This is a genomic window from Mammaliicoccus sp. N-M50 (assembly GCF_022386995.1).
Classification (GTDB): Bacteria; Bacillota; Bacilli; order Staphylococcales; family Staphylococcaceae; genus Mammaliicoccus; species Mammaliicoccus sciuri_A.
The window spans coordinates 115,343-173,013 of the sequence record NZ_JAJNJA010000006.1; the positions used below are offsets into that span (position 1 = coordinate 115,343).

Consider the following 57,671-nt stretch of genomic DNA (forward strand, 5'->3'; position numbering starts at 1 on the left):
CGTATAGAACAATTTAACAATCTATAACACTATTCAACTATCGTATAGAAATCAATTCTCGTTACAGTACCTGTTTCATCAGAAGTGAAGGCAATTTTATAACCATTTAAACTCCAAGAATATTGACCTTCAACACTTCTTGGACTGCCTGATTTACTGAAATCTGTACCGTATGAATCAACTACATCATCTATTGATAAATTAAATTGATTTGCATTTGTCGGTTGTGCATTAGCATCTAAACCGTAGTTACTATATACATTTAAATTTTGATCATATAAATTTATATTTTTAGCTTCATCTTGATGTTCTTTAGCATAATCTTCATGTGCAGGTGTTTCATATCCATTTAACGTGAAATTACCTGACTCAAATCCTTTTTTGAATGTATCCGTTATGAAAAATCCAGGGTCATAACTCACATATCCATTGTAATAAGAAGTATAAGGTTGAGAAGCTTGGCTATCCATATTACTGTTGCTCGCCGCATCAACGGAATGACCGTTATCCGCCGCGCCTACCGTAAATACTGTCGCTACTGCTAAACCGGTTGAAACAAAAACTTTTGAAAATTTGTTCATTCGATTACTCTCCCTTTATATAGATTATGTATCATAAGACGATACACCTTCATCCTACACTTTTAAATTTCAATTACAAGGAATATTAAATAAAACATTTATTTGTTTTTATTACTTTTGTTTAATAGTAATCATTTTAATAAATTTAAAAACCCCAACCCGATATTTTCGAGTTGGGGTTTAATATATATTTTATTCTAATCCTTCTTTTGCTTTATCAATAATGTCTCAAATTACACCGTCATGTTTTTTAATAAATGTGTAAAGATAAGCCAAGATAAAGCATAATATTGCTGTAATGCTGAACGAAATAATATAGAATACTGAATTAATGTCAAAAAGTATACCTGCAACTAAAATTCCAAAAGGCATCATTACTTGTGACATTGTTTGTGACAATGCTAAATATTTACCTTTTATTTGTTCTGGCACATTTTTTTGTACATAAATGTTTATCGGTACATTACTCAGTACAACGCCGCTTCCGATAATAAATATACTTATAAAATATATTACAAGTATCGATAATTTATATAAATCTGTTATAAACGGAATACATAAGATGAGTATTCCCACAGCTAAAGTAATCATGGCAACTTGCATATTTGCTACAAGTGTTCCTTTATTCTTCAACTTAGGATAAATCAAACCAAACAATATACCTGCTAACGGAAATCCTGTTTCAATGATTCCTAACTGTTTAGAATTCATATTAAATATAGTGACAAAACTTCCTGGAATACCTACCGTAACGAAACCAAACATAAAGTTAATGATAGATCCTGATAATAGTATTAAAAATATATCTTTATTTGATTTCAAAAATTTAAATACAACTTTATAACTGTTAAAGAATGTATCCTTAACTTCTTCATAGACTTTATTTGCTAGAACTTTATTAAACGCAATATTAAGCACTATTATTAATGAAATGAGTTCAGTTACAAACATAATAATCATAAAAGTCTTAATATCGAAATAAGCGTATACTATTCCACCTAAAATTGGAGCCCCAATTTGTAATACATTCTGAATGACATTTCTATATGAAACTGTTTGATCTATAAAACGTTCACTAACTAAACTTAATAAACCACTGTTAAAAGTGAGTGATACAGCCATATCTGTAACTGTCAAAATGATTACAATTATGTATATGTATAGAAGTTGGTTTAAACTATTTGGTATTAAGTAAATACTTATAATTGATAAAATCGAAATGCACTGCATAGATATGATAAATGCTTTTTTATTAATCTTATCTATAAAATATCCGATAGCAGTACTGCCCAATATAAATATGAGCGAATATATAATCATAATATTAGAAAAGGCTTGTACACTTCCTGTTATCTTTAAAACATGAAATGAAAGCGCAAAGGTAAATAATTTACTGCCAATAATGCTAAAAAAGGTAAATAAAATAATAAATATATAGTTTTTCTTCATATTGCATACCACCATATCATGACTTACTTTAATTATATACAAATTATCCTATGTGTGGAATAAGTAAATATGCAACCTCTAAAACATTTCCAATTTTTAAGATTAGCACTTGTTATTCTCAAATAATTTTGTATAATTGAGAAATGTTATCAATTAGAAAATGGGAGGCAATTATGAAAAAGTATATTACCGTCATCGTTTGTGTACTTTTATTATTATCTGCGTGTAGTAATAGTAAAGATGAAGTCAGTCATAAAGATACTGTCACAATTAAGAAGACTTTTGAATATAAAGAAAAGAATAAAGATCATAATAGAGGCAAGAAAAAAACTGAAACTGTAACAATACCTAAGAATCCTAAAAAAGTTATTGTCATGGATTATGGCGCTCTAGATATTATGAAAGATTTGAAATTACAAAATCATATAACGGCTATTCCTAAAGGTCCAAATGGTGATTTCTTACCAAGTTATTTATCAGAGTTTAAAGATGATAAATATACCAATTTAGGGAATCCCGGCAGACCGAATTTTGAAAAAATCGCTGAAGAAGATCCGGATTTAATTTTAATATCATTTAGGCAAGCTTACACTAAAAACTTAAAAGAATTTAAAAAAGCTGCACCAAACGCAAAAGTACTTTATGTGAGTCCGGATGATGATCGTTACATAGAATCTGTTAAGGAAAATGCCCAAAATATTGGAAAAATATTCGATAAAGAAAGTGAAACTGAAGCACTCATAAAGAAACTTGATCAAAAAGTTAAATCTGTAAAAAGTAAAGTGAATGACGATACCGTTATGTTTGCGAATATTGACCAAAAAGGCATTAAGACATACGGTAAAACTGGTAGATATGGTGGCTTTTTAAGTGGTGATTTAGGTATCAAACATATCGATCCTGACATGCCAGCAAACTCAAGCGGACAGTTAGTGTCATATGAATATATCGCTGAAAAGAATCCAGACAAAATCTTCTATATAAATAGAACAGATGATGATTCTAAAGGATTACCACAAGAACTTAAAAATCCAGTCATTAAAAACGTCAGTGCAATCAAAAATAAAGATATACTGAAATTCGATTCCAACACATGGTTCTTCGGTTCTGGTGGCATTAGTTCAACAATTAAACAATTAGATGATATAGAGAAAGCTTATTAATTCTATAATTTATACACCCCTTTTGTAATGGTATAATGTAATAAATTACACATATTTTTACAAAGGGGATTTTTAATGTATACAGATAAAGAATTAACTTTTCGTACGAACAGGTTGACGATTCGACCTTTAAATTATGATGACCACAAAGTTTGGGTTGAAGGTTTTGAAAATCGCTACCCTTCGCAATATAAACACGACAAAGGGAAAATCAATATGGAAGAATGCGACGAAACTTGGTTTAAAGCACTCGTTGATAAACAACAAGCGCTCATTAAACAAGACGATACTTTTATATTTGGAATATTTTTAGAAAATGGCAAACATGTAGGCATGCTGGATATTAAAGTATTAAGCAGATCAGACTTCCAATGGGGAGAATGTGGCTATTTCTTGCACAACCAATTTTGGAATCAAGGTTATGCATTTGAAGCTATGAAAGAACTCATCAGTCAATGTTATAAAACATTAAAACTTCATCGAATAGAAGCACATATTAATGTAGATAACGAACCTTCTAAAAAACTCATTAAAAAATTAGGATTTGAATTTGAAGTATTAAGAAAGAACTTTATTTATGAATTTGATGAATGGACAGATAACGAAGTATATTATATTAACTTACATAACGAAAAATTGATAGAATCTTAAAGATTGAGCGACCCGAAAACATTGTTTTCGGGTCGATATTTTTATTTATCGGCCTGATAATCCCGTTTTCAGGTCGATATTTTTATTTATCGGCCTGTAAATCCCGTTTTCGGGTCGATAATTTTATTTATCGGTCCATATTTTCCGTTTCTGGACCGGTAATTTATTTTATCGGTACATATTTCTCACTTCTGGACCGATAATTTTTCGTATCGGTCCACATTTCCCATTTCTGGACCGGTAATTTTATTTATCGGTCCAGAAATCTTCGCCAACATAACTCCATCAATCCCTCCACCCTATTTTAATATATTTTAATAATATTATTAATCAAATTCCACTTATAAAAACCCGATTTAACAAGCATAACATTCAATTTTTTATATCATCATACAAATGTTCACAAATAGTACATTATTTTAATATTAATCCCTAATAAAATTGTCAGATTTAATTGACAATTGTTAAATTTAAGTGGTATTCTTTATATCTTATTAAAACTATCGGATTAAAATGTTTGGGAGGATATTATGACAACACATAAACATATAAAATTAGGTCTCTTTTTAGCGGGATATGGTCATCATGTGGCGAGTTGGCGCCATGAAAAGGCTATTGAAAAGGGTCCTATGGATTTAAATCATTTAATTAATACTGCTCAATTAGCTGAGAAAGGTTTATTCGATTTAGTCTTTCTTGCTGATAGCTTATTCGTATCTGAAAGTTCACATCCAAATATATTAAGTAGATTTGAGCCGTTTACGCTTTTATCTGTTCTTTCTACAGCAACGACTAATATCGGATTAGCTGCTACTGCTTCTACTACATACAGTGAACCTTTCCATATAGCACGTCAATTTAGTTCTTTAGACCACTTAAGTCACGGAAGAGCTGCTTGGAATATTGTTACTTCTTCAATAACTTCTACTGCTGAAAATTTTAATGGCACTAAGTTAATGGAACATGAATTACGTTATGAACGCGCAAATGAATTCGTCGAAGTAACGAATAAGTTATGGCGCTCATGGGATAAAGGTGCTTTAGTTCGTGACAAAGAAACTGGCGCATTTATTGATGCATCAAAATTACATACGATTGATCATGAAGGAAAACATTTCAAAGTAAGTGGTCCTTTAAATATTGAACGTTCTCCACAAGGAAGACCTTTATTAATACAAGCTGGTTCTTCTCCAACAGGAACGGATTTAGCTTCAAAAGTAGCTGATGTTATCTTTACAGCACAAACTCAAATTGAAGATGCTCAGAACTTTTATAAACAGTTAAAAGAGAAAGTATCTAAACAAAATCGTAATCCTGAAGAAGTTTATATCATGCCAGGATTATTCCCTATTTTAGGTGATACAGAAGAAGAAGCGCATCAAAATTATCAAGAAATTCAAGATTTAATCTTACCTGAAGTTGGATTAAGTATATTGGCACCTTATGTTGGAAATATCGATTTATCACAGTATGACTTAGATACTAAGTTTGCCGATTTAGATCTATCTACAGGTAACGGTGTGCAAAGTCGATTTGAAATTATTCTTAAAGAAGCGATTAAAGACGATTTAACGTTAGAAGAAGTTTATAAAAAAGTTGCTGGTTCTAGAGGTCACCATATCTTTGTAGGTACACCAGAACAATTAGCAGATAAGATGGAAGAATGGTTTAAATCTTCTGCTGCAGATGGTTTCAACATTATGCCACCTATTCTACCATCACAATTTGAATTATTTATCAACAACGTTATACCAATTTTACAAGAAAGAAATTTATATAAAGAAGCTTATTCAGAAGGAACATTACGACAAAAATTAGGCTTAGAAAATGAATAGAGGTGCTCTATGGAAACAATCGTTAGACGTGCAACTGAAGATGATATTCACGACTTAATCAATTTAATGTACGAAGCCTACGAGCCCATTCGAGCACTAGGTATTAATTTTCAGTCTGCTAACCCAACCGAAGCTTCAATACGTAAAAATTTAGAAGAAAATATTTGTTTCGTACTTGAATCTGGTGATGAAATTGTCAGTACACTTTCATTACGAATGCCATGGAGTGACAACCCTGGACCATACTATTTCCCCCATATATGGTGGTTCGCAACATCACCTAAATATAAAAATAAAAAATTCGGGTCAAAACTTTTAAATTATGTAGAAAATGATTATTTACTGAAGCATTTAAACGTTCCAGCCGTTTCACTTGGTACTGCTGATCATCACCCGTGGTTAATAGATATGTACGTCAAAAAAGGCTATCAAAAATTTGGTAAGCAAGACTTAAAAAAAGGACATATTACGCAATATTTAGTGAAAGTCCTTAACCAAAACAAATTTAAAGGTACACAAGAACTTAAAGAAAAATTTAATCAAGTCATATTCGAAGAAGGTGAAACAATTGAAATTTGATCCAATATATTTTCTACAAACATTTCCAAAATTAATGCCCTATTTACCTATTACATTGTCACTAGCTGTTATTTCACTAGTCATTTCAATCTTAGGTGGATTAGTTATCGCATTAATTTTACGTACTAAATTACCCGTACTTAAAGAACTTGCTCTACTATATATTTCGTTCTTTAGAGCCATTCCGAGTTTAGTACAACTATTCTTAATTTATTACGGGCTACCACAACTTATTCCAGGTATGAGAGTTGTTGATGCCTTAACAGCAGCTGTTATCGGTTTAAGTATTAAAAATGCAGCTTACTTAGCAGAAATTTTCAGAGCGGCTATTACATCAGTAGATAAAGGTCAATTTGAAGCAGCCCATTCTATCGGACTCAACAAATTCCAAACTTACCTTAAAATTATACTGCCACAAGCAACACGTAATGCCATACCAGCATCAGGTAATATTTTTATCGGTTTAATTAAAGAAACATCACTTGTATTTACATTAGGTGTTACTGAAATATTCGCGAAAAGTAAATTATTATCTGCCGCTTCATATAAATATTTAGAAACATTCTTAGCTGTCGCAATTGTATATTGGTTAATTACGATTATATATACATACTTGCAAAGTTTATTAGAGAAAAAACTCAACAAACCTTATGAAAGTTAGGTGTCATTCATGATTTCAATACAAGGTATTAAAAAATCTTTCCACAAAACACCTGTATTAAAAGGTATAGATATAGAACTTAATAAAGGTGAAGTCCTTGCGATTATTGGACCATCTGGATCAGGAAAGTCCACTTTATTAAGATGTTTGAACTGGTTAGAAGTGCCAGATGAAGGCATTATTTCAATAGATGATATATCAGTAGATGCAGAAAATTATAAAAAGAAACAAGTTCAACAACTTATTCAAAAATCAACAATGGTATTTCAGCATTATAACCTTTTCAAAAATAAATCCGTTATGGAAAACGTCACACAAGGACTTATTACAACTAAAAAGTTACCTAAAGATGAGGCATATGCAATTGGCGAAAAATATTTAGACCAAGTCGGTTTATTAAAATTCAAAGATAAATATCCTGCAACTTTATCTGGAGGTCAGCAACAACGTGTTGGTATAGCAAGAGCATTAGCTATGGACCCAGAATTGTTACTTTTTGATGAGCCAACTTCTGCGCTTGACCCTGAACTTGTTTCAGGTGTTCTAAAAATCATTAAAGACATTGCTTCAATGCAGAAAACAATGATTCTTGTAACGCATGAAATGTCATTTGCAAAAGATGTTGCAGATAAAATCATTTTTATGGAAGATGGAAACATTATTGAAAGTGGTACAACTGACGAAGTGTTTAATCAGTCTCACAATTCTAGAACACAATCATTCATAAATAAAATAGAAACTGAACAAGATGAAGAGGTTCTCTAATGACAGATACAGAAGTATTAGTTGAAAGGATTTATCGTCAGTCGAAACATATTTCTACTATTGAAAGAGACAATGCCATTACTGGCATACTTGATTTTATAGCAACAACTTACAGCGCTAACAATCATCATAAAGTCAATGATTTAATACATTTCATTCAAGAAGAAGAAGGATCAGGCAATGCATCTATCATAGGTTATGATGCTCAATTGTCACCTTCAAATGCTGCTTTAGTGAACGGTTTTATTGCACATATTTTAGACTTTGATGATGTTCACTCAAGTATGAGAGGTCACCCTACTGCTGTTATACTACCGAGTTTATTAGCAGTTGCAGAAAACGATACGCAAACTTTCAACCACTTTATAGATAGTTATATTATCGGTGTCGAAATGGCGACTCAAATTGGCGAAACAATTGGTTCTCATCATTACGAACAAGGTTGGCACTCAACATCAACAATCGGCTTATTAAGTGCAACTGCTGCATGTTGTTACTATTTAAACTTAGATGTTCCTTCATTCGCGAATGCTATTGGAATAGCAGTTACACAAGCAAGTGGTTTACGTAACCAATTCGGTTCTGACGTTAAACCATTCCATGTTGGACTTGCATCGCAAAAAGCCTATTTAGCTGCACGTATTTCACAGAAACGCATACTTGAAGGTAATAACAATATGATGCCTGCTTTTTATGAATTATTTGGTACATCAAATCGTTCATTTACACAAATTATTGAAAGTTTCGGCGATCAATGGTCAATTACACATCCAGGAATGTGGTACAAACTTTATCCATGTTGCTCAGCAAATTACCATTTAATCGATGCTATTAATACTATTAAACAAGCACATCATATTTCCCAGGAAAAAGTAGAGTCTGTCAAAATTACTTTTCCTACGAACGGTGATGCAGCATTAAAGTTTAAATCACCAGAAACTGGCTTAGAAGGTGCTTTTAGTGCTGAATATGTATCAGCACTTTTATTACTGGATCAAGAATTAACGGTGGATCAATTTTTAAATAAACCTATTAGTCATGACGTTAATCAACTTATGGAGAAAATCGGTAGACACTACGATGATGACATTCAACCAAGTCCACATGCCCTACCGAAAAATCGATTTACGATCGTCGAAATAACTTTAGTTACGGGTGAACATTTTAAACAAAGAGTAGATGCACCTAAAGGTAGTCCATATAAACCATTAACGAAAGACGAACATCTTAATAAACTCAAACATGCGTCTTATAAGCATTGGGAAAATATAAATGATTTTTATGAAATTAAAGATACTAAAATGTTACAAAACTATATATTTAAAGGAGACATATAAAATATGAAAAAAATATTAACATTTTTACTAATTGGCCTCATCGTATTGGCAGGCTGTTCAAATGATTCAGACAAAAAAGATAAAGGTACAATTGTCGCTGGTACTACAGGACAAAGCTATCCAAATTCATATGAAAAAGATGGTAAATTAGTTGGTTACGACATCGAAGCATTTGAAAAAATCGCTCACGAAGCTGGTTACAAAGTTAAATGGGTAAAAGCTGACTTCTCAGGACTTATGGGACAATTAGAATCAGGAAGAATTGATACAATAGCAAATGCTGTCGCAACAACAGATGAACGTAAAGAGAAATATCTCTTCACAGATGCGTACTCATATATCGGTAGCCAGATCATAACATCATCTAAAAACAAAGACATTAATAGCTATAAAGACTTAAAAGGTAAAAAAGTTGCAGGCGTGTTAGGATCAAATCACACAGAGGCATTAGAGAACTTTAATAAAGAAAATAATTACGGGTTCAAAACTAAAACTTATGAAAACCGTGAAGGCGCCCTACTTGATTTAGAAAACCAAAGATTAGACGGTTATGTCAATTCAGACTCAGTATCAGCTGCAGATAAAAACAAACGCGGGAAAGAAATTAAATTTGTAGGTAAACCATTTAATGTAGTCGGAACTAGCTTCCCATTCACAAAAGAAAATAAAGACCTAAAAGAAGACATCGATAAAGGCGTTAAAAAACTTAAAAAAGACGGCACACTATCTGACCTATCAGATAAATACTTCGGTGTTGATACAACGAAAGAAAAATAGAGAATATATATGAGGCTGAGACGAATTTTATCGTCCCAGCCTTTTTTCGGGTCGATAATTTTATTTATCGGCCTGCAAATCTCGTTTTCGGGTCGATATTTTTATTTATCGGCCTGTAAATCTTGTTTTCGGGTCGATATTTTTATTTATCGGCCTGTAAATCCCGTTTTCGGGTCGATATTTTTATTTATCGGCCTGTAAATCCCGTTTTCGGGTCGATAATTTATTTTATCGGTCCATATTTCCCATTTCTGGACCGGTAATTTATTTTATCGGTCCATATTTATCTTTTCTGGACCGGTAATTATTTTTATCGGTCCATATTTATCTTTTCTGGACCGATAATTCCCACGCATCGGTCCAGAAACCTCCTCTTTTTCCTCACTCTTCTTCTATTTCAACTTTATTTCCTATTTTATATTCCATAACAGTATGAAGCGTCCCTTCAAAAGTGTATAATTACATTACAAGTGTGTATAAGCTATTTGAATACCCCAAAATAAATGTTTAAGACACGCATGTCAAAATGGATGTGACAAAGTTGCATTTACTAATCATTGTATATGTACATACATCTTCGTATGATTAAGTTACAAAATACTTTTTATATAAGGGAAGGTGTGTTCAATATGGCAGAACAAGCTGAAAAGAAAAAAGGCATTGGTCCTAAGGTTCAAGCTTTTGGTTCATTTTTAAGTAGTATGATTATGCCAAACATTGGTGCTTTTATTGCTTGGGGGCTAATTACAGCACTGTTTATCAAAGATGGTTGGCTACCTAATGAAGAACTTTCTTCAATGGTTGATCCAATGATTAAATATTTAATTCCATTACTTATTGCATTTAGTGGTGGTCGTTTAGTTCACGGTTTACGTGGTGGTGTCGTTGGTGCCACAGCTACTATGGGTGTTATCGCAGCATTCCCAGATACGCCGATGTTAATCGGTGCAATGATTATGGGTCCATTACTTGGTTGGTTAATGAAAAAAGTTGACCAATTCTTAGTTCCTAGAACACCTCAAGGCTTTGAAATGTTATTCAATAACTTCTCAGCTGGTATTCTAGCTTTCATCATGGCGATTGTTGGTTTCAAAGGATTAGCGCCATTAGTTGAAGGACTAATGAAAGTCTTAGGTATGGGTGTTGACTTCTTAGTTTCTCATCACTTATTACCATTAGTAAGTATTATTATTGAACCAGCTAAAACAGTATTCTTGAACAATGCAATTAACCACGGTGTCTTAACACCTCTTGCATCTGAACAAGTAGCTCACGCTGGTAAATCTATTCTTTATACTTTAGAATCAAATCCTGGACCAGGTTTTGGTATTCTATTAGCTTATATGGTATTCGGTAAAGGTACTGCAAAAGCAACTTCATATGGTGCTGGTATCATCCACTTCTTAGGTGGTATTCATGAAATTTACTTCCCATATGTTTTAATGCGTCCTTTATTATTAGTTGCCGTTATTTTAGGTGGTATGACTGGTGTTGCAACTTTTAGTATGTTCGACTTCGGTACTACTGGACCAGCATCTCCAGGTTCAATCTTAGCTTATATCGCTATTACACCTAAAGGAAGTTACTTAATTATGTTACTTGGTATCTTCTTAGCAACATTAGTTTCATTTGTAGTTGCATCTATCATCTTAAAATTCACTAAAGACCCTGAAGGCGACATTGAATCAGCTACTGCTGATATGGAAGCTCGTAAAGGTAAAAAATCTTCTGTTAGCGGTGCTTTAACTGGTTCTAAAGAACAAGAAAAAGGTGAAGCTTCTGAAGAAACAGAAGAAAAAGATGAATCTGAAGAACTATTAGATCAATATGACACAGAAAATATTGATGCACATGATTTCTCTAATGTTAAAAAAGTTATCTTTGCTTGTGATGCTGGTATGGGCTCAAGTGCTATGGGTGCTGGTATGTTAAGAAATAAATTCAAAAAAGCTGAGTTAACTGATATTGAAGTTACAAATACAGCTATTAACCAATTACCAGACGATGCTGATGTTGTCATTACGCAAAAAACATTAACAGATAGAGCAATTAAGAAAAATCCTAAAGCCATTCATATTTCAGTAGATAATTTCTTAAATTCACCAAGATATGAAGAATTAATTAACGAACTGAAAAAATAATTTTACACAAAGGAGTGAAGAACGATGATGATCAGTAACCGGGAAAAGAGTATTCTCAAATTACTATCTGAGCGTCTTCACTCTTTTTTAACAATTCATGATATTGCACAAGCACTTGGTATTTCCTCTCGAACTGTTCATAGAGAGATGAAAAGCGTTGAAGATACACTGAATAAATATCACTTATCTCTGACAAGAGTTCCTAAATTAGGATTACGTATTGAAGGAGAACCAGAAGACATTGACAATTTTGTACAATCATTGACTGAGCAAAATACAATCGATTTATCTGATGAAGAAAGAAAAGTTATTATTCTATACAACCTTATTCAATCTAAAGATCCAGTGAAATTATATAGTCTTGCGAATGAAATTGGTTCATCTACGCATACACTTAACAAAATCATTGAACAATTGGAACCTGAATTACACACATTTGAACTTTCATTAGAACGAAGACGTGGCGAAGGTTTGATTCTGAATGGTGAAGAAGTCAACAAAAGGCAGTTACTCGCTAGAATCATGTTAGAAAAATTAGATGGTGATAGCGTGTACTCTGTAGTAGAAGATCATTTCGTATATCATACGTTAAACGAAACACATCTTCGAGGTATTGTTGATATAGATAGATTGTTTAATGTTGAACGCTTGTTAATGGATGAACTCGGTACATTACCTTATACATTAACTGAAGCAAGTTATCTCACATTAACGATTCATATCGTTTTAGCAATTGAACGTATTAAGCAAGATGGACATGTAGAAATTGAGGATGATATTTTAAATGAATTGATTTCGACGGATGAATTTAAAGTATCAGAGAGACTTACCAATGTATTAAGCGATATATATGATGTGACATTTAATCATTCTGAAATTGCTTTTATTACAATGCATTTAAGAGGTGCAAGACGTCGCCACGAAACAACTTATGAAAACAATGATATTCATAAGCAGCGCGTTACCGAACTTATAGAATTTGTAAAAGATCAAGGATTTTCATTTAAAGATGAAGATGCCCTATTCAAAGGACTAAACTTACATTTAGAACCTGCGATTAATAGACTTGAGGCAAACATTGAAACCTACAATCCGCTTACCGAAATGATAGAAACCTATGATCAAGAATTATTTGAAGCTGTTTCATCAGGTTTAAAGATTGTATTCATGAATTATCATTTTCCAAAAAGCGAAGTTGCTTATATCGCACTTCACTTTGGTGGCATGTTACAAGCAAAACAAAGACGTTCATTACATGTTCTCGTTGTATGTAGCAGTGGAATTGGTACAAGCCGTATTCTATCCAATCGTTTGAAACAGCATTTTTCTGAAATCACGCAAACTACCGAAGTTTCTGTCAGTAGTTTGAAGTCGATTGATTTTTCAAAGTATGATGGCATGATTTCAACTGTAGCTGTAGACACAAAGTACCCACATATTACAGTGAATCCTTTATTACCAAAGCAAGACGCTGAAAATGTGAAATACTTTTTGAAATTACAGCAATCTGTTGTCCATGATCCTCAAAATACGCAGAATCAAGAACAACCACTATCATATGAAGATTATGATCGCACTGTAACTTTTATAGAAGAAAGTTTGGCACTGATTCAAAACATGATCGTTGAAAAGAAAAAAGTAACACAGTTAGAACGATATCTCATTCAAACATTGTCGAAGCATCGTGTGATTGATAATACACATACGTTCAGTGAAAAGCTTAACAGCCGGATGAATTTACAAGGCTTTGCATTAACCGGTTATCCAGTTGCTATTCCCCATCTTTCTGATGAATCAATCAAAAAGCCACAATTGATTATTACGGAATTAACAAAACCATTAATGCTAAAAACGATTGAAAATGAACAACAAGAAGTAAATTGGCTTGTATGTATGTTTATTCCGAGAAATTCGGAACAAGGACAACTTATGAGCGAAGTGTCATCCTTAATTACAGAACATTTGGATGATATTGATCAGTTGTTAAATGATAGAGTAAAGATAGAGAACACGCTCAAATCATTTTTCTTAAATAAATTAAAACAAAAACTAACGAAAACGGAGTGAATTAACATGACAAAATTATTTAATCCAGAAAACATTTTTATGAATCTTTCAGTAAATTCTCAAGAGGAAGCTATCGAAAAAGCTGGCCAAGCATTAGTTGAAGAAGGTGCTGTAACTGACAAATATATTACTGCAATGAAAGAACGTGAACAAATCGTTACAACATATATGGGTAACTTCTTAGCTATTCCACACGGTACAGATGAAGCTAAAACTGAAGTATTAAAATCAGGTCTTGTATTACTTCACATTCCAGATGGCGTAGATTGGGATGGCAATGAAGCTAAAGTAGTTGTTGGTATCGCTGGTAAAGATGGCGAGCATTTAGATATCCTTTCTCAAATCGCTATTGTATTTAGTGAAGAAGAAAATGTTGAACGTGTTATCAATGCACAATCTAAAGATGAAATTCTTGCAATCTTTGAGGAGGTTGAACTTTAATGAAAGCCATTCACTTTGGTGCTGGTAACATCGGACGTGGCTTCATAGGTAAAGTATTAAATGATAATGGCTATGAAGTGACATTCGTCGATGTTAACGAAACAATTATTAATCAAATTAATGAAGAAAAAGCTTATCAAGTTGTTATCGCAAATGAAGAAAATACTAAAGAACCTGTTTCAGGCGTTAAAGGTATCAATAGCATTACTGAAACAGACAAATTAAAAGAAGCGATTTTAGAAGCAGACGTCATTACGACAGCTGTAGGTGTAAACATCTTACCTATTATCGCTAAATCATTTGCATCATTCTTAAAAGAGCGTGAAGCTGGTAAACCATTAAATATCGTTGCTTGTGAAAATGCTATTATGGCAACAGACCAACTGAAAAAAGCCATTTTAGATATTACAGGTCCTTTATCTGATGACATTAGCTTCCCTAACTCAGCAGTTGACCGTATCGTACCTCAAGGTCAAAAAGAAGGATCATTAGACGTATTAGTTGAACCTTTCTTTGAATGGGTTGTAGAAGCTTCAAAATGGCAAGGTACACAATTACAAGATGTACACTATGTTGATGATTTAACACCTTATATCGAAAGAAAATTATTAACAGTTAATACAGGTCATGCTTATTTAGCTTACTTTGGTCAATACAAAGGTTACAATACAATTCTTGAAGCGATTCAAGATGAAGAAATTAATGCAGGTTTACGTGAAGTATTAAAAGAAACAAGTGAATATCTTGTTTCTAACTTCGATGAGTTTACAAAAGAAGATCAATCTTACTATGTTGATAAAATAATTGGTCGTTTCCAAAACCCATATTTATCTGACGATGTAACTAGAGTTGGTCGTGGCGTATTACGTAAAGTTGGACCAAACGATCGTATCGTTAAACCGCTAGTAGCGTTATCTAAAACGAATAAAAAACATTCTGAACTCGTTAAAGCACTTTGCTATTTATTAGAATATCAAGATGAAAACGATAAAGAAACAGTAGAGAAAAATGACTATATCAAGGAACATAGCGTTGCTGAATTCTTAAGTAAATATGCAGAATTAGAATCAGATATTATCGAAGAAGTAATCATTCAATATACTTCAATCAATAAATAATTTTTAAGAAGTCGTATGTTAAATACGACTTCTTTATATGGTTAATTTTATAATATTCTCATTTAATATCGGCATATTTCGTAATTTTCAATTTATTTTATTGATAGAATTAATAATAACCATGCACTTTAATTTTTTGAGATTATATTATACCTACCTTTCGTTTGTGACAGTTATATTATTTATATTATTATTTAATTAAATCCTACTCTTATTAGTTTACATACAGTTATTTTTAGGCTAAAATAAGTAAATAATTGATAAACTGTATTTATGAATTAAAAATTTAAAACGCTTCCATGTTGATAATGCGAGGCTTTACCACCAAACTGTATTATTTCAATTACAGAAGCAAAATACTCACTTCTAGGGGGATTCAAAATGGCAATTTCTAAAATAGAAAATTGTTCCGATTTACTAGCACTTGTAACATATGTGGACAAATTAAAATCAATCATTAAAAAGGATTTTTCACTTAGCTTTGAAGAATTCGCAGTATTAACTTACATTAATGAAACAGACGATGAAGAATATCATCTTAAAAAAATCATTAGCAAGTTAAACTACAAACAACCACAAATTGTAAAAGCAGTTAAAAACTTATCACAACAAGACTACTTTACAAAAAGAAGAAATGAATATGACGAGCGTACAGTTTTAATTCTAGTTAATAAAAAACAACGTAAATCAATTTCTGAAGTGCTTGAAAAAATCGATAACGAAATCGCTAAAACTGAAATTAACGAATAATATGACGAAGCGGAGACATTCTATGATGTCTCCGCTTTTTTGTGGGGTATGGGGTGTGGGGGTGATCTTGGCTTTATTCAATACTTAAGCCACGACTTCAGCTATCTCTTGGCTTTACTTTGGACTTAAGCCACGACTTGGGCTATCTCTTGGCTTTATTCACTACTTAAGCCATGACTTAGACAATCTCTTGGCTTTATTCAACACTTAAGCCACGACTTGGATGATCTCTTGGCTTTATTCACTACTTAAGCCACGACTTAGTCAATCTCTTGGCTTTACTTTGGACTTAAGCCACGACTTAGTCAATCTCTTGGCTTTATTAGACACTTAAGCCATGACTTGCCTCATCTCTTGGCTTTACTCTGGACTTAAGCCATGACTTGCCTCATCTCTTGGCTTTACTCTGGACTTAAGCCACGACTTGCCTCATCTCTTGGCTTTATTCACTACTTAAGCCATGACTTGGGCTATCTCTTGGCTTTATTCACTACTTAAGCCACGACTTAGTCAATCTCTTGGCTTTATTCACTACTTAAGCCACGACTTAGACAATCTCTTGGCTTTATTAGACACTTAAGCCATGACTTGCCTCATCTCTTGGCTTTACTCTGGACTTAAGCCATGACTTGGATGATCTCTTGGCTTTACTCTGGACTTAAGCCACGACTTGGACTATCTCTTGGCTTTACTCTGGACTTAAGCCACGACTTGCCTCATCTCTTGGCTTTATTCACTACTTAAGCCACGACTTTGATGTGCACCCCAATATTTTGATTTGTTTAGGTCAAATATTTGGGTGCACATCACTTCGCAACCGCTCATCCTACTCAAAACCACTTCACACCCACTTCACACCCACACCTTCCTCACCTTACCAATAAAAAAGCTAAGACATCATCAAATGTCCTAGCTCTCTTTATTATATGACTTGTTTATCTCTTACAGGTTGGTTTAAAAAAGATGATACGACTTGTTTGAATTTTTCACTTTCTTCAATAAATGGTGCGTGCCCTGAATGTTCAAATATTTCTGTTTGAGCGTTTTTGATATTTTCCGAATCATTATCAATATCAAAAGGATCATGTTTACCTTTCACGATAAGTGTTGGAATGTCTATATGATCTATTTTGATATTTATACCATTTATCGATCTAACAGAAATTGCATCTTCTTCTGGTGTCATTCGATAATATTTTTTCACTTCTTGATACCATTTAAAAGTCGATTTAACATCATGAAATATTTCATTGAACAATATTAACATTGCTTCTTCTTTACTAAATCCTGCAACTTTATCTCTATGTTTAGCTATTAATTTAATAAGTGGTTGTTTACCTTGATTGGAAATTGAAGATACGAGTACTAACTTTTCTACTTTTTCTTGATGTTGGTTTGTAAATTCTTGAGCAATGACGCCACCCATATCATGTCCTAATATATAAGCTGATTCTATGTCTTCAGCATCCATTAAATCTACAATATCATCTATATGATTTTGGATTGAAATTTCTTGTTGTTTATCTGATTTACCATGTCCCCTAGAATCCATTGTATATATTGTAAATTGATCTTTCAGAAGCTGTACTGTTGAATTAAATGTCGCTAAATTCATATTTAATGCATGTAACATAATTAATGGTTTCCCTTTACCGTGTTTTTCATACACTATATGAGTCCCATCCCTTGTTAATAATTCTCCCATAATGAGTACCTCCCTACTTTACAGTAATAATATACCCATTTAACAATTTTTCACACTTATAATATTAAGTTAATGCCATAAAAATAAATGCAAAAAATGATTGTAGCCAATACATCATTTTCTGCATTTATGTTATACATATTTTCTTGTAGAATACATCATTACAAAATAAAGGATAATCACGAGGATAATAGACCAACTCGCAAATGTAACAATCATAATTACTGTTTCATTCATCGTTATGGATGCGATTGTTTTTTGAATAACTGCTAATCCCATTGCAGCGACTTCGAGCTTTTTCATAAATATTGCGAGTATGACGAGAATAATCCCGATGCCAAATATGGCTTGAAAGACTTGTAACGGTAATACATACATTCCTAACGTAACATTAAATATTTTAAGCATACATAGAACAATGCCTATACTAAATAAGAAAATATTGGTCATCATCAATTTCTGATTAGGATAGAGATAACTATGTTTTTTTATAATTAAATATATAACGAGTGAAATAGACAATATAATTACAAAATAAAATATATACAATCCCGTTACGGCATTAAACGGAATGAGCTTTTTATCAAATAAATATGCTAATAATAAGAAGTGTAGTGTATAAAAAATGATTGGATTATAATTAACAACCACAATATTTCTCTCTATGATTTGAAGTATTTCAGCGTGAGATTTGTGTCGATATTCTGCATAATCTATATCTTTCTCATCTGACTTTTTCATATCCTTCTTTAATGAATGTTGCACTTTATCAATTTGTTTAGGTAATACACCGACATGCTGTAAATAATCATTTACATTTTCCAGCAATACATTATTGTTCGGACGCAAATAAATACACCACCTTCATTATAATATTGTATAAATTAATCCCCTATTATGCAATATGTATATAACATAACAGGGGATTAAATTCGCTATTGATTTAGTATTTACCTATATCAACACGATATACTTTAAATTGTTTACTATCAGGTGTTGCTTTTGAAAGCTGGAAGTGTGCTTGTCCATTATTCACGTATGCATAACCGCCCGTATACTTATTATTTTGTACACGTTTAGTCGTATTGTCACCAAGAATTGAGACAAGCGAATCTAATTTCACATTTGTTAATTTGTCATAAATCATTGTAACGCGTTTAACTGTTTCTTTATTACCTTTAACTTTGGCAGTAATAATCATATGTCCATTTTTAGTATCAAATTCGTAATAATTTTCTCTATCATTACTATCATCAGAATATGAGAACATTAAATTTGGATACTTTGATTTAATTTTAGAAATCTTATCACCAATTTTAATACCTTCGATTGTTACTGTACCGTCTTTATAGGTCTGCACATTATTTTCGTTAATATTTAATTGATTTTTAGTTGCAGCATTTGCCTCAGCAAAAGTTGAAAATGGCAGAACCATAAGTACCATTGCAATTATTAAGAGACATTTTTTCATATGAGGTTCTCCTTCAGTCTGTGTCTTATATGCTATGCATTGAACTGCGTTAATTATAACATAAAGATTACAAAATGACCACTTTTATTACAATCATGTAACAAAACCGTGAAATATCGCTTGATTAACTTAAAAATTCTTCCAATACTTTAATGAATTTCTCTTTTTCTTCAATAAAAGGTAATTCGCCTGAACCTTCAAACAGTTTAAATTCAGCATTCGGCAACAGTTCACTTATTCTTTTACCTTCGCTATATAATATTTTGCCATCGTATTGTCCAGAAATGACGAGCGTACGAGTTTCAATATCTGGAAGTAACGATATAATATCAAAGTCTTTAAAAGAGCGCTTAACAGCAATTTCTTCTTCCATCGTTTGAAGGTCATTCGACGGAATATGTGATTTTACAAACTTTTTAGCTTGTTTAATATTTTTATATCTGAATCTTAATAAATATTTTTCTTTGTCCTCATCAGACATCGTTCTAATTTCATCAGCATGTCTATCATAAATACGGTTATCTGGAAACGTTGAATGATCGTCTGTAGGATTAATTAACACCATGCCATTGATCAAATCAGGATTCTTATATGTGAGACCTGTTGCAATTGTTGCGCCAAGTTCTAGGCCAATTACATATGCTGAATTAATGAATAATGCATTTAATAGTTGCTGAATATCTGAAATATAGTCATCTACTCTACTATCATGTGGTGTATCACTTAAACCATGACCTCTTAAATCAATAGATATAACTTGATAATTTTTACTTAATTTTTTAATCAGTGGTTCAAAGACATCCATGTCTTGAAAAACACCATGTAACAAGATAATTGGATAGCCGCTTCCTTTTGTATTATAGTGTATGGCAACATTTTCTTTCGTTAAAAATAAGTTCATCGTGCTTCACCTCTTTCGATTTGTTTACAAACATCTATGAGATCACTTAAACTTTCGATTGTATAATCTAATTCGTGCTCCTCTGGTGTGCCAATGACTGAATTAGCCATCCATGCAGTCTTCATGCCCATAGCATGTGCTGCTGCGATGTCATTTAAAGGACAATCTCCAACATATAATGCATGATGTGCCGTTATGCCAAGATGTTTCAATATATCTTCAAATATGATTGGGTCTGGCTTCATAGCACCCACCTCATCAGAAGTTGAAACATAATGAATGTATGGATAAATACCGATTGCATTCATAACATGTGTAATTTCTTCACTCTTACCATTCGCTACAACACCTAATTTATAACCCATGCTGCGTAGTTTATCCAATGCTACCAATGTATCATAGAAAGGAAAATGGTATCTGTAATGATGCATTTTATAGTCGTTATAAAATGTCTTCCATGATATCCTTTCTATATTTAATCTCTTTACGAGTTCTTGATATACCCATTCAACATCTTCTATACCATAGGGATTTAACGTTAAATATACCTTTTCAAAATCACGTCTTTGGACTGTTACCATTAACTCATGAAACCTCTCAAACTGTTCTTCCAAAAACTTCATTCGCGATTTCTCACGATCTACAAGCGTATCTTCTAAGTCAAAAATAATCGCTTGAATATCACACGAACACATGTCATCATCCCTTTCATAGAAACATTTTAAACTATTCCATAAAGAAAGCAATACAATTTTTACATACAAAACACCAACCCTCTATCATAATGTTTAAAGGATTGGTGTCCGTAAGCTATTGATTGTGATTTAATACTGATAGATACATTAAATATTCAGTAAGTTCTTTCTTTTTTTCGTTGTTCTGTAATCATTAAATACATCATAATCGGTATGGCAATAATTGAGAGTATAATGCCAACCGGAATTTGAATCGGACTTATGATAATTCTGCCAACAGTATCTGCAATTAATAAAAGTGCGCCGCCGATTAATAAATTCAACATCATTTGAACGTTAATAGGTACCTTGTACACCCTTCTAACAACTTGAGGTACAATCATACCTATAAATCCAATAATACCCGTAAAACTTATAATAACGGCTGTCATTATAGCAGCTAATAGCAAACATGTCCATGATATCAATCGAACATTCACACCAAGTGTAGTTGCTTTATCTTCACCTAATTGAATCATTTTAATATAATGACTCATCATAAACAAGATTAAGATACAGATTAAAGTAACAATCCCAGTGATTTCTACAGTTATTCTTTCGGCAGATGAAACACTACCAAACATATATGACACCATGCTATTAACTTTATCCGGCTTAAGCAATAAAAGGATATAGAGTGCCGAACTAAAGAACGCACCAATAAAAATACCTGAAAGTATCATTGTTGCTACATGAAATGTTTTGACCATCGTTTCTGTAATCAGTACAACAACGATAAGCGTTAACAAGCTGAAGAATATTGAAAATAGTGGCACAAACCAAATGGATACGCCGATAAATACGGCAAGTGCACTTCCGAATGTTGCCCCGCTCGCTAATCCTAATGTAAAACTATCCGCGAGTGGATTATTCAATATCGTTTGATAGATTTGACCACTCATGACTAGCCCCATACCAGCAATTAATGCTAACAGTGTCCGCGGTACTCTTAACTTGTAAAAAATCGTCCATTCTAGTTGATTATCAAATTTCCATGTTATACCCGTAGATCCTACGAATAAAGAAATGCCAATTGCAAACAATAGAACGAGAAACCATATCACAACATGACGATAAACGTTATGATTTTTAGTCATAAACTTTTTCAGAAAGTTCTTTTAGACCTTTCGCTAATCTTGGTCCTGGTCTAGAAATCATATCTGCATTGAGTGCATGAACGTGTTTCTCTTTAACAGCATTAACTTGGTCAAAGCCATCTCTATTGTTATTTAATTTTTGATATTCCGCTTCAGACTGTCCACTTGTTGTAATCATAACATCAGGATTTCTTTTAAGAATACTCTCTTTATCCGTTTTAATCCATCCTTCTTGGTCATGATAAAGGTTCTTAGCTTTGATAGAAGTTAACATATCATCATAAAACGTATTTGATCCTGACGTGTAAATGTCAGGTTGAGAAGAAATTTCCATAAATACTTTTTTACCTTGTTGGTCTTTAGGGACATCTTTTACAACATCTTTTATTTCTTTCTTCACTTTACTTACTAATTTATCTGCTTCTTTTTCTTTACCTGTTACTTTTCCAACTTGCTTGAATGTATCATACATTTCATTAATTGAATTTGCATCATCTATGTAGACGACTTTCACGCCTGCATCACTTAATTTTTTTAAATCTTTTTCTTGTGTAGATTTGTTCGACTCATGCGCCAAAATTAAATCAGGTTTTGCTTTTAATAATGCCTCTGTATCAAGTTTAAAGGCATCGAATTGTTTTTTATCTTTCACATCTTTAGGATAATCATCAACAGTTGATACCCCAACGACTTTATCTCCAAGTCCTAACGCGTATAATATTTCTGTATTACTTGGAATAAGCGACACAATACGCTTATATTCTTTCTTATCAGTTGTTTCTTGTTTCGTTTCTTTCTTGTTATCCGTATTATCTCCGCTTTGGCAACCTGTCACGATGATCATAGCAGCAAAGATTAAATAAATTATTTTGTTTATTTTCATACTTAATCCCTCCATATATTTAATTAAAAAATGGTACACAAAAAGGCGCAACTCAAATAAGATTGAGCTGCACCTCAATTAAAATAATGATTAAATTACATAGATTCTGGAGCTGACACACCTACTAATGCTAACGCATTGCGAAGTGTAATACGCGCCGCTTCAATTAAAGCTAAATGCGCTTTTGTCTTCTCTGCATCATCTGTTAATACTTTCTCTGCATTATAGAACTTGTGGAACTGTGCAGCCAAATCTTGAATATAATTCGTAATACGATGTGGACTGCGTGATTCTGCAGCAGAAACAATTGTTGGTTCAAATTCAGCAATTTTCTTCAATAAATCAAATGCTTTTTCATGTGTAATTAATGATAAATCAACATTTTGATCAATCGTGATACCTTTTTCTTCTGCTTGACGAATAATAGATGATATACGCGCATGTGCATATTGTGCATAATACACTGGGTTATCTTGTGATTCTTTCTTAGCTAATTCCATATCAAAGTCAAAGTGTGTATCAGGACTACGCATCGTTAAGAAGTAACGAGCAGCATCAATGCCTACTTCATCCATAATGTCACGTAATGTAATAGCATTACCTGTACGTTTACTCATTTTCACTTCAACGCCGTCTTGTAATAATCGTACCATTTGCATAATTTGTATTTCAAGACGTTTTGAATCTACGCCAAATGTTTCAAGAGATGCTTTTAAACGATTAATATAACCGTGGTGATCAGCACCAAATAAATTAATTAATTTGTCAAAACCACGTTCTACTTTATCGTAATGATAAGCGATATCTGGTAAGAAATACGTATACGTACCGTCTTGTTTAATTAACACACGGTCTTTATCGTCACCAAATTCTGATGTTTTTAACCATGTTGCGCCATCTTGTTCATAAGTATAGCCTAATTCAGTCATTTTATCTAAAACAGCTGAAATTTTGTTTGTTTCATATAATGATGTTTCACTGAACCAATTATCAAAATGAATATTAAAATCTGCTAAGTCTTGTTTTAATTTTTTCATTTCATAATCTAAACCAAGTTTACGGAATGTCTTAATACGTTCTTCTTCAGCTTGATCTTTAATTTCAGGATGTTTTTCAGCTAAGTCTTTACCGATTGCGATAATATCTTTACCGTAATAACCATCTTCAGGTAATTCAGCATCTAAACCTAACGCTTGGTTATAACGCGCTTCGATAGAATGCGCTAAATTTTCAATTTGTTTACCTGCATCGTTAATATAATATTCACGTGTTACATCATAACCAGCTGCACTTAACACGTTTGATAACGTATCACCTACTGCTGCATTACGTGCATGTCCAATATGCAAATCTCCTGTTGGGTTTGCAGATACATACTCAACGATGATACTTTCGTTTTTACGTTCTTCTGTTTGACCAAATGTTTCGCCTTTTGATAAAGCTGTCTTAATAATTTCAGTTAAATATTGTTGATCTAAATAAAAGTTAATAAATCCAGGACCTGCAATATCTACTTTTTTAACATTCGCTTTATTTGTGTCTAAATTTTCAACGATTTGATTCGCAATTTCACGAGGATTTTTACGCGCTAATTTTGTTAATACCATCGCAATATTTGAAGAGTAATCTCCATTTGTAGGGTCTTTAGGTGTTTCGATTTTAATTTCTGGAACTGTTTCTACAAGTTCAGATTTAATGATACTTGCTTTAATTTCTTCAATTAACGTTTCTTTAACTTTGTTAATAATGTTCATTCATTTATCTCCTTATAATTAATTTGAAATTGGTATGTTCCAAGTAACCCAGTTTGATCACTTAGCTGATAATGTATCCTGAGTTTACCTTGTTGATCGTCTATAAAGTGTTTGATTGATAATGTATTAACGTGCATTGTCATGCGTCCTGCATCAGTATCATAATAACTAATCGTTTCCTGTCCTTCAACAAAATGAAAGACTGTTTTGACCGCGCCTGTACGGTGGATTTTCACGCCATCATCTTCTATTTTAAGCATATTTTTTACGATTTGTTCATCAATCGTTTCTTCATATCTAATTATATCGCTATTTCTTCTATGAAATGTACCTGATGTTTTTGTTTGAAATGTTTCTTTCTCGCCATTTTGTTTCACGACTTGTTTAATATTTATATTAATATTTTCTTTCATAATTGGCCACCTCACCGTTTAAGAACGTATATCATTATAGCATATTTGACTATTAAAATTAAAAAAAGCAGGGCGAAAAGCGCCTGCTTTTTTTAGTGTCCTAGCTATAGTAGCTATCAACTATTTTACTTATGATATTGTGAAAAGACAATAGCTATTTAATTGAATTGTGATAATTCACAATTAAGTCACAAAATAGACATATTTAATTTATCTCTAAAGATGATTTTAGTTCATCACTGCTGTTATGCCACATTTCAGAATTATGTTCTTGAAGGAATTTTTTAAGAATTGCTCTATTTTCGTCACCAATTTGGTCAATCTTCACTTGATGTTTCATAGATTTATCCATCATATTCACATGTTCTGGCATACTTTTATATCCACGCTTCTTCGGTTTATTAACCATTAAATAGCATCCTGTTAGCCCTGCATAATATGGACCTTGTTCGCCACGTTCAGTTGTAACCCAGCAAAGCCAATATTCTTTTGCTTCTTCACCTTTGACTTCTTCTATATCTTTAACCCATTTCACACGCTTTTCTACTTCAGCTCTAGCATGCATGGCACCAATATCGATAAATGCAGTTTGTTCTGATACATCGACAAATACAGGCGCAACGTTGTCTAAACTTATAGAGCCTATATTTGTACCTTTATGCCCATCTAATGGATCATTTTTAATGATATTAAATTGAAATCCTTTCTTTTCAGCCACTTGTTTCACCTCATTTAATTCATGATTACATCATACTAGAGTATCAGACTGACATTCAAGTTTGTAATCTACACGAGTTCATTTAATATATTGATAATATCGCCTTTAATCGTTTCATCTTCCATTTCTATAATTAATTCTTTAGGATAATACAGTTTATAGTCTAAACGTTTAATCCCTGTAATACTATGGATGATGACTGACTGGCTACTAATTTCTTTAATACGACCTGTCTTCTGTAATAGATGTATCGGCTGTCTATTTGATCCTGGTCGATCATAATCATACGGTAAGTCTGAGAACGAGTCACAAACGAAATAATATTCTGGGTCAATGCCACCTTTTTCAAATAGATCTGTCAGTTCACCAATCGTAATAATAGATCCATCAAATGGTAAGTATTTAAATAAATCACGATTAACAAATCTTTTACTTAAATCACTTAAGATTGGATCATCTTCTTCAGTCCACTCTTCTAAATAATACATTACGACCGCTTCATCAAGACGAATATAATCAGCGATTGAAACGTCTTCTTCAAAAAATGGAATTAAATATTTGGGTTGTTCTTTAAATGAATACCCTTGATCATAAAGTACTTTCGCACGCTTAAAGCAGCGATTAAGCAACACTTCTCCACCTCGACTCACCGGGTGAAAATAAATTTGCCAATACATTTGATAACGACTCATTAAGAAATTTTCAACTGCATGCATACCACTTTCTTTAATCAACACTTCATCTTTAGACGGACGCATCAATCTAAGTACACGTTCCATATCAAATTGACCGTAACTCACACCTGTAAAATAAGCATCTCGCTGTAAATAATCCATGCGATCAGCATCTATTTGAGATGAAATCATTGATATGACTAATTTATTTTCATGTGTCTTATTAATCACTTCTGCTACTTCAGCTGGAAAATCAGGCGACACTCTACTCAATACTTCATTAACTTCTGTATCACCTTTAATGATCAGCTGTGTAAATTTTTCATGATCCGTTAGAAAGATTTTTTCAAAACAATGTGAAAATGGACCGTGCCCTAAATCATGTAAAAGTGCTGCACATAATGCGAGTGGTCTATCCTTATTATCCCAATGTGCACGTCCTTCAAATACTTCGTCTATCATACGTCGTACAATTTCATATACACCTAGAGAATGTCCAAAGCGACTATGCTCAGCTGTATGGAAAGATAAATAGAGTGTTCCAAGTTGTTTAATTCTTCTTAAGCGTTGAAATTCTTTCGTTTTGATAAGATCCCAAATTAATTGGTCTCTTACGTGTATATAACGATGAACAGGGTCTTTAAAAACTTTCTCTTCAGGTAATTTTTTTGTTCCATAAGCTTCCTGTGTCACTTTGTTCCCTCCATTTCATCCAATTATTCTACAATAAATTCAACTTCGCCGACATTTTCATATACGGCTTTATACTCTCCTTGTGTTAAAGGTTTTGGCAAAATAAATGTTCCACTTGAAATAAACATGCCTGGTGTTAATGAACGATTATATTCTTTAATTTCATTAATCAACCACTTAACAGCTTTAGCAGGATGTCCTTCAACTTCTGTACTAAATCCAGAAGCTAATTCTTTACCGTCTAAATATAATGTCCCTTTAATGTTATCTATATCTTCATAACTTAATTTCTTAGGTTCACCGTAAACAACGCCACCACTTACTGCGCTATCGGCAATAATTTCTGTTACTGATAAATTAGGGAACCAGTTACTAAAACGTGAATCTGGAATCTCTACCCCTGGTGCAATCAAGCATTTATCCATAATATCTTCAAGGCTATCTTCTTCTGTTAATTCTTCTTGAACAATAAAGACTAATTCTAACTCTGCTAAAGGCTCATTTAAGTCATTTAAATAAATATGTTTGTCCAGAATAGTTGTTTCTCCCATTGCACCATATAATGGCGTTGTTGAAGAAAAGATATCTCTCGTTTCTTGACTCGTTAAACTAATTTTATAACCTTTATGAATTTCAGTTTCTTCCTTACGCTGCAACACACCTTCTTGAATATCATATGCAGCATGTTCAGTTATATTCGATGGTAAAACACCATTTGGAATAATTGATTGATTCTCATAAGCTTCATAAAATTGCGAAATCCATTTATTTAGTGATTGTTCCATTACAATCAACCTCCTAAAAAGTTTTTTTCATTAACGTCGTGCGCATTGTGTCACCAAAAAGTAATTCTTCATATTCACGTATCACTTCAAAACCTTCCTTTTTATAAAAGGCTATACCGATAGCATTCTTGCCATCCACTTCTAAATAAACTTCATGATATAAATCTTTGTATTGATCTAAACCTGCTTGTAATAAAGCTTTACCATACCCTTCACGTTGCGCTTCAGGTAGAACATAATGAGAAGATAAATACAATTCAGTACCTTTGATAAAATTAGCAAAACCAACAATCTTATCTTCATCTTCTGCAACAAAGAAATCAGAATCATTAATGCGCTTTTGAAGCATCTCTTTAGAATAAGACGCATTTAAAAATGCCGTCACAGTGCTCGCAGTATAAATATTGGTATACGTGTCATACCAAGCCTTAGACGCTACATTTTTAATACCTGAATAATCTTCAATTGTTGCTTTTCTTACATTTGCCATAAATATCTCTCCTCTATCTACCTTACACATCAATCGTCAATTCATGATGTCTATTAATCTAAGTTTGTAAATCCCCGTTTAATAACGTTCCAATGTACACATTTAAAATAACTTTATATCTCACGTTATAAATAATTATATCATTTATATATTAAAAACTATAATATTCAGAATACTTAATTATACCCGAAAACCCTACAGAAATGTAATATTTGTTAAGTATGTTAACACAAATTTAAAATACAGAACGTCAAAATATAAAAAATGAAAAACTAACAATCATTTTTACTAAATAATAATCCCCTCACTATAAAAATAGTAGAGGGGGGTTAATTTAATATTAAATATATTTATTTAATCGGGTGCATTCCGTCTTTCCAAGTTGTATAAATAAGTTTACCGCCTTGGTCTTTAAATTTCTTATTTGTTACGCCGCGCTCAAATGGTGCTGCTGGCTCGATGTTTAGGGTTGGTGTGACGTTTAATTCATTGGCATACCATTTAGCCCAATCGTCTCCTTTTACGGGCTCATCATCTGCTACGTTATAAATACCTGATTCAAAGTTTAATGCTTGAATGGCTGTTTCAACTGCATCATCTATATGAATAAATGATTGTATGCCGTCCGTCATCGTAACTTCACCATTAATAAATTGATTATAAATCATACCATCTTTACCATACCAAGTACCTGGTCCGTATAATAAACCGTAACGTAAAATAACATGTTTGTTTAATCTAGCTGATTCTTTTTCTAATCCTTCTACACCATCAACTGTTATTTTACGATCGCCACTAGCATCATAGTCTAAACTTGTTTCTTCTGTTGCTAATGTATCTCCAGCTTCATAAACAAATGCAATACTTTGTGATTGGATATGTGGCACATCGTGTTTAATTGCCGCTTCTACAAGATTTCTCGTACCTTCTATTCTAACTTTCGTATTAGCTGACATATCAACTTGTTTTAAATCCGTGATTTCGTTCATGATTATATCTGGTTTAAAATCACCGATACTTTTTTCTATTGTGTCATATTCTAATATGTTGCCTATATATGCTTTTACACCTGCATTATCAAGTTTTTCTTTACCTTTTTCAGAAGTTGTTAACCCAGCTACTTCATAACCTTCTTCAATTAAGCGTTTAGTTAATTTTGTACCTATTAAACCAGTAGCGCCAGTAACAAAAATTTTAGTCATGATAATCCACCTTTTTTATTTATATTTTCATTGAGATATATACCCATTTTCAGAGTATAAAAACCATCCTAAAAAATATCAAACTTTTTATTATGTAATGACATAATAATTTATAATGTCACTATTATTAGATTCCTAGCCCAATTGACGTATGTAATCGCGTTATTATATCATTATGTCAATACAAATAAGGAGTGTTTATTTTGATGAAATCTTATACAATTGATGACCTTTGCCGAATGATTGATCACACTAACTTACATGCAGATGCAAGCCCAGAAGATATAAGACAACTTTGTGAAGAAGCAAAGAAATACCATTTTAAGATGGTTGCTGTTAACCAAGTACAATCTAAATTATGTTCAGAAATATTAGCTGGAACCGATATAGGAATAGGCGCTGCCATTGCTTTTCCATTAGGACAGACTTCTATTGAATCTAAGAAGTTCGAGACGCAAGATGCGATTCATAACGGTGCGACAGAAGTTGATTATGTTATTAATGTTACTGAATTGAAAAATGGCAATTTAGACTATATCAAAGAAGAAATGTCTTCAATAGTAGAAATTTGTAAAGCACACAATGTCACTTCAAAAGTAATCTTTGAAAATGCCTATTTAACTAAAGATGAAATCAAAACTTTATCCCTTATCGCAAAAGACGTTAAACCTGATTTCATTAAAACATCTACTGGCTTTGCGACATCAGGTGCAACTGTAGAAGATGTTAAATTAATGTCCGAGACTGTAGAAGGCGAAGTTAAAGTTAAAGCAGCTGGTGGTATTCGTGATGCTGATACATTTATTAATATGATTAAAAATGGTGCAGAAAGAATTGGCGCTAGTTCAGGTATCAATATCATCAAAGCATTAGAAGAACGTCTTACAGAATCAGATCAGAAAACGATAGAAATTGGATGATAAATTATGATAAACAAACCTTTACATCAACAAATTAAAGAAGATTTACTGAATAAAATTGAATTCGAAGACTATAAAGTTGGCGATAAAATTCCAAATGAAGTTGATTTGGCTTCACATTATAAAGTAAGTAGACCTACTGTTAGGCAAGCAATTAATGCACTTGTTATTGATGGCTTTTTAGAACGTCGAAAAAAGCGAGGTACAATCGTTCGACAACGTAAAATCAATCAAGAATTTACACACGTCATCGAAAGCTATAATGATGAAATGACAAGAAAAGGATTAATCCCAAAGACAAAAGTTCTATCATTGAAATCAGAAGTTGCCAATGAAGAAGTCATGCAACAATTAGAACTAAAACCTGGAGAATCTGTATATAAATTAGTCCGTTTAAGATATGCAGAAGAAGACCCAATCGTACTTGTAACAACTTATATTCCATTATCCTTAGTACCTAATTTAAAAGAAATTGATTTTACTACGACACGATTTTACGAAGTGTTAGAAAAAAACCAAACACCTATCAAAGAAATTACGAGAAAGCTTGAATTAATCACAGCAGATGAAACCGTAAGTGATTTATTATCTGTAGAGATAGATGCCCCACTCTTCTACTTCCATAGTGTGGGTTATATAGAGAATCGTGTACCAATAGAATATTCCGTCTCTAAATACAGAGGCGATTTAAACTCATTTATCTTTAATATCTCTTCATAATCTAGCTATGTTCAAACCATTATAAGCTCAACGATAGTAATAATGCAGTCCAATCATGAATAAAAAGGTGATATGCTATGACAAATATATTAGAGCACTTCAAATTACAAGGTAAAGTTGCAATCATTAGCGGTGGCACAATAGGAATAGGTCAATCAATGGCATTAGCATTAGCACAAGCAGGTGTTCAGATTATCATTGCTGATCATAACGTCTCATCAACAACCAAAACACTCTCAGGAATTAAACAGAGCGAAGACCTTGAAACAATAGCATTAAAAGTAGATATAACCGATCCAACATCGGTAAATCAAATGCTCAATAACGTCATAGAACAATTTGGCAAAATTGATATGTTAGTCAATAAAGTTGGGATGACATACAACGTAACAGAAGAAGAACTCACATTTGAAAATTGGAATAAAGTTATGAATCTAAACTTGAATGGAATATTTTGAGTGAGCTGATGTTTGAAGGCTGTGTTGGCAGGGCTATAGCGCACGAAGACTTCTAGATATCGTGCGTTATACCCTAAAAACTGTACCTAGCGCACGAAGACTCCCAGATATCGTGCGTTATAGGGTTAAAATGAGGCTTGGCGCACGAAGACTCCCAGATATCGTGCGTTATACCCTAAAAACTGTACCTAGCGCACGAAGACTTCAAGCAAAGTACCTCACTCCAACAGATATTTTATGAATTTATAATTTGAAGGCTGTGTTTTGACTGACGAACACAGTCCTTTTTATATTAAATTCTTTTAAGTTCTATTTATTTCATACTTTAAATACGGTAAAATTATATATAACTTGAAATGAAAATGGAGTTTTTCACATGAAATATAAAAGATTCGAACAAAATAAGATATTTATGATTTTAAACTGTATTATTTTCTTGATAGCTTGTTTAATACTCAAAAGATTCCCTATTTTTAATTACTCGGGCTTTTTAGGAACGATTCTTTTTATTGTTGTAATACTCATATTAAGTGTTGTCATATATCAAGTTAACTTCTTTATCTATAGAAAAATCAAAAACTATACAAGAGAAAATAAATATGATTAGAAGTATGTAAAATTAATGCATAAGCTCTGTAATGTTATGTAGCTTGATTCTGTGTAAATATATATATCGTAATAAAAAATCACTACAAGCATTGTTAAAAAAACAAATTGTAGTGATTTTTTTCTATTAAACTAACTTTTAAATAATGAACTATTTCAAAGGAGATACATCATGAAACTGTTATACACTTTTTTAATTTATTATTTTTCAATAATGATAATATTTATCGTAGTCGAAAGTATACTTCAACATGAATTAGAAACAACAAAAGTTATCATTTTACCTTTTTTTCTAAGTATTATTATGATTGCATTTAATAAACAAGAATGAAGATGTTTAGAAATTTTTAATTCCTTAATAAACCACCTTCAAATCAATGTTCTTATACTTTAATACATACGTATACATTCATATACTAGATCGAAGAATTCATCGACTTTGACGTTTTTGGCTACTTTAACGTTATGTTCTTTTTTGAGTACGTCGGATTCGTCACATACTGTTCGTCCATAACTTGGTCCGCGATTAATGTCGATTTCTACGTACATATCTTGAACTTCAAATAAGTCTTTATTTACAAGATAGCCTATTGTTGTTGCATCGTGTAATGGACCTGCTTCCAATCCAAATTCTTGGAATTGTGTTTTTAAAGTAAAGTTCATTAAATCACTAAACAATTGCCCAGCTTTATTATTTGTTGATTCCATACGTTTGATAATTTCAGGTGTGCATAGTGTCTTGTTTGTTACATCTAGACCCATCATGACGATTGGTACACCTGATTTAAAAACAATATGTGCCGCTTCTGGATCAGCAAAAATATTAAATTCTGCTGATGGCGTGAAATTCCCATTACCGTACGCGCCACCCATTAATACGATTTCTTTAATTTTAGATGTGATGGATGGTTCTAATTTCATCGCTAAAGCAATATTTGTTAATGGTCCAGTTGGTACTAGCGTAATATCTCCTTCACTATCTAATAACGTTTCAATGATAAATTGTACTGCTCTTTTATCTTCGGGTTCTCTATTTAACGCATCAAATACAGGACCATCCATGCCTGTTTCTCCATGAACATTGTCAGCAACTACACGTTCTCTCACTAAAGGTTCAGATGCCCCACTATATATTTTAACGTCCATATTCAAGTGTTGTGCGACACTCAAACCATTCTTAACAGTTTTCTCAAGCGTTTGATTCCCAGAAACAATTGTTATACCAAGTAAATCAATATTAGGATGAATGTATGCCATTAACATCGTTATTGCATCATCATGACCAGGATCACAATCTAAAATTATTTTTTGTTTTTCCATTATAATTCCTCTCCTTTTTGTAAGCCTTTTCTTTATTCTTGTATTATACTTCTGCAAAGATTAAAGTAAGTATGAGAAATATCATATAAGAGGTGTGAAATATTGAGAGAAATTCATAACGACAAACTTAAACAAGATTTAATAGACCAATTCAATTATCTCGATCTCTTTGGATTCGATGTGCAACAACACGTAAAACTCTTTTTCATTTCACAAAAAGATCATATTATTCAAGACACTCAAAAACCCGAATATTTATTTTATCTTGTTAAAGGAAAGACAAAATTATACGAATACATGGAAAATGGCCAAGTTTCTTTAATCGATTTTTTTGCGCCTTCTTCTTTTATAGGAGAAATGGAACTAATAGATGAACACGCTGCACCCCTTAATGTCCAAGCAATAGAAGATTGTTGGTGTTTAGCAGTACCACTTAATGAACTTAAAGACACTTTATTAACGGATCCAGTATTATTAAAGAATTTACTATCTTATATCGCACATAAGAATATGAAAAATATTCGAACTTCAACACGAAACCAATCATATCCATTGTCTAAAAGACTTGCTTCTTTTATTTTAGTTACAGAACAAAATGGTAAATATGAAGAAAAACATACACAAGTCGCACAATACTTAGGCGTATCTTATCGACATTTATTATTTGTTATCGCAGACTTTGTACAAAAAGGATATTTAGCAAAAGAGAACAATAGCTATAACATATTAAATATGGATGCACTAAAAAAATTAGCAAACATATAATATAGTATAAAAAATCCCCCACTACATGTTGTATTGAGGGGATTTATAGCTAATATTTATATTATGACTGTGTCTTTTTCAACTTCTTATTTAACTTCTCGTCTAATTCTTTTTGTCGACGTTTTCGTTCTTCATTTCTAAGTCGCAATCTTTCTTCTTCTTCTGGATCGCGTTTCTTTTGAAGTTGTTTTTGGATTTTTTCCATTAGTTCGTCTTCTGTTAAAGCGGCACATGGGCGGTTATTTACGAATGCGAATGTCTTTCTTCTACCTGGTCCACAATATGATTGGCATGCTACTTCTATTTCAGCTTCTGGGTCTAATTTTTTAATTTTTTTCAAAAGTGATGGCAAGTTAACCGCTTGGCAATCATCGCAGACTTGAAATTTATTTCGCATTTGTTTCCCCACCTTTCTTAATTGTTAATTTTGCAATAAATTATTATACCACCTTAACAGTTGTTTGAGAATGTCATTTTATCGTTTTTCCATATTTCGAATCATTTTATCATTGCGTTCAATCATTCTTTCGAAATATTTATCGTACAATGTCCATTCTTCTGTTGTGACAGGATCCATATTCAAAGTTGCACCTAAATTTTTCAAACTTCCTAACAATTTAAATAGTATGTCGTTAGTTGTATATTCAGTGCCTAATAATTCGTTCAATGAAGCCATGCTTTCAGGTATGATAGTCGGATAAATGAATTTTGTCTTTTCGTTTTTCAGTGCATGTTCATAGAATGCTTTCATCATTTCGGCACGTTCAGCGCCTGATCCTTCCACACATAAATAGATTTGAACTGCTATACCACCTCTCACTCTTCGTTGTGATATACCAGCAAATTTTTGATTATGAATACTTAAGTCATAACTACCAGGGCAGTATGATGCAGTAATTTCTTTATTCTCAATTTCATTAGTATCTTCTTTAAACATTTCACGAATAAGACGTAACATCACTTCATATCCTGTATCAATGGATACATCATGCTTACCTTTAAAGATTAAAGATATATTCAGGACACCTTTATCTAACACAACACCTAATCCGCCAGAATTTCTAACGATTGCACTATAACCTCTAACATCATTTAAATATGCAATACCGTCTTTTAGATAAGGTAATCTAGAATCATGTATGCCTAATATCACGACGTGATTGTGTATCCATGTCCTAACAACACTTGGACTTTTATCATTTCCTACTTGATCACAAAATGTATCATCGAAACTAAAGGACTGCATTGGCTGCAGTCCTGAAGTGTGGTCAATGTATCGCCATTCTTGTGTAAAATAATCTTGCAAATTTGCCATGATTATAATGTTTGAGCAGCTGTAATGATTGAAAGACTATATACGTCTTCAGCTGAACAGCCACGAGATAAATCGTTAACAGGTGCGTTTAAGCCTTGTAATACAGGACCAACTGCATCAAATCCACCTAAACGTTGAGCAATTTTGTATCCAATGTTACCCGCTTCTAAGCTAGGGAAGATAAATACATTTGCATCACCTTGAATTTCAGAATTTGGTGCTTTCTTAGCAGCAACTTCTGGAACGATTGCTGCATCAAATTGGAATTCACCATCTAATACAACATCTTTTAAATCTGTTTCTTTTAAGTTTTCTTGAGCAATAGAAACTGCTTCAGATACTTTTTCAGTATCAGGTGATTTAGCCGAACCTTTAGTTGAGAAGCTTAACATTGCTACTCTTGGAGACATACCAAATGCTTGAGCAGTCTTAGCACTTTCGATTGCAATCTCAGCTAAGTCTTGTGCATTAAGTTCTGGGTTAATTGCACAATCACCGAATACATATTGTTCTTCACCTTTAGTCATGAAGAATACGCCAGATGTTTTTGTAACGCCTGGTTTTGTTTTGATAATTTGTAATGCTGGACGTACAGTGTCTGCAGTTGAATGTGCTGCACCACTTACTAATCCGTCAGCTTGATTTGTGTAAACTAACATCGTACCGAAGTAGTTAACGTTATTTAACAATTCTTCAGCTTGTTCTTGAGTTGCTTTACCTTTACGACGTTCAACAAATTTTTCTACTAAATCTGCTTTTAGTTCACTTGTTTCTGGGTTGATGACTGTAAGACCATCGATTGATAAGTCTGCACCAGCTGCAGTTTCTTTAATTTTTTCTTCATTACCAAGTACGATTGGTGCAACCAAATCTGTAGCTTGTAATTTAACTGCTGCTGTTAATACGCGCGCATCTTCACCTTCTGGTAATACGATACGTACATTTTTACCTGTTAGTTTGTCGCTTAGAACATTAAGTAAATTAGACATAATTGCCTCCTATATATGATTGCTATTATTTTTCCATTCACAATTATAACATTTTTTCATAAATTTTCACGTATCTAAACTGTGAATTTATAATGGATATTTTTAAAATATTATCATTTATATTCTGAAAGCAACATTTTCCATTTTTTATTTAAAATTTTATCCTTTGAAACTATGAATTTTTCGTTTGGTTTTAAGTTTGGATCTTTACCGTTGTAATCTTTAGTTGCAAATCCTGTTGATAGTGATGGTTCACTATTCGCCTTGAATTGATATTCGTATACTTTACCGTTATCTGCAAACAAATATTTCGTAATCGGTTGATCCATTTTAGCGACACTACTGTATCCTTGAATATTAGTTAAATCTTGTGCTCGTTCATCATAACCACCTTGAGTATGCTGACCTTGATACATCGTTAATCCGACAACATTATGGATCTTAAAATGTTTCCACCCTGGTTTATTATGATCTTTTATTTGGATTTCACCATCATCAGTAATCGCATAGCCATCACCTTCCATTTGTTCGTTTCGACTAAAGTAACGATTAGTTACTGCTTTATGCTGATCTTGGCCATATTCGTCAGCAATTTTTAGTAACTCTTGTTTCAATGCATCTTTGTCTTGCTCTGAAAGTTGAATCTGCTTAGTTGCTGCATGTTTCGTTTCACTATGCTGCTTTGTCTCTTCTTGCGAACCATTTTGACAACCGCTTAATATCATTATCATCACAATGGCCATACTTAAATAATTGAATACACGTCGCAAAGTAACCGCTCCTTCTATTAACAAATAGGCGCCTCCATATCATCATATTTGAAGGAGACGCCTTATGGATATTTATTTAACTTTGAAATCTATGGTTAGTCTTTTTTAATACCGAATTCATCAACTAATTTAACTGTTCTTTGTTCACCTTTACTAATATCGCCATGTAATTGATAAATTTTAACGACTAATTTACCTTCAGATACATCATAAACTGAGAAGTTCTGATCAGATGAATCTCGATTATTTTCATGACTATCATTAAAAGCATCTGTCTTATGAGGTTGCTCGCCTATCGCAAACAAACTATTATAATGATCTAATTCTTCTTGAGTTAAATTTTCTAGCTCTGGTCTAACTTTCTTAATATGTTCTAAAGGACGGTCATATATACTGTCATACGCTTTTGTACCACCTGTATTTGGCAGCACGTAAACTGAACCTTCTGGGTTATCATAATAAGTGATGTTATCTTGACCTCTAATTTGTTTGGCATCTTCTTTCTTAGCATTTACAAAGCTATTTTTAGTCGATGTATGTTCTAATGGTTTCGTACGAGAAAGCACGTGGTCATGACCTTGTAACACTAAATCCACATCTAAATCATCAATTTGTTGAGTCAGTTCGTCACGTATTTTAGCAACATCTTCATCTGATAGTGCATGATACGATTTAGAATACATTGGTTTATGCAGATTTAAAATAACCCATTTAGAGCCATTCTTTCTGGCATCTTTAATATCTTGTTTAATCCATTCCATTTGTTCTTTGCCAATTGCTTTTTCTTCAGGATTATCTTTAGATTTCTTATTATCATTTGTATTAGCGACAACCATATGTGCACCATTATAATCAAACGAATAATAAGATCCACCATTGACTGCATTGTTTTCTTTAGGCACATTGACATGTTCGTTATACTTTGTCAGTAATTTTTCATCATCTTCGCTTAGCGCATATTCGTCATGGTTACCTGGTGCAGAAGCTACAGGTAGTGACATAAATGATGGACGTGATTGATCATATAAATCTAACCACTCATCTTCAATTTCTGCAGTTTCTACAAAGTCTCCTGTGTGTAATGCGAAGTTTGGATTGCCTGCTGTTTGAATAGCATTGCTTAACGTATCTGCCCCAAATTGTGCTTCATTTCTTACGTGTTCATTCCAATAAGCATTTTGTGTATCTGTATACTGTACGAATTGGAAAGGATCACCGTTGTTGCCAGAAGTCTTAAATTGTCCAACTTCACTTTGAGGACCACTTGCACTACCTACGCGATAATAATATGTAGTATTCGGCTTTAATCCCGTTGCTTTCGCTTTATAATTATATTCAGGAACTGTCATTAGTTCAGACTTCCCATGTTTATCACCGCGCGTCCATTCAGCACCTTGTGCATGTTCATCTGTATAATATCCATTTATTTTTTCTTTACCTTGTGCATCTTTAACAGGTTCACCTTCGTCATCTTTTTCTACATCCGCAAAGATGAAATTGCCGTTCTTATCTCGTTCAACATATTTAGAATCCACTTGTTTAGAAGTTGCATCAAACGCTTGTGCATCATCAAATTGACCCGTCTCTGACACCCAAACTTTAGCATCATTAAATTGATCTGTCGTATACCAATTAAAAGCCATTTCTGTTTTCGTATCACCATTAAAATTCGTAATAATACGATTCGGCTGATTTTTCTTAGGTACAGGCGCTACCTCCGGCTTCTGAGACATCACTTTAATATCCGAATGAGCTTGTTGATTCACAACAGACGAATCACCAGCACCACCAGAACCACCAGAACCACTCGCTTCAACCGTACCAGTAGTAGAAATCCCTAATAATAACATCATACATGCCGTACCACTAATGAATCTCTTTGCTATTGACTGATTATACATGTACACTTCCTCCTAATTAACCCTATAGTGATTTAAAAAGCAATCTATTTAGAAGTGTATCAATCATATTTTAACCCTATGTAAAGATAGTATGAGTATTGTATGAATGTAATATAAAGAGAAGAGTTAGGCAAAAGTACACCGGGCAATATTAATGAATCTATAATGTAAAATTGGTAAAATCATTACATAAATAGAGTACATATAATAATCATTTGGAGGTTGTATATTTCATATAAATCTTAGTTTTATTAAAAGGAGGGTTTATTCTTGATTAAAGCAATAGCGGTTGATATGGATGGGACTTTTTTGAATTCAGAAGGTTCTTATGATAAAGATTTATTTAAAGATGTATTCTCGTATTTAAAATCACAAAACATAAAATTTATTGTAGCGAGTGGTAATCAATATTATCAACTTAGGAGTTTTTTCCCAGGGGAAGATAAATATATTTCTTACATAGCAGAGAATGGTGCTATATACGCTGATTATAATCATATTACCAATGTCGCAGAATTTGACGAACAATTATTAATGAATATCTTGGATGGATTAAGTAAGCATAATATTGAGTTTGTTTTGTGTGGTGTAAACAGTGCTTATATTTTAAGTAACTCAAGTGATGCTTTTAAATCTGATATGTCAAAATATTATTATGAACTTAAAGAAGTGGATCATTTAAAAGACTTGCCTGAAGATAAGTTTGTTAAATTGGCTTTATCCGTTTATGATAATGGGCACGAATTTAGAGACTTATTAAATGAAAAGTATGGAGACCAAATTGTAGCCGTTTCTAGCGGGCATCATAATATTGATATTATTCTTAAAGGTGTTAATAAAGGTAGTACGCTTAATAATTTATTGAAAGAATTAGGATTAACTCGAGAAGAACTGATGGCTTTTGGTGACGCTGGAAATGATAAAGAAATGTTGGAGTTGGCAAATTATAGTTATGCAATGAAGAATGCCAGTGAGGATATTAAATCAATCACAAAAGAAATTGCGCCATCTAATGATGAAAATGGTGTCTTGTTAACAATTAAAAAAGCACTAAACATATAATTCAAAAATTGATACAAAGGGAGATTATTATGAAAATAGAACATGTAGCATTGTGGGCAGACGATATTGATAAACTGAAAGATTTTTATATAAAGTATTTTAATGTAACGAGTAGTGAATTATATTTCAATGAAAAAACGAAATTCAAATCATACTTTTTGCATTTTGAAGAAGGCAGTCGCTTAGAAATAATGAACAAACCATTTTTGAAAGGTCATTTAGGTGATGGTAAAGGCTATGCTCATATCGCTATTTCAGTTGGTGATAGAGAAGCGGTTGATAGCTTTGCTCAGCAATTTAGCCAAGATGGATATCCATTGTTAAGTGGTCCAAGAGTTACAGGTGATGGTTATTATGAAGCGGTCATTCAAGATCCAGAAGGAAACTTACTTGAGTTGACAACTTATTAATAACTTAGCCTATAAAATAACAAAAAAGAAGCTCAACTCGAGCTTCTTTTTTTATATTACTTTATTTTTTTAATAGTTCTTTTTTAAATGTTTCTGCTTGTTTCTCTACTGAGATTAAATCTCCGTATAATGCTTCATTACTTGTGTAGTAAATGACGTTATTGTTTTTAACTGCTTTATTATTTTTCCAGATAGTTGAATTTGTAAATTCATTATTTGGTTTTTTACCGTCTTTTGTTGGAATAAATAAGTAGTCTCCTGAATAATCGTTAAATTTTTCTTGAGGTACTTTCATGAATTTTTCTTTTGGCATTGCTTTTTTAGCTTCTGGATCTTCTTTTAATTTGAAACCATCGAATAGTGCGTCACTACCTCTACCGAATCTTGCGCCGAACTGATAAATATCTTTAGCTTGTACGTCCATAATTGAAGCTGTTTTATCTGCTCCGATATGTTTTTTAATTTCTTTACCGTCTTTTAGTAGTTTATCTGATAGTTCGTCTGCTTGTTTTTTAGCTTTTTCTTCTTTGTTCACTAATTTACCGTATTCGATATGAGTTTGTTTATAATCTGTGTCTTGTACTTTTAGTGATACAGTTGGTGCTATTTTTGAAAGTTTATTATTATTTTTATTTTCTTTATACGTTACGATTAAATCTGGTTTAAGCTTCGCTGCCGCTTCAACATCTTCTGGATCTATTTTCTTAACGTCTTTCATATCTAAATATTTAGAATCTGGGAATACACTTGTGATCGCTACTGGTTCTACACCTAATTTTTTCAAGTTACCATAGTTAGCTGTCAGTAATAGAATACGCTTTGGATTTTTAGGAATTTTTACTTTTTCGCCGCCTTCAGTCGTAAATGTTCGTTCTTTACTGTCACTTTTACTACTTGATGCTTCGTTGTTATTACCACATGCTGCTAACAATAACGCTAAACATAATACAAAACTTAATAATTTTTTCATTTCTACACCTCATATATTATTTTAAAACGATGGAATTAACGTATCTTCATGTTTTTCTTTTAGATATTTTTTAACTGCATCACTTTTCATAACTTTGTGCAATTCTTTAATTTTTTCTGAGTCTTTATTATCTTCTCTTGCAACGAGTTGAATTGAGAAACGTGAATCAATATTTTTCTCTAAGAACAATGCGTCAGCAGGTTTTAAGCCAATTTTAGAAATATAAGTTGGATAGTTATAGACAAGTGATACATCCTTTTCACTATAAGTTTCTGCTAAGTTCAGTAAGTCTACTTTCAACCATTTGAAATCTTTAGGATTTTCGACGATATCTTTCGTAGTGCCATTTACACCAACGCCGTCTTTCAATTTAATAAGACCTTGTTCTTCAAGAATCGCTAACGCTCTACCTTCATTTGAAATATCGTTTGGTATTGCTACTTTTGTCCCTTTTGGAATATCATTGATGTCTTTATATTTTTTAGAATAAAAACCAACTTTTGCATCATAAATCGGTTGAATCGCGACTAAATTTGCTTTACGTTCTGAGTTGTATTTTTCCATAAATGGTTTATGCTGTGCGAAGCTTGCATCCGCTTCTTTACTACTTACCATATCGTTATAAGCAACGTTGTCATTCACTTGGACAAGTTTAATTTCCCAGCCGTCCTTTTTAGCTTCTTTTGCTGCTTGTTTAACGACATCTGTCATTGGTGGTGCTTGAGAAGCGACTTTAATGACTTTGTCTTCATTATCTTTTTTATTCGCGCCACAGCCTGCGATGATAATGCTTAACATTAATAACATAACAAATAAACTTTTTTTCATTTCTACACTACTTTCTTTTATCTATTTTTTGAGCTATAAAGTTTCCTAACATTTGTATGATAAACACACTGATAATGATGATGATGATTGAGAAATACATGATTTCATTCTCATAACTTTGGTAACCGTATCTGATTGCGAAATCACCTATTCCTCCACCGCCGACAATACCCATGACTGTTGAATAAGACACCATGCTTACTGTCGTCGTTGTATATGCCAATATAATGCCGCTACGTGATTCAACTAATATGAAATTCCAAATATATTTATATGTTGTGGCACCTAGAGATTCTGCTAAGACTTTAATATCACCAGGAATATCTAATAATACTTGTTCAACCAATCTTGAAAATATCGCAATACCTACAATACTTAAAGGGATAATCGATGGATATGGACCAAATGCACTCCCTAAAATCATGCGTGTAAGTGGGATTAAACTGATTACAAATAGTAAGTACGGGAATGAACGTATAAATGTAATTAAGAAATTAAATGACCAATAATAATTGATATTTAACGCTTTAATACTTGGGTTTGATAAAAATAATGCGATGCCTAGAGGTAGTCCAACTAGTAAAGTGATGAGCATCGAATAACCTAACATGATGCACGTTTCTTGTAAGGACTGAATCAATTCTGGTAAGTAGTAATTTATTTTCTCTAAAAATGTCATTCTTCTAAACTCTGCCTAACATTCTCTAAATAAGAATTCGTGTTTCTTTCTACACTTATTACTTTATTATCCATAACCTCTAACAATTGACCGTCCTCCATAACACATACTTTTTCACATAATTGTTTAACAACACTCAATTCATGCGTCACAAAAATAATCGTAATGTTGTATGCTTTATTCACTTTCTTCAACATCTTAATGATGATTTCCGTGTTATGTTCATCTAAACTACTTGTCGCCTCATCACACAATAAAATATCCGGGTTTCTCACGAGCGCTCTTGCTAATGCAACACGTTGTTTCTCTCCACCGGATAATTGTGCTGGATAATAATCCTTTTTATCATTTAACCCTACAAACCCTATTAATTCATCTACTTTTGCATTATCTTGCTGATTAATAATTTTTAAAGGCAAAGCGATATTTTGCTGAACGTTAAGATTATTCAACAAATTATAATTTTGAAATACCATGCCTATTTTTTCTTTATACTTCCTTACAACACGCTTTGATAATGCTTCTGTATCTTTCCCGTCAAAAACAATGCGCCCTTCTGTTGGTTGTTCTATTAAATTCAGTAATCTCAGTAACGTCGACTTTCCCGAACCACTTTTTCCGACAATACCTGTAACAGATCCTGGTTCTATCGTTAAAGAAAAATCTTTTATAGCAAAATTGTCATTATATTTTTTTGAAACATTTTCTAATTTATACAACTTTATACTCCTGTAAAATTATTTTAAAAAGGAAATCTATTTTCATTATCTAATAATTGAAATCGATAATCAATATCAATTAATACATTTAAGTATTCTTTCTTTCACAACAATGTAAAAAGTTGAGTCCTTTCAACCTTATCTAGTATGATAGACTTGTAATGAAGATATCTTTTCTAAAAGGAGCGAAAGTAAAATGAACGAAGCAGCAAAAACATTAGATGGTTGGTACAGCTTACATTTATTTTATGCAATTGATTGGGCAAGCTTAAAAACTGTACCTGAAGAAGATCGAAACACAATGATCGGCGAATTCAAGACTTTCCTTGAAGCGTTGGAAACAGTTCATAATAATAAAGAAGGTTCTCATGCTTTCTATAACATAACAGGCCAAAAAGCAGATTTAATGTTATGGTTCTTAAGACCAGACGTTAAACAATTAAATGCCTTAGAAAATGAATTTAACAAGTTAGATATTAGCGACTTCTTAATTCCAACATATTCATACGTATCAATCGTAGAACTTTCAAACTATCTTGCAGGTGACTCTAACGAAGATCCATATGAAAACCCACATGTTAAAGCAAGATTATATCCAGAAGTACCACGTTCAGAGTACGTATGTTTCTACCCAATGGATAAAAGACGTGACGGCGAAGACAACTGGTATATGTTAGATATGGATCATAGACGTAGCCTAATGCGCTCACACGGTTTAATCGGACGTAGTTATGCAGGTAAAGTAAAACAATTTATTACAGGTTCAGTAGGACTAGACGATTACGAATGGGGCGTAACATTATTCAGTGATGACATGTTACAATTCAAGAAATTAATCTATGAAATGCGTTTCGACGAAGTATCAGCTAGATATGGTGACTTCGGAGCATTCTATGTAGGTAATATATTAAATATTGATGAATTAGATACATTCTTTAAATTGAAATAATATAGAAAGAGCCTGGAACTTCACTCAGTTCCAGGCTCTTCATAATTTGAGTGCTAATGATGTTGATTTCCAGGCCGATAATTTTATTTATCGGCCTGGAAATTCCGTTTTCGGGTCGATATTTATTTTTATCGGACTGGAAATCCTGTTTTCGGGCCGATATTTTTATTTATCGGCCTGGAAATCCCGTTTTCGGGTCGATATTTATTTTTATCGGCCTGGAAATTCCGTTTTCGGGTCGATATTTTATTTTACCGGCCTGGTAATCCTGTTTTCGGGTCGATATTTATTTTTATCGGACTGGAAATCCCGTTTTCGGGTCGATTTTTTTATTTATCGGCCTGTAAATCTTGTTTCTGGACCGATAATTATTTTTATCGGTCCAGAATATTAATTAAGGCTGGAACATAATATAATATCCCAGCCTCAATCTCCTTGCCATCTATATTTAACTAAATATATTAATGAATAATGTAACAATTGGTACGCCTAGTAAATCTATTAGGAAGGCGCCAACTACTGGGACTACTAAATATGCTTTTGGTGATGCACCGAATTTTTTAGTTATAACATCTAAGTTAGCCATGGCATTTGGTGTTGCGCCTAGTCCATGTCCGATAAATCCACCTATCATAACTGCTGCATCATAATTTTTACCTAGTCCTCTAAACACGACAAATACTGAGAATAGTACGATAAATACAATTTGTACTAATACAATAATTGTTAACGGTAGTGCCAATTGATAAATTTCTGTTAATTTAATACTCATTAACGCGATTGATAAGAATAAACTTAATGAAACATCACTTACTTGGTTTGTAATTTTCATATCAATAATGTTTAAGTTTCCGTAATCAGAGATGTTTCTTATGATAACTGCGACAAACATTGCCCCAACATACACAGGAATATTAATACCTGTTAAATTTGTAAATCCATCTCCAATATATGTACCAATCGCCATACATACTGCAATAATTGTAAATTGAACAATAAATACTGTTGTAGGGTTCATTCTACTATGTAAGTTCTCGTTATATCCCACTTCGCTAAAATCAATACCTGTATCTTTAGCATCTCCAGGTTTCAAATCAAACTTTTTAATTAAATATCGAACAACAGGGCCACCTATTAATCCACCAGCAACAAGTCCTAATGTCGCTGCAGCAAGTGCCGCTGTTACCGCAGAGTCTACACCTAATGATTCTAAAGTCTTACCGTATGCCGCTGCATTACCATGACCACCTTCCATGGACATTGATCCAGCAGTTAAGCCAAGTAGTGGTGGAATATTTAATACTTTAGATAATGACACACCGATTACATTTTGACAAAATGCTAAAATTCCGCAAAAAATAAAATATAAAATCAGTACTCTTCCACCAAGTTTTAATAATTTTAATGACGCACCTAAACCTATTGTTGTAAAGAATGCCAACATAAAGAAGTCCTGTAGAAAATCAGAATCTAATTTAATTGTAATGACATTTAATGATTGTAAAATAGCAACTACAATAGCAAATAACAAGCCACCTATAACAGGTGCTGGAATACATAAACGTCTCAATATAGAAACTTTATTTACAATACCCTCACCTAATAAAAGTAAGACACATGCTATAGCTAAAGTTGTGACAGCATCAAACTGTAACATCATCGTTCCCCCTAAAACCTTATATTTTTATCTAGAAATCGTTTTCAAACACTGATGAACATTATACCTATCTCAAGTAAAGAATGCTACCTTCTATAAAACAAAAATAAAATAATTTCACAAAAAACTAATTATACAATTATTTTAAGTTGAAAAATGTTACTAATAATAAAAAACCAGACTAACGTCACTCGCTAGTCTGGCTTACTATTTATTTATTTTTTCACTTCTGTTTTGGCTTCTAAGTCTATCATTTCTTCTTTTGTCTTATCTAATACTAAATAGTTTAGCTCGTCGTTCGTCATTTTCTTAAGTGATGGATATCTTATCATAAAGAATACAATACCAAGCACTAACCAAATGAACAATGCGATATAAGAAGGTAATGATAAACTTGCTGGTGATCCTGGGATAAGTAATAATCCTAAGAATATACCAGCGATAATTGCACCGATAATCGCAAATGTTTTGTATTTTGGATGATACATCATGCTTCGTTTATCGTATGAAAATAGTTTGAATGCTGATAAACATGTTATGAAGTAAGCGATTGATACACCTGTTGATGACATATCTACAATCCATGTTAATGCTGTTCTACCTAACCATGGTGCAGCGAGTGCCAATACTAATATAAATATAATACTAATATAAGGTGTATTATATTTTGGGTGTAACTTTTTAAAGACGCTTGGCATAACAGATGCTCTACCCATAGAGAATAACAATCTACTTGAACTCATAAAGAATCCGTTCAATCCTGTGAATATCCCCATCAATATTGCGACGATTAATACTGCTAAACCAACAAACGAGAAGGCTTCTTGAACGACTGAACCTGTCACCCATAAATCTCCACCTACAGATGATGCATCTTTAAATAACCAACTTGTTAAAAGTATCATCATCACATAAGTAAGCGCTGATGCGATCAAACTAAATACGATTAACTTGAACGTCTTACTTGGTGAAAAGTTAAATTCTTCTGCCGTTTGCGGAATATTATCAAAGCCTACATATGCCCATGGTGCAACTGCCAGAATTACAACAATTGAGGCAAGCCAACCCATGTCATTATTGACAACAGGCTTAAGATTTGAGAATGAAAAATCATGCGTGAAAAATGATCCTGCAAATAAAAGTATGACAACAACTGCTAATACCACACAGAATATATATTGCAGACTTCCTGAAAAACTAGAACCTTTTATACTTATCCAAGCAAATATTAACAATATAAGTGAAGATAGTATAATTTCAGTTATGTACACATCCCAACCTGCTACTGTATATAATTTACCTTGTTCTAAAAATCCCGGCATAATAAATTTAAAAAGCAAACTAAATGCAGAGGCGTTTAAAGCAACGATACAAATATATCCAAAAGTTAAAAACCATGATGAGAAGAATGATACATATTTACCGAATCCTAAGTATCCGAATGCAAAAGCACCACCTGATACTGGAAACTTTTCAACTAATGCACCGTAACTAACGGCAATAACAATCATCAATAATGCCCCGATAAATATACCGATTGAAGCGCCTAATGGTCCAGCCTGACTAATCCAGTCACCTGGTAGTATAAATGCACCCCAACCTATACTTGAGCCGTAAGCAATGGCCCATACAAATTTTTCTGATAAGTTCTGATCTAAATTTCCTCTTGATAAATCTTTCTTTTTCCTAGCCATACATGTTCCACCCTTATTTTTTTAAATTTCGTGAAACGTAATTAACCTTTAATTAAATTTTCCAAACAGCAATTACGAGTAATAACCAACTTGCTATAAATAACACGCCGCCAATTGGTGTAATAGCGCCAAGTATTTTAATTTGAGTTACAGCAAGTATATATAATGAACCACTAAAGAATACTATGCCAAACGTCATTAACCATCCAGCTACGTTTAAACTGATAGATGTTGTGCCCGAAATAATACCAATTAATATTAAACCGAGTGCATGATACATTTGGTATGTTGTTGCTTTACCCCATATATCTAAGTATTTAGCCGATAATTTATTTTCTAAACCATGTGCCCCAAATGCACCTGCTGCTACAGCGATCATTGCATTAATTGCACCTATTATAATAAATAATTTCATTTGTTATCTCCCTTTCTTATTTAAAAATCAAATATTGAATCTCCGTTACCTATACCATCATCTGTTATTAATTGATTGTCTGTTTTATTTACAGATGGTTCGTTACGCACTTTACCACCCATTTTTCTAATTTCTTCATCTGAAATTTGTGGTTTTGCTTTTGGTGTTGGTTTAGGTGTAGAAGAAATATTTTGTTCTACTTTAATATCGTGCGTTAAATCGTCTTCTTTATCTACCAATCCACTTAACGTATGAATGGCATGCATGTGGCGATTAAAGACTTCATTTGTTGAAGCATTGTCAGCAGCAACGAGTTCTTCTTCTATTGCAGCAATTAATTGTGATCTACTTATCATTAAATGTCACCTCCACACCAATTAATGGGTTCTTTGCCACTCGCAATAAGATATTCATTCGTCTTACTAAATGGTTTAGACCCAAAGAATCCTCTATAAGCCGATAATGGACTTGGATGTACAGATTGTATAATATGATGGCGTTCTGTATCAATAAGCTTGATCTTAGATTGTGCAGGTTTACCCCAAAGTATAAACACAACATCTTCTAATTCACTGGAAACATGTTTAATAATTTCATCCGTGAATATTTCCCAACCAATATTTTTATGTGAATGTGCTTGATGCGCTTCTACTGTTAAGACGGTGTTTAAAAGTAATACACCTTCCTTAGCCCAATCTTGCAAGTGAGGTGTCGTTCTCTTACAACCTATATCGTCTTCTAATTCTTTATAAATATTTCTTAATGAAGGTGGGAATTTTGCGTCTGGTTGTACTGAAAAAGCTAAGCCATGCGCTTGATTCGGACCATGATAAGGATCTTGCCCGAGAATAACCACTTTCACATGATCTAAAGGTGTTAAATCAAATGCTTGATAAATATTTTCTCTATCAGGATAAATCGTCTTACTTTTATATGCTTCTTCTAAAAATGACTCCATTTCTGAAAAATCATGTTCGGATTTTATTTTATGAAATATTTGTTGCCAATCCATATTATTCACCTCAATAAAAATGATAACATAGCACTCAAGAAAAGGTCATAACTATTTTTTACAATTAAAAAACGTGATATGATGAAATATATGAATTATTGGGAGGAATCATCAATGGCATTAAAAAAAGTCTTAACAATAGCAGGATCAGACACAAGTGCTGGAGCTGGAATGCAAGCAGATTTAAAGACATTCCAAGAGCATGACACATATGGAATGGTTGCATTAACAGCAGTCGTTACAATGGACCCACAAACATGGTCACACGACGTAACACCATTACCTCTTGATTTACTAGATAAACAATTAAACACAGCTATTTCAATCGGACCAGATGCAATAAAAACAGGTATGCTTGGTTCTGAAGAAATTATTAAACGTGCACGTCAAACATATGACGAAGCAGACGCTGAAATTTTCGTAGTTGACCCTGTAATGGTATGTAAAGGTGAAGACGAAGTACTTAACCCGGGAAATACTGATGCAATGATCAAAGAACTATTACCAAAAGCAACAGTCGTTACACCAAATTTATTTGAAGCAGGTCAACTATCAGGTATAGGTAAACTAACTTCAATTGATGATATGAAAAAAGCAGCAGAAAAAATCCACGAACTTGGTGCACAATATGTTGTCATTAAAGGTGGAAAAGCTCTAGAATCAGATAAAGCTTATGACTTATACTATGACGGACAAAAGCATGTCCTATTATCAACAGATAAATTCCAATCAAGTTATAACCACGGTGCAGGTTGTACATTCGCAGCAGCAACAACAGCTAACTTAGCAAACGGCGAATCACCAGAAGATGCAATCATTCATGCAAAAGCATTCGTAGCATCAGCTATTAAAAACGGTTGGAAAATGAACGATTTCGTAGGTCCAGTAGATCACGGCGCTTCAAACCGTATCGAAAAAATAGAAGTATATACTGAAGAAGTATAATAAAAAGCTGTACGCGTGTGCGTACAGCTTCATAATGTCGACAAGGTCTTAGACTTTGTTGGCATTTTTTTGTGGGGAAGCTAGGAGGTTGTTTCTATTGGGGTTAACGACGGGAGCGGGGGTAGCGGGAGCGTTGTGAACACTTCTGGCTAAACTTGTTCATAACGGGGGCGTTGTGAACACTTCTCGCCAAACTTGTTCGTAACGGGGGTGTTGTGAACATTTCTGGCTAAACTTGTTCATAATGGGGGCGTTGTGAACACTTCTGGCTAAACTTGTTCATAACGGGGGCGTTAATTACAAAACTCGGCCAAAGTGTTACTATCGACCGCCTTAGTTACAAAACTCGGTCGAAGTGTTACTAAGGACAGCCTTATTTACAAAACTCGGCCGAAGTGTTACTAAGGACAGCCTTATTTACAAAACTCGGCCGAAGTGTTACTAAGGACGTCTATAGTTACAAAACTCAGCCGAAATGTTACTATAGACAGCCTTAATTACAAAACTCGGCTGAAATGTTACTATGGACCGCTATAATTACAAAACTCAGCCAAAATGTTACTAACGGCCGCCTTATTTACAAAACTCGTAACAACTGTAAACATGGCACTCAGTATTTGCACTTTCAGCCAAAACTGCTAATAACTGCCCCACTATTTGCACCTTCACCCAAAACTGCTTTTAACGATAAGAGTCCACCACATGGAATTCTCACAACCAACACCCAAATATAAACAAAAGCCGAGACAACATTTCTTGTCTCGGCTTCATTCAATACGATACGCACATGCGTACAGCTTTTCTATTATGATTTCATGATACTAAATTCTGCTGTGACTTTTGCCACTTCTTTGCGGTTCTTAAATAATGTCATTTGATATTGATAAAATGCATTATCTCCCTCTTTTGTTTCATTTAAACATTCTAATTCTGCGATGTAATTTTCTAATGTCATAATACGTTCTGTCTGTTCAAACTCACTTTTAATTTGTTTAAGTTTTGTATCATTTCTCATAAATGGCTTAAAACTATTAAACTTTCGAAGTACGCTTAATAAGTATTGAACTGGTACTTCTTCATAGTACTGATATCCCATTATATTACAATAATCTAAAACCGCTTCATCGTTAAATGAAATGCGCATTGTTTCCAATAATTCCACCCGCCATTTCTTGAGGCTAATCTCAGTTGTAATTGTACTTTAAAGAGTATCATCATTCAAGTGAATTTTTACTATGACTTATTACTCTAAATGTCTTCTTCTTCACTTAAATACGCATTATTATCTAGTATAACTTCTACATTAGGATGATTATACAAAACAGATGCTGGTAAGTCTGTTGTAATGTCACCTGTTAATAATCGTTTAATCGCTTCTGCTTTCTTCGGTCCATAAGCTAATAGAATTATACGTTTAGCTTTCATAATAGATTGAATACCCATAGAAATGGCTTGTTCTGGTACTTCTTCAATTGTTTCAAAATATCTACTATTCGCTTCTATTGTAGACTCCGTTAAATTCACAATACTTGTCACACTATCAAATGGAGTGCCTGGTTCATTGAAACCAATATGACCATTTTCTCCAATACCAAGTATTTGAACATCTATTGGTCCTTCTTGATCTAATAATGCTTCATAACGTTTCGTTTCTGCTTCTAAATCTTCTGCCGAACCGTTTGGTAAATGTATTCGCGATTCATTCCAAGATGGTAAATGATTAAAGAGTACGTCATGCATATATGTGTAGTAACTTTCTGGATGATCATAATCGATACCAATATATTCATCTAAATTAAATGTCGTGATTTCACTCAAATCAATTTCATTAATTCTAATCAAGTTCACAAGTTGTTCGTATACACGAACCATCGTTCCACCAGTCGCTAATCCAAGCACACTTTTTTTATTTGAAATAATTTGCTTTAATAACTCATTCGCAACATAGTGGCATGCTTCCTCTTTAGATCCTAAATTCATGATTTGCATAATTATCCCTCTATTTCTTTTATAAATCTTTTCGCTATTTCTAAAGGTCTCGTAATAGCGCCGCCAACAACTGTACAATGTACGCCTAAATCTGTTACACGTTTAAACATTTCAGGGGTAATAACGTTTCCTTCTGCGATTACTTTTGCGTTAACATTGTCTAATACTTCTTTTAAAAATTGAAAATCATTTTCGTATAATACATGACCTTTTGTATATTCTGTATAACCTCTTAAAGTTGTACCTACATAATCGAATCCTAATTTATCAGCCTGAATAGCTTCTTCTAAATCAGAGACATCTGCCATAATTTCAACGTTTGGTGCATGCTCTCTAATATATGAAACAAGTTCTTCAAGTGACTCTTTAGGTCTTTCTTGTTTCGTCGCATCTAACGCAATAACTTCACAACCACTTTCAATTAATTCATCGACTTCTTTTGAAGTTGCTGTGATAAATACTTTTGAACCTTCATAATCACGTTTTACAATGCCGATTACCGGTAAATCAACTTCTTCTTTAATAGCAATAATATCTTCTTTCGTATTCGCTCTAATACCTTTAGCACCTGCTTGAGATGCAGCTAACGCCATCCTACTCATAATAAAAGATGAATGTAATGGTTCATCCGGTAAAGCCTGACATGACACGATTAATCCTTGTGGTAACATTTATAAAAACACTCCTTATTGATTTTCTAACGCTTCTTCTACTTCATTTTTTATAGTCGTAACATGCGGACCATAAATGATTTGAATACCTGTTCCTTTTTTGACGATACCTCTTGATTCTGTCGTCTTAATGAGTTCTTCGTTGAACAAATACTCATCATTAATCGTTACACGTAATCTTGTAGCGCAACAATCGACTGTATCTATGTTTTCTTTTCCACCTAAACCTTTAATGATTGTTTCGGCACGTTCACTTGCTTCAACAGTTTGAACCGCTTCACTATCTTCACGTCCTGGTGTCTTAAAGTTAAATTTCGTAATTAAAAATCTAAAAGTCACATAGTATAAGAAGAACCAAACTATACCGATAGGAATGACTAATAAATAGTTCGTCTTACTATTCCCTTGTAACACACCGAAGAGGATATAATCAATGAATCCGCCACTAAAGGTTTGACCGACAGTGATGTTAAATATGTCAGCCATCATAAATGCTAAACCATCAAATATTGCATGGATAACATATAATACTGGTGCTATGAATAAGAAACTGAATTCAAGTGGTTCAGTAATACCTGTTAAGAATGATGTTAATGCTGCAGAAAGCATTAAGCCACCTACTACTTTTTTCTTCTCTGGTTTAGCTGTGTGGTAAATTGCTAAAGCTGCACCAAGTAATCCGAACATCATTGTAATAAAACGACCAGACATGTATCTTGAAATACCTGAATAATAATGTGTTAAATCTGCATCTCCTAATTGTGCGAAGAAGATATTTTGAGTCCCTTGTATAATTTTCCCGTTGATTTCCATCGTACCACCAAGTGCAGTTTGCCAGAATGGTAAGTAGAATATATGATGTAAGCCAAATGGCCCAAGCATACGTAATATAAATCCATAAATAAACGTCCCGATGACTCCTGTTTTATTAACAAGACCACCCGCATTGAATATCCAACCTTGAATCGTTGGCCAAACAAAGAACAAAATAACACCTAGTACGATTGACGCAATTGACGTTACAATCGGTACGAATCTCGATCCACCAAAGAACCCTAAGAACGGTGGCAATGTGATTTTGTTATATTTATTGTGTAGCATGGCAGTCATAATACCGACGATAATCCCACCGAACACACCTGTTTCGACAGTTTGAATACCTAATACCATACCTTGTCCTGCTTTAGCTAATGCTTCTGGTGCTGCAACATTATCCGTAATCGTTAATAATGCGTTCATCGTCGCATTCATAATTAAGAATCCTAACATTGCTGCTAAACCTGCTGTACCTTTATCACTTCTTGCTAAGCCTATCGCAACCCCGATTGCGAATAATACTGGTAAATTCGCAAAAACGATATTCCCCGCTGATGACATCAAAATAAATATATACTGTAATAAATCTACGTCTAAAATCGGATATGCTTTAATTGTGTTTGGATTACTTAAAGCACCACCGATACCTAATAACAACCCTGCTGCAGGTAAAATTGCTATAGGTAACATAAATGATTTCCCGAATTGTTGTGCTTTATCAAAAATTTTACTCATTCGAACACCTACCTCCCTATTTACCCTAAATATAACACCATGAAAATTATAGTCAACTTTATTATTTGTTTTGAAAAATCTTTTCAATTATAATGTTATTTATTCTATAAATTGAGGTGTCCTTCATGAATTTTGAAAATCGTATTCAACAATTTTCATACCTTTTCACAAAATCTGATGAAAAGATTGCTAGATTTATACTCGATCATCCAGTTGGCGATCATTTTTCAACAATTACTTCTTTAGCTTATGCAATTGGTGTATCAACTTCTAGCATTACAAGATTTAGTCATAAATTGAACTATCAACATTTTCAAGATATGAAGTTCAATATTCAACAAACTTATGAGAAGACGGATATTCAAAATGTTCCGCTCATTAAAAGAATCCATGAATATCATCAAACGCTTATACAACAAACTGGTGAATTTATATCTAACGATAAAATTAATCAACTGATTGATATTTTAACTAATAGTCGACAAACACTTTTTGCAGGTTTAGGGAGTTCTGGTTTAACAGCAACTGAATTCTATTATCGAACGATGAGAATGGGCATAGCCGGAAGTTCTGTAACTGATGCGCATCAAATGAAAATTGGGGCTTCGCTATTAAATAGAAATGATGCGTTAATTGCTTTTTCTAATAGTGGTAAGACAGAAGAACTGATTAATGCTGCTAAAATTGCGAAATCTCAAGGGGCAACTGTTATTGCGATTACAAACTATGCTGGCAGTGAACTGACTGCTTATTCTGACATTGTCATCATGACGATTGATCAAACGAGAGTGAACGATAAACAATTCATTAACACACAAATTTCAGCACATTTCTTGATTGATGTGGTCAGTTATATGTTGTTAGAGCGCCAAGATAATATGAATCTTTATCAGCATACGAGAGATGTCATACTTCAAGACAATAAATCATAACTTGTGAGCAGAATGTATATAAATTTACTCAAGAATTTAGTAGAATAGTAAAGTATATACTATGAGGAGTGAAAGGCATGGAATTAATTCAAGTAGATCAAGTACAATCACTAATATCGGAATATGAAAATAAGCCAGTTTATCTCCATGTAGAAACAACAAATGGTGCTTATGCAAACCATTTTGATAGCAAAGTATTTAATGCTGGTACATTTTTAAGAAATATTCAAGTTACTTTTACACACGCACATTTAACGGGTGGTAATAAAGAACCTTATCGTGTTGGTTTAAAATTAGACAACAACGGTTGGGTTTATGTTCAAGGATTAACACATTATGAAGTAACTGAAAATAACGAACTATTAATAGCGGGACTAAATTATGAAGGACAACTTGCTGCAACTTTAGAAATTAGTAGCAATCCTTTCAAGGATTAAGAGGTGAATACAATGAATGACGAAAGACAAGTATTAGTTATTTTTCCACATCCAGACGACGAAGCATTTGGAACATCTGGTACATTAAGTAAGTTCGTGGACAATGGTACACCAGTAACTTACGCATGTTTAACGTTAGGACAGATGGGCCGTAACCTAGGTAACCCACCTTTTGCTACACGTGAATCTTTACCATTTATAAGAGAACGTGAATTAGATGCAGCAGCTGAAGCGATCGGTATCACGGATTTAAGAAAAATGGGCTATAGAGATAAAACAATCGAATTTGAACCTAAAGATGAATTAGATAATATGGTAAAATCATTAATAGATGAACTTAACCCATCATTGATTATTTCATTCTATCCTGGTTATTCCGTTCACCCTGACCATGAAGCAACTGCAGAATCAGTTGTAAGAACAGTCAGTCGTATGGAAGCATCAGCGAGACCTAAATTACACCTTGTGGCATTTAGTAATGACACTTACAGCGATTTAGGAGAACCGGATATTAATATAGATATTACTGGATACGAAGAACGCAAGATGAAAGTCCTTAAAGCTCATGCGTCTCAAACAGGTCCAATGTTACAAAACCTTGCTTCAAATACTCAAGAAGGTGAAGCGGCTAAAGATATGTGGATGAAGACAGAACATTTCTGGACATATCATATTGAATAGATAGTGGAGGCAATGTGAATGACACAATTAGATTTATCAACACGTGAAGCGCGCTGGAAATATTTCGGTTCAGTTGACCCTATTAAAGGTACAAAGCCAACTGAAAAAGAAAAGATGCCTGATTTACAAAGCTCTAAGAAAGATTTCCTGTTCGAAATTGAACATGTTGGTATTAAGAACTTAATTTACCCTGTAAGAATTGATGATTTTCAAACAGTTGGAAACTTCGAATTTTCAACTAGTTTAAATCAAGACGAAAAAGGTATTAATATGAGCCGTATTATCGAAAGTGTTGAAAAACATTATGATAACGGTGTAAAACTAGATTTCGATCATCTAACAACATTATTAAATACACTACAAACTGCAATGATTCAAAATACTGCATCAGTTGACGTAACAGCAAAATGGTTCTTTAACCGCTTTAGCCCAGTTACAAACCAAAAGGCAGTCGGTCATGCAGATATTAGA

62 protein-coding genes (2 of these 62 running past the window's edge) are annotated in these 57,671 nt (G+C 33.1%); 27 read left to right on the forward strand and 35 right to left on the reverse strand.

Annotation, left to right across the window (positions count from 1 at the left end):
• Positions 1 to 27, forward strand: the final stretch of a protein-coding gene (locus tag LQ622_RS10425; protein ID WP_037590067.1) for a thioredoxin family protein. It extends 288 nt beyond the left edge of the window; only the last 27 of its 315 coding nucleotides appear in the window; the start codon falls outside the window, past its left edge; its stop codon occupies positions 25 to 27.
• A gap of 2 nt (positions 28 to 29) precedes the next feature.
• On the opposite strand, the gene isaB is transcribed toward LQ622_RS10425, so the two are convergent.
• Positions 30 to 581 (reverse strand): immunodominant staphylococcal antigen IsaB family protein, encoded by a 552-nt coding sequence (gene isaB / locus LQ622_RS10430; protein WP_051575462.1) that lies wholly within the window; start codon positions 579 to 581, stop codon positions 30 to 32.
• A gap of 228 nt (positions 582 to 809) precedes the next feature.
• Positions 810 to 2,030, reverse strand: a complete 1,221-nt coding sequence (locus LQ622_RS10435; protein WP_185805761.1) for an MFS transporter — start codon at positions 2,028 to 2,030, stop codon at positions 810 to 812.
• Between the two features lie 173 nt (positions 2,031 to 2,203).
• Here LQ622_RS10435 and LQ622_RS10440 point away from each other — a divergent pair, with 173 nt between their 5' ends.
• The 13 genes from LQ622_RS10440 to sarA all read left to right on the forward strand — a co-directional run bounded on the left by LQ622_RS10440 (position 2,204) and on the right by sarA (position 16,315).
• Positions 2,204 to 3,193: a siderophore ABC transporter substrate-binding protein gene (locus LQ622_RS10440; protein ID WP_204188332.1), complete on the forward strand. Its 990-nt coding sequence runs from the start codon at positions 2,204 to 2,206 to the stop codon at positions 3,191 to 3,193.
• A 75-nt stretch (positions 3,194 to 3,268) separates the two neighbouring features.
• On the forward strand, positions 3,269 to 3,844 hold the full coding sequence (locus tag LQ622_RS10445) for a GNAT family N-acetyltransferase (protein ID WP_239762636.1): 576 nt from the start codon (positions 3,269 to 3,271) through the stop codon (positions 3,842 to 3,844).
• A 527-nt stretch (positions 3,845 to 4,371) separates the two neighbouring features.
• The gene (locus tag LQ622_RS10450; RefSeq protein WP_239762719.1) at positions 4,372 to 5,679 is read left to right on the forward strand and encodes an LLM class flavin-dependent oxidoreductase; all 1,308 of its coding nucleotides are present in this window, start codon (positions 4,372 to 4,374) and stop codon (positions 5,677 to 5,679) included.
• Between the two features lie 9 nt (positions 5,680 to 5,688).
• Positions 5,689 to 6,258 carry a GNAT family N-acetyltransferase gene (locus tag LQ622_RS10455; protein WP_204194492.1) on the forward strand — a complete coding sequence of 190 codons (570 nt, stop codon included), beginning with the start codon at positions 5,689 to 5,691 and terminating at the stop codon, positions 6,256 to 6,258.
• Between the two features lie 34 nt (positions 6,259 to 6,292).
• The gene (locus tag LQ622_RS10460) at positions 6,293 to 6,919 is read left to right on the forward strand and encodes an amino acid ABC transporter permease (protein ID WP_048541896.1); all 627 of its coding nucleotides are present in this window, start codon (positions 6,293 to 6,295) and stop codon (positions 6,917 to 6,919) included.
• A 9-nt stretch (positions 6,920 to 6,928) separates the two neighbouring features.
• A complete protein-coding gene (locus LQ622_RS10465) occupies positions 6,929 to 7,684 on the forward strand; it encodes an amino acid ABC transporter ATP-binding protein (protein WP_037590060.1) in 756 nt (251 codons plus the stop codon).
• Complete coding sequence (locus LQ622_RS10470) at positions 7,684 to 9,021, forward strand: MmgE/PrpD family protein (protein ID WP_126476414.1); 1,338 nt, start codon at positions 7,684 to 7,686, stop codon at positions 9,019 to 9,021. Before LQ622_RS10465 ends, LQ622_RS10470 begins: the two co-directional genes overlap by 1 nt.
• 3 nt (positions 9,022 to 9,024) lie before the next feature.
• Positions 9,025 to 9,798, forward strand: a complete 774-nt coding sequence (locus tag LQ622_RS10475) for a transporter substrate-binding domain-containing protein (RefSeq protein ID WP_103361257.1) — start codon at positions 9,025 to 9,027, stop codon at positions 9,796 to 9,798.
• A gap of 629 nt (positions 9,799 to 10,427) precedes the next feature.
• Positions 10,428 to 11,939 carry a PTS mannitol transporter subunit IIBC gene (locus tag LQ622_RS10480; protein WP_037590058.1) on the forward strand — a complete coding sequence of 504 codons (1,512 nt, stop codon included), beginning with the start codon at positions 10,428 to 10,430 and terminating at the stop codon, positions 11,937 to 11,939.
• 24 nt (positions 11,940 to 11,963) lie between these two features.
• Entirely contained in the window at positions 11,964 to 14,006 is a 2,043-nt protein-coding gene (locus LQ622_RS10485; RefSeq protein WP_025905500.1) for a BglG family transcription antiterminator, read from the forward strand.
• Between the two features lie 6 nt (positions 14,007 to 14,012).
• Positions 14,013 to 14,447 (forward strand): PTS mannitol transporter subunit IIA, encoded by a 435-nt coding sequence (locus LQ622_RS10490; RefSeq protein ID WP_025905499.1) that lies wholly within the window; start codon positions 14,013 to 14,015, stop codon positions 14,445 to 14,447.
• On the forward strand, positions 14,447 to 15,565 hold the full coding sequence (locus LQ622_RS10495; RefSeq protein ID WP_204255196.1) for a mannitol-1-phosphate 5-dehydrogenase: 1,119 nt from the start codon (positions 14,447 to 14,449) through the stop codon (positions 15,563 to 15,565). Before LQ622_RS10490 ends, LQ622_RS10495 begins: the two co-directional genes overlap by 1 nt.
• Before the next feature lie 381 nt (positions 15,566 to 15,946).
• Positions 15,947 to 16,315 carry a global transcriptional regulator SarA gene (gene sarA, locus LQ622_RS10500; RefSeq protein ID WP_025905497.1) on the forward strand — a complete coding sequence of 123 codons (369 nt, stop codon included), beginning with the start codon at positions 15,947 to 15,949 and terminating at the stop codon, positions 16,313 to 16,315.
• 922 nt (positions 16,316 to 17,237) lie between these two features.
• Here the strand turns inward: sarA and LQ622_RS10505 are convergent.
• The 14 genes from LQ622_RS10505 to LQ622_RS10570 all read right to left on the reverse strand — a co-directional run bounded on the left by LQ622_RS10505 (position 17,238) and on the right by LQ622_RS10570 (position 29,835).
• A complete protein-coding gene (locus tag LQ622_RS10505) occupies positions 17,238 to 18,020 on the reverse strand; it encodes an alpha/beta fold hydrolase (RefSeq protein ID WP_204188328.1) in 783 nt (260 codons plus the stop codon).
• Positions 18,021 to 18,152: 132 nt separating this feature from the next.
• On the reverse strand, positions 18,153 to 18,869 hold the full coding sequence (locus LQ622_RS10510) for a hypothetical protein (RefSeq protein WP_037590562.1): 717 nt from the start codon (positions 18,867 to 18,869) through the stop codon (positions 18,153 to 18,155).
• 94 nt (positions 18,870 to 18,963) lie between these two features.
• Positions 18,964 to 19,491 carry an SA0570 family protein gene (locus LQ622_RS10515; protein ID WP_037590564.1) on the reverse strand — a complete coding sequence of 176 codons (528 nt, stop codon included), beginning with the start codon at positions 19,489 to 19,491 and terminating at the stop codon, positions 18,964 to 18,966.
• 124 nt (positions 19,492 to 19,615) lie between these two features.
• Positions 19,616 to 20,392, reverse strand: coding sequence for an alpha/beta fold hydrolase (locus LQ622_RS10520; protein ID WP_037590576.1), 777 nt, complete (start codon positions 20,390 to 20,392; stop codon positions 19,616 to 19,618).
• Positions 20,389 to 21,156: an HAD family hydrolase gene (locus LQ622_RS10525; protein ID WP_239762631.1), complete on the reverse strand. Its 768-nt coding sequence runs from the start codon at positions 21,154 to 21,156 to the stop codon at positions 20,389 to 20,391. Before LQ622_RS10525 ends, LQ622_RS10520 begins: the two co-directional genes overlap by 4 nt.
• An 86-nt stretch (positions 21,157 to 21,242) precedes the next feature.
• Positions 21,243 to 22,223 carry a FecCD family ABC transporter permease gene (locus LQ622_RS10530; RefSeq protein ID WP_239762629.1) on the reverse strand — a complete coding sequence of 327 codons (981 nt, stop codon included), beginning with the start codon at positions 22,221 to 22,223 and terminating at the stop codon, positions 21,243 to 21,245.
• Complete coding sequence (locus tag LQ622_RS10535) at positions 22,216 to 23,106, reverse strand: ABC transporter substrate-binding protein (RefSeq protein ID WP_239762627.1); 891 nt, start codon at positions 23,104 to 23,106, stop codon at positions 22,216 to 22,218. Before LQ622_RS10535 ends, LQ622_RS10530 begins: the two co-directional genes overlap by 8 nt.
• Positions 23,107 to 23,201: 95 nt before the next feature.
• The gene (argS, locus tag LQ622_RS10540) at positions 23,202 to 24,860 is read right to left on the reverse strand and encodes an arginine--tRNA ligase (RefSeq protein ID WP_239762626.1); all 1,659 of its coding nucleotides are present in this window, start codon (positions 24,858 to 24,860) and stop codon (positions 23,202 to 23,204) included.
• Positions 24,857 to 25,273, reverse strand: a complete 417-nt coding sequence (locus LQ622_RS10545; RefSeq protein WP_025904915.1) for a YwiB family protein — start codon at positions 25,271 to 25,273, stop codon at positions 24,857 to 24,859. The genes argS and LQ622_RS10545 overlap by 4 nt, the downstream gene beginning before the upstream one ends.
• Positions 25,274 to 25,478: 205 nt before the next feature.
• Positions 25,479 to 25,991 carry a YwhD family protein gene (locus tag LQ622_RS10550; RefSeq protein ID WP_191836148.1) on the reverse strand — a complete coding sequence of 171 codons (513 nt, stop codon included), beginning with the start codon at positions 25,989 to 25,991 and terminating at the stop codon, positions 25,479 to 25,481.
• Positions 25,992 to 26,059: 68 nt separating this feature from the next.
• A complete protein-coding gene (locus tag LQ622_RS10555; protein ID WP_048541443.1) occupies positions 26,060 to 27,358 on the reverse strand; it encodes an HD domain-containing protein in 1,299 nt (432 codons plus the stop codon).
• A 23-nt stretch (positions 27,359 to 27,381) separates the two neighbouring features.
• Entirely contained in the window at positions 27,382 to 28,143 is a 762-nt protein-coding gene (locus LQ622_RS10560) for a 2-keto-4-pentenoate hydratase (RefSeq protein WP_239762624.1), read from the reverse strand.
• 13 nt (positions 28,144 to 28,156) lie between these two features.
• Entirely contained in the window at positions 28,157 to 28,633 is a 477-nt protein-coding gene (locus LQ622_RS10565; RefSeq protein WP_239762621.1) for a GNAT family N-acetyltransferase, read from the reverse strand.
• Between the two features lie 350 nt (positions 28,634 to 28,983).
• A complete protein-coding gene (locus tag LQ622_RS10570; protein ID WP_239762620.1) occupies positions 28,984 to 29,835 on the reverse strand; it encodes an NAD-dependent epimerase/dehydratase family protein in 852 nt (283 codons plus the stop codon).
• Between the two features lie 206 nt (positions 29,836 to 30,041).
• Between LQ622_RS10570 and deoC the strand changes: the two genes are divergently transcribed.
• The 4 genes from deoC to LQ622_RS10590 all read left to right on the forward strand — a co-directional run bounded on the left by deoC (position 30,042) and on the right by LQ622_RS10590 (position 32,870).
• Positions 30,042 to 30,755: a deoxyribose-phosphate aldolase gene (gene deoC, locus LQ622_RS10575; protein WP_239762717.1), complete on the forward strand. Its 714-nt coding sequence runs from the start codon at positions 30,042 to 30,044 to the stop codon at positions 30,753 to 30,755.
• A gap of 6 nt (positions 30,756 to 30,761) precedes the next feature.
• On the forward strand, positions 30,762 to 31,475 hold the full coding sequence (locus LQ622_RS10580) for a GntR family transcriptional regulator (protein ID WP_239762619.1): 714 nt from the start codon (positions 30,762 to 30,764) through the stop codon (positions 31,473 to 31,475).
• Between the two features lie 77 nt (positions 31,476 to 31,552).
• Positions 31,553 to 31,933 carry an SDR family NAD(P)-dependent oxidoreductase gene (locus tag LQ622_RS10585; RefSeq protein WP_239762618.1) on the forward strand — a complete coding sequence of 127 codons (381 nt, stop codon included), beginning with the start codon at positions 31,553 to 31,555 and terminating at the stop codon, positions 31,931 to 31,933.
• 778 nt (positions 31,934 to 32,711) lie between these two features.
• Positions 32,712 to 32,870: a hypothetical protein gene (locus LQ622_RS10590; RefSeq protein ID WP_239775110.1), complete on the forward strand. Its 159-nt coding sequence runs from the start codon at positions 32,712 to 32,714 to the stop codon at positions 32,868 to 32,870.
• A gap of 59 nt (positions 32,871 to 32,929) precedes the next feature.
• On the opposite strand, the gene rihB is transcribed toward LQ622_RS10590, so the two are convergent.
• Positions 32,930 to 33,859 (reverse strand): ribosylpyrimidine nucleosidase, encoded by a 930-nt coding sequence (gene rihB / locus LQ622_RS10595; RefSeq protein ID WP_204977328.1) that lies wholly within the window; start codon positions 33,857 to 33,859, stop codon positions 32,930 to 32,932.
• A gap of 102 nt (positions 33,860 to 33,961) precedes the next feature.
• On the opposite strand from rihB, the gene yeiL reads away from it, so the two are divergent.
• Complete coding sequence (yeiL, locus tag LQ622_RS10600; RefSeq protein ID WP_239775112.1) at positions 33,962 to 34,624, forward strand: transcriptional regulator YeiL; 663 nt, start codon at positions 33,962 to 33,964, stop codon at positions 34,622 to 34,624.
• Between the two features lie 61 nt (positions 34,625 to 34,685).
• On the opposite strand, the gene LQ622_RS10605 is transcribed toward yeiL, so the two are convergent.
• The 5 genes from LQ622_RS10605 to LQ622_RS10625 form a co-directional block, all read right to left on the reverse strand.
• Entirely contained in the window at positions 34,686 to 35,021 is a 336-nt protein-coding gene (locus tag LQ622_RS10605) for a YuzB family protein (RefSeq protein ID WP_025904905.1), read from the reverse strand.
• Between the two features lie 78 nt (positions 35,022 to 35,099).
• The gene (locus tag LQ622_RS10610; protein ID WP_037589955.1) at positions 35,100 to 35,939 is read right to left on the reverse strand and encodes a lipoate--protein ligase family protein; all 840 of its coding nucleotides are present in this window, start codon (positions 35,937 to 35,939) and stop codon (positions 35,100 to 35,102) included.
• 2 nt (positions 35,940 to 35,941) lie between these two features.
• Complete coding sequence (gene pta, locus LQ622_RS10615) at positions 35,942 to 36,928, reverse strand: phosphate acetyltransferase (RefSeq protein ID WP_204258248.1); 987 nt, start codon at positions 36,926 to 36,928, stop codon at positions 35,942 to 35,944.
• Positions 36,929 to 37,041: 113 nt separating this feature from the next.
• Positions 37,042 to 37,722: a hypothetical protein gene (locus tag LQ622_RS10620; protein WP_239775114.1), complete on the reverse strand. Its 681-nt coding sequence runs from the start codon at positions 37,720 to 37,722 to the stop codon at positions 37,042 to 37,044.
• Between the two features lie 71 nt (positions 37,723 to 37,793).
• Entirely contained in the window at positions 37,794 to 39,599 is a 1,806-nt protein-coding gene (locus LQ622_RS10625) for a purple acid phosphatase family protein (RefSeq protein ID WP_239762610.1), read from the reverse strand.
• A 270-nt stretch (positions 39,600 to 39,869) separates the two neighbouring features.
• Here LQ622_RS10625 and LQ622_RS10630 point away from each other — a divergent pair, with 270 nt between their 5' ends.
• Together LQ622_RS10630 and LQ622_RS10635 are read left to right on the forward strand one after the other, a co-directional pair.
• Positions 39,870 to 40,661, forward strand: a complete 792-nt coding sequence (locus LQ622_RS10630; protein ID WP_204188317.1) for a Cof-type HAD-IIB family hydrolase — start codon at positions 39,870 to 39,872, stop codon at positions 40,659 to 40,661.
• 29 nt (positions 40,662 to 40,690) lie between these two features.
• Positions 40,691 to 41,071 carry a VOC family protein gene (locus LQ622_RS10635; protein WP_107576876.1) on the forward strand — a complete coding sequence of 127 codons (381 nt, stop codon included), beginning with the start codon at positions 40,691 to 40,693 and terminating at the stop codon, positions 41,069 to 41,071.
• Between the two features lie 61 nt (positions 41,072 to 41,132).
• Here LQ622_RS10635 and LQ622_RS10640 read toward each other — a convergent pair whose 3' ends face one another.
• Genes LQ622_RS10640 through LQ622_RS10655 form a run of 4 tightly spaced genes read right to left on the reverse strand, consistent with a single transcriptional unit; the run spans position 41,133 to position 44,267 of the window.
• Positions 41,133 to 42,041 (reverse strand): ABC transporter substrate-binding protein, encoded by a 909-nt coding sequence (locus tag LQ622_RS10640; RefSeq protein WP_206166500.1) that lies wholly within the window; start codon positions 42,039 to 42,041, stop codon positions 41,133 to 41,135.
• Positions 42,042 to 42,062: 21 nt separating this feature from the next.
• Positions 42,063 to 42,869, reverse strand: a complete 807-nt coding sequence (locus LQ622_RS10645; RefSeq protein ID WP_037589949.1) for a MetQ/NlpA family ABC transporter substrate-binding protein — start codon at positions 42,867 to 42,869, stop codon at positions 42,063 to 42,065.
• Positions 42,870 to 42,876: 7 nt separating this feature from the next.
• Entirely contained in the window at positions 42,877 to 43,548 is a 672-nt protein-coding gene (gene emtB, locus LQ622_RS10650; RefSeq protein WP_037589948.1) for a metal ABC transporter permease EmtB, read from the reverse strand.
• Positions 43,545 to 44,267: an ATP-binding cassette domain-containing protein gene (locus tag LQ622_RS10655; protein ID WP_239762607.1), complete on the reverse strand. Its 723-nt coding sequence runs from the start codon at positions 44,265 to 44,267 to the stop codon at positions 43,545 to 43,547. Before LQ622_RS10655 ends, emtB begins: the two co-directional genes overlap by 4 nt.
• Before the next feature lie 196 nt (positions 44,268 to 44,463).
• Here LQ622_RS10655 and hemQ point away from each other — a divergent pair, with 196 nt between their 5' ends.
• A complete protein-coding gene (gene hemQ, locus LQ622_RS10660; RefSeq protein WP_239762598.1) occupies positions 44,464 to 45,216 on the forward strand; it encodes a hydrogen peroxide-dependent heme synthase in 753 nt (250 codons plus the stop codon).
• Positions 45,217 to 45,664: 448 nt separating this feature from the next.
• On the opposite strand, the gene gltS is transcribed toward hemQ, so the two are convergent.
• From gltS to LQ622_RS10685, 5 genes are all read right to left on the reverse strand, one after another.
• Positions 45,665 to 46,873, reverse strand: a complete 1,209-nt coding sequence (gene gltS, locus LQ622_RS10665) for a sodium/glutamate symporter (RefSeq protein WP_037589945.1) — start codon at positions 46,871 to 46,873, stop codon at positions 45,665 to 45,667.
• Between the two features lie 215 nt (positions 46,874 to 47,088).
• Positions 47,089 to 48,567 (reverse strand): APC family permease, encoded by a 1,479-nt coding sequence (locus LQ622_RS10670; protein ID WP_048541410.1) that lies wholly within the window; start codon positions 48,565 to 48,567, stop codon positions 47,089 to 47,091.
• Between the two features lie 52 nt (positions 48,568 to 48,619).
• The gene (locus tag LQ622_RS10675) at positions 48,620 to 48,982 is read right to left on the reverse strand and encodes a DUF423 domain-containing protein (RefSeq protein ID WP_025904893.1); all 363 of its coding nucleotides are present in this window, start codon (positions 48,980 to 48,982) and stop codon (positions 48,620 to 48,622) included.
• A gap of 20 nt (positions 48,983 to 49,002) precedes the next feature.
• Positions 49,003 to 49,338, reverse strand: a complete 336-nt coding sequence (locus tag LQ622_RS10680) for a DUF5327 family protein (RefSeq protein ID WP_239762595.1) — start codon at positions 49,336 to 49,338, stop codon at positions 49,003 to 49,005.
• Positions 49,338 to 49,994, reverse strand: coding sequence for a uracil-DNA glycosylase (locus LQ622_RS10685; protein ID WP_103361275.1), 657 nt, complete (start codon positions 49,992 to 49,994; stop codon positions 49,338 to 49,340). Before LQ622_RS10685 ends, LQ622_RS10680 begins: the two co-directional genes overlap by 1 nt.
• Positions 49,995 to 50,108: 114 nt before the next feature.
• Here LQ622_RS10685 and thiD point away from each other — a divergent pair, with 114 nt between their 5' ends.
• Positions 50,109 to 50,939, forward strand: coding sequence for a bifunctional hydroxymethylpyrimidine kinase/phosphomethylpyrimidine kinase (gene thiD, locus LQ622_RS10690; RefSeq protein WP_239762593.1), 831 nt, complete (start codon positions 50,109 to 50,111; stop codon positions 50,937 to 50,939).
• An 805-nt stretch (positions 50,940 to 51,744) separates the two neighbouring features.
• Here the strand turns inward: thiD and LQ622_RS10695 are convergent.
• From LQ622_RS10695 to LQ622_RS10710, 4 genes are all read right to left on the reverse strand, one after another.
• On the reverse strand, positions 51,745 to 52,083 hold the full coding sequence (locus tag LQ622_RS10695) for a hypothetical protein (RefSeq protein WP_239762715.1): 339 nt from the start codon (positions 52,081 to 52,083) through the stop codon (positions 51,745 to 51,747).
• A gap of 104 nt (positions 52,084 to 52,187) precedes the next feature.
• Complete coding sequence (gene nagB / locus LQ622_RS10700; RefSeq protein ID WP_037589941.1) at positions 52,188 to 52,928, reverse strand: glucosamine-6-phosphate deaminase; 741 nt, start codon at positions 52,926 to 52,928, stop codon at positions 52,188 to 52,190.
• Between the two features lie 2 nt (positions 52,929 to 52,930).
• Positions 52,931 to 53,599 (reverse strand): N-acetylmannosamine-6-phosphate 2-epimerase, encoded by a 669-nt coding sequence (locus LQ622_RS10705; protein WP_239762591.1) that lies wholly within the window; start codon positions 53,597 to 53,599, stop codon positions 52,931 to 52,933.
• Positions 53,600 to 53,614: 15 nt separating this feature from the next.
• Complete coding sequence (locus tag LQ622_RS10710; protein ID WP_239762589.1) at positions 53,615 to 55,150, reverse strand: PTS transporter subunit EIIC; 1,536 nt, start codon at positions 55,148 to 55,150, stop codon at positions 53,615 to 53,617.
• Between the two features lie 125 nt (positions 55,151 to 55,275).
• Here LQ622_RS10710 and LQ622_RS10715 point away from each other — a divergent pair, with 125 nt between their 5' ends.
• From LQ622_RS10715 to folE2, 4 genes are all read left to right on the forward strand, one after another.
• Entirely contained in the window at positions 55,276 to 56,082 is an 807-nt protein-coding gene (locus LQ622_RS10715; protein WP_048541392.1) for a MurR/RpiR family transcriptional regulator, read from the forward strand.
• 77 nt (positions 56,083 to 56,159) lie between these two features.
• The gene (locus tag LQ622_RS10720) at positions 56,160 to 56,519 is read left to right on the forward strand and encodes a YojF family protein (RefSeq protein ID WP_025904884.1); all 360 of its coding nucleotides are present in this window, start codon (positions 56,160 to 56,162) and stop codon (positions 56,517 to 56,519) included.
• Between the two features lie 12 nt (positions 56,520 to 56,531).
• On the forward strand, positions 56,532 to 57,200 hold the full coding sequence (gene bshB2, locus LQ622_RS10725) for a bacillithiol biosynthesis deacetylase BshB2 (protein ID WP_037589936.1): 669 nt from the start codon (positions 56,532 to 56,534) through the stop codon (positions 57,198 to 57,200).
• Between the two features lie 18 nt (positions 57,201 to 57,218).
• Positions 57,219 to 57,671, forward strand: partial view of a GTP cyclohydrolase FolE2 gene (gene folE2, locus LQ622_RS10730; protein ID WP_037589935.1) — the 5' portion only. The gene runs 426 nt beyond the window's last position; only the first 453 of its 879 coding nucleotides appear in the window; it begins with the start codon at positions 57,219 to 57,221; its stop codon lies off the right edge, out of view.

Coding starts and splice junctions, on each gene's coding strand:
- LQ622_RS10475 (WP_103361257.1), top strand. CDS start 9,025: ATGAAAAAAATATTAACATTTTTACTAATTGGCCTCATCGTATTGGCA.
- LQ622_RS10445 (WP_239762636.1), top strand. CDS start 3,269: ATGTATACAGATAAAGAATTAACTTTTCGTACGAACAGGTTGACGATT.
- rihB (WP_204977328.1), bottom strand. CDS start 33,859: ATGGAAAAACAAAAAATAATTTTAGATTGTGATCCTGGTCATGATGAT.
- LQ622_RS10440 (WP_204188332.1), top strand. CDS start 2,204: ATGAAAAAGTATATTACCGTCATCGTTTGTGTACTTTTATTATTATCT.
- LQ622_RS10535 (WP_239762627.1), bottom strand. CDS start 23,106: ATGAAAATAAACAAAATAATTTATTTAATCTTTGCTGCTATGATCATC.
- LQ622_RS10480 (WP_037590058.1), top strand. CDS start 10,428: ATGGCAGAACAAGCTGAAAAGAAAAAAGGCATTGGTCCTAAGGTTCAA.
- LQ622_RS10570 (WP_239762620.1), bottom strand. CDS start 29,835: ATGACTAAAATTTTTGTTACTGGCGCTACTGGTTTAATAGGTACAAAA.
- thiD (WP_239762593.1), top strand. CDS start 50,109: ATGGCATTAAAAAAAGTCTTAACAATAGCAGGATCAGACACAAGTGCT.
- LQ622_RS10645 (WP_037589949.1), bottom strand. CDS start 42,869: ATGAAAAAAAGTTTATTTGTTATGTTATTAATGTTAAGCATTATCATC.
- LQ622_RS10490 (WP_025905499.1), top strand. CDS start 14,013: ATGACAAAATTATTTAATCCAGAAAACATTTTTATGAATCTTTCAGTA.
- LQ622_RS10590 (WP_239775110.1), top strand. CDS start 32,712: ATGAAACTGTTATACACTTTTTTAATTTATTATTTTTCAATAATGATA.
- LQ622_RS10705 (WP_239762591.1), bottom strand. CDS start 53,599: ATGTTACCACAAGGATTAATCGTGTCATGTCAGGCTTTACCGGATGAA.
- LQ622_RS10545 (WP_025904915.1), bottom strand. CDS start 25,273: ATGAAAGAAAATATTAATATAAATATTAAACAAGTCGTGAAACAAAAT.
- nagB (WP_037589941.1), bottom strand. CDS start 52,928: ATGCAAATCATGAATTTAGGATCTAAAGAGGAAGCATGCCACTATGTT.
- deoC (WP_239762717.1), top strand. CDS start 30,042: ATGAAATCTTATACAATTGATGACCTTTGCCGAATGATTGATCACACT.
- LQ622_RS10470 (WP_126476414.1), top strand. CDS start 7,684: ATGACAGATACAGAAGTATTAGTTGAAAGGATTTATCGTCAGTCGAAA.
- isaB (WP_051575462.1), bottom strand. CDS start 581: ATGAACAAATTTTCAAAAGTTTTTGTTTCAACCGGTTTAGCAGTAGCG.
- LQ622_RS10565 (WP_239762621.1), bottom strand. CDS start 28,633: ATGGCAAATGTAAGAAAAGCAACAATTGAAGATTATTCAGGTATTAAA.
- LQ622_RS10580 (WP_239762619.1), top strand. CDS start 30,762: ATGATAAACAAACCTTTACATCAACAAATTAAAGAAGATTTACTGAAT.
- LQ622_RS10520 (WP_037590576.1), bottom strand. CDS start 20,392: ATGAACTTATTTTTAACGAAAGAAAATGTTGCCATACACTATAATACA.
- pta (WP_204258248.1), bottom strand. CDS start 36,928: ATGTCTAATTTACTTAATGTTCTAAGCGACAAACTAACAGGTAAAAAT.
- emtB (WP_037589948.1), bottom strand. CDS start 43,548: ATGACATTTTTAGAGAAAATAAATTACTACTTACCAGAATTGATTCAG.
- bshB2 (WP_037589936.1), top strand. CDS start 56,532: ATGAATGACGAAAGACAAGTATTAGTTATTTTTCCACATCCAGACGAC.
- LQ622_RS10670 (WP_048541410.1), bottom strand. CDS start 48,567: ATGGCTAGGAAAAAGAAAGATTTATCAAGAGGAAATTTAGATCAGAAC.
- LQ622_RS10460 (WP_048541896.1), top strand. CDS start 6,293: ATGCCCTATTTACCTATTACATTGTCACTAGCTGTTATTTCACTAGTC.
- LQ622_RS10720 (WP_025904884.1), top strand. CDS start 56,160: ATGGAATTAATTCAAGTAGATCAAGTACAATCACTAATATCGGAATAT.
- LQ622_RS10530 (WP_239762629.1), bottom strand. CDS start 22,223: ATGACTAAAAATCATAACGTTTATCGTCATGTTGTGATATGGTTTCTC.
- sarA (WP_025905497.1), top strand. CDS start 15,947: ATGGCAATTTCTAAAATAGAAAATTGTTCCGATTTACTAGCACTTGTA.
- LQ622_RS10560 (WP_239762624.1), bottom strand. CDS start 28,143: ATGGAACAATCACTAAATAAATGGATTTCGCAATTTTATGAAGCTTAT.
- gltS (WP_037589945.1), bottom strand. CDS start 46,873: ATGTTACAGTTTGATGCTGTCACAACTTTAGCTATAGCATGTGTCTTA.
- LQ622_RS10485 (WP_025905500.1), top strand. CDS start 11,964: ATGATGATCAGTAACCGGGAAAAGAGTATTCTCAAATTACTATCTGAG.
- LQ622_RS10695 (WP_239762715.1), bottom strand. CDS start 52,083: ATGCGCATTTCATTTAACGATGAAGCGGTTTTAGATTATTGTAATATA.
- LQ622_RS10715 (WP_048541392.1), top strand. CDS start 55,276: ATGAATTTTGAAAATCGTATTCAACAATTTTCATACCTTTTCACAAAA.
- LQ622_RS10625 (WP_239762610.1), bottom strand. CDS start 39,599: ATGTATAATCAGTCAATAGCAAAGAGATTCATTAGTGGTACGGCATGT.
- LQ622_RS10495 (WP_204255196.1), top strand. CDS start 14,447: ATGAAAGCCATTCACTTTGGTGCTGGTAACATCGGACGTGGCTTCATA.
- LQ622_RS10605 (WP_025904905.1), bottom strand. CDS start 35,021: ATGCGAAATAAATTTCAAGTCTGCGATGATTGCCAAGCGGTTAACTTG.
- LQ622_RS10680 (WP_239762595.1), bottom strand. CDS start 49,338: ATGATAAGTAGATCACAATTAATTGCTGCAATAGAAGAAGAACTCGTT.
- LQ622_RS10635 (WP_107576876.1), top strand. CDS start 40,691: ATGAAAATAGAACATGTAGCATTGTGGGCAGACGATATTGATAAACTG.
- argS (WP_239762626.1), bottom strand. CDS start 24,860: ATGAACATTATTAACAAAGTTAAAGAAACGTTAATTGAAGAAATTAAA.
- LQ622_RS10435 (WP_185805761.1), bottom strand. CDS start 2,030: ATGAAGAAAAACTATATATTTATTATTTTATTTACCTTTTTTAGCATT.
- LQ622_RS10465 (WP_037590060.1), top strand. CDS start 6,929: ATGATTTCAATACAAGGTATTAAAAAATCTTTCCACAAAACACCTGTA.
- hemQ (WP_239762598.1), top strand. CDS start 44,464: ATGAACGAAGCAGCAAAAACATTAGATGGTTGGTACAGCTTACATTTA.
- LQ622_RS10585 (WP_239762618.1), top strand. CDS start 31,553: ATGACAAATATATTAGAGCACTTCAAATTACAAGGTAAAGTTGCAATC.
- LQ622_RS10640 (WP_206166500.1), bottom strand. CDS start 42,041: ATGAAAAAATTATTAAGTTTTGTATTATGTTTAGCGTTATTGTTAGCA.
- LQ622_RS10515 (WP_037590564.1), bottom strand. CDS start 19,491: ATGAAAAAATGTCTCTTAATAATTGCAATGGTACTTATGGTTCTGCCA.
- LQ622_RS10710 (WP_239762589.1), bottom strand. CDS start 55,150: ATGAGTAAAATTTTTGATAAAGCACAACAATTCGGGAAATCATTTATG.
- LQ622_RS10675 (WP_025904893.1), bottom strand. CDS start 48,982: ATGAAATTATTTATTATAATAGGTGCAATTAATGCAATGATCGCTGTA.
- LQ622_RS10455 (WP_204194492.1), top strand. CDS start 5,689: ATGGAAACAATCGTTAGACGTGCAACTGAAGATGATATTCACGACTTA.
- LQ622_RS10685 (WP_103361275.1), bottom strand. CDS start 49,994: ATGGATTGGCAACAAATATTTCATAAAATAAAATCCGAACATGATTTT.
- LQ622_RS10505 (WP_204188328.1), bottom strand. CDS start 18,020: ATGGGAGAATTATTAACAAGGGATGGGACTCATATAGTGTATGAAAAA.
- LQ622_RS10610 (WP_037589955.1), bottom strand. CDS start 35,939: ATGGCAAATTTGCAAGATTATTTTACACAAGAATGGCGATACATTGAC.